At 71.4% G+C, this 57,671-nt stretch carries 45 protein-coding genes (2 of these 45 cut by a window edge); 34 read left to right on the top strand and 11 right to left on the bottom strand.

Annotation, left to right across the window (positions count from 1 at the left end; translation table 11 throughout):
* Nucleotides 1-322, bottom strand: the 5' portion of a protein-coding gene (locus ACFYYH_RS29195) for a glutamate ABC transporter substrate-binding protein (RefSeq protein ID WP_388557114.1). The gene continues 518 nt to the left of window position 1, outside the view; 322 of the gene's 840 nt are visible here — the first part of the coding sequence; its start codon is at nt 320-322; its stop codon lies off the left edge, out of view.
* A 158-nt stretch (nt 323-480) separates the two neighbouring features.
* Complete coding sequence (locus ACFYYH_RS29190; protein WP_388557111.1) at nt 481-1,266, bottom strand: amino acid ABC transporter ATP-binding protein; 786 nt, start codon at nt 1,264-1,266, stop codon at nt 481-483.
* Nucleotides 1,267-1,517: 251 nt separating this feature from the next.
* Between ACFYYH_RS29190 and ACFYYH_RS29185 the strand changes: the two genes are divergently transcribed.
* Together ACFYYH_RS29185 and ACFYYH_RS29180 are read left to right on the top strand one after the other, a co-directional pair.
* Complete coding sequence (locus tag ACFYYH_RS29185) at nt 1,518-2,231, top strand: response regulator transcription factor (protein ID WP_388557110.1); 714 nt, start codon at nt 1,518-1,520, stop codon at nt 2,229-2,231.
* A 6-nt stretch (nt 2,232-2,237) separates the two neighbouring features.
* Nucleotides 2,238-3,629: an ATP-binding protein gene (locus ACFYYH_RS29180; protein WP_388557107.1), complete on the top strand. Its 1,392-nt coding sequence runs from the start codon at nt 2,238-2,240 to the stop codon at nt 3,627-3,629.
* Nucleotides 3,630-3,803: 174 nt separating this feature from the next.
* Here ACFYYH_RS29180 and ACFYYH_RS29175 read toward each other — a convergent pair whose 3' ends face one another.
* Nucleotides 3,804-4,805: a TAXI family TRAP transporter solute-binding subunit gene (locus ACFYYH_RS29175; protein ID WP_388557104.1), complete on the bottom strand. Its 1,002-nt coding sequence runs from the start codon at nt 4,803-4,805 to the stop codon at nt 3,804-3,806.
* 130 nt (nt 4,806-4,935) lie between these two features.
* Here ACFYYH_RS29175 and miaB point away from each other — a divergent pair, with 130 nt between their 5' ends.
* Complete coding sequence (gene miaB, locus ACFYYH_RS29170; RefSeq protein ID WP_388557101.1) at nt 4,936-6,453, top strand: tRNA (N6-isopentenyl adenosine(37)-C2)-methylthiotransferase MiaB; 1,518 nt, start codon at nt 4,936-4,938, stop codon at nt 6,451-6,453.
* 179 nt (nt 6,454-6,632) lie between these two features.
* The gene (locus ACFYYH_RS29165) at nt 6,633-7,436 is read left to right on the top strand and encodes a class III extradiol dioxygenase subunit B-like domain-containing protein (RefSeq protein ID WP_388557099.1); all 804 of its coding nucleotides are present in this window, start codon (nt 6,633-6,635) and stop codon (nt 7,434-7,436) included.
* 172 nt (nt 7,437-7,608) lie between these two features.
* Here the strand turns inward: ACFYYH_RS29165 and ACFYYH_RS29160 are convergent, their stop codons facing one another.
* Both ACFYYH_RS29160 and ACFYYH_RS29155 read right to left on the bottom strand, forming a co-directional pair.
* Nucleotides 7,609-7,854: an antitoxin gene (locus ACFYYH_RS29160; protein ID WP_388557096.1), complete on the bottom strand. Its 246-nt coding sequence runs from the start codon at nt 7,852-7,854 to the stop codon at nt 7,609-7,611.
* Nucleotides 7,855-7,884: 30 nt separating this feature from the next.
* Nucleotides 7,885-8,163, bottom strand: a complete 279-nt coding sequence (locus tag ACFYYH_RS29155; protein ID WP_388557093.1) for a hypothetical protein — start codon at nt 8,161-8,163, stop codon at nt 7,885-7,887.
* A 182-nt stretch (nt 8,164-8,345) separates the two neighbouring features.
* On the opposite strand from ACFYYH_RS29155, the gene miaA reads away from it, so the two are divergent.
* The 6 genes from miaA to hflX all read left to right on the top strand — a co-directional run bounded on the left by miaA (nt 8,346) and on the right by hflX (nt 16,541).
* Nucleotides 8,346-9,284, top strand: coding sequence for a tRNA (adenosine(37)-N6)-dimethylallyltransferase MiaA (miaA, locus tag ACFYYH_RS29150; protein ID WP_388557091.1), 939 nt, complete (start codon nt 8,346-8,348; stop codon nt 9,282-9,284).
* 125 nt (nt 9,285-9,409) lie between these two features.
* Entirely contained in the window at nt 9,410-9,847 is a 438-nt protein-coding gene (locus tag ACFYYH_RS29145; RefSeq protein WP_388557184.1) for a hypothetical protein, read from the top strand.
* Nucleotides 9,848-9,911: 64 nt separating this feature from the next.
* Entirely contained in the window at nt 9,912-10,880 is a 969-nt protein-coding gene (dapF, locus tag ACFYYH_RS29140) for a diaminopimelate epimerase (protein WP_388557088.1), read from the top strand.
* A 140-nt stretch (nt 10,881-11,020) separates the two neighbouring features.
* Nucleotides 11,021-13,144, top strand: a complete 2,124-nt coding sequence (locus ACFYYH_RS29135) for a RelA/SpoT family protein (protein ID WP_388557085.1) — start codon at nt 11,021-11,023, stop codon at nt 13,142-13,144.
* Nucleotides 13,145-13,285: 141 nt separating this feature from the next.
* Nucleotides 13,286-14,926 carry a M1 family aminopeptidase gene (locus ACFYYH_RS29130; RefSeq protein WP_388557082.1) on the top strand — a complete coding sequence of 547 codons (1,641 nt, stop codon included), beginning with the start codon at nt 13,286-13,288 and terminating at the stop codon, nt 14,924-14,926.
* Between the two features lie 124 nt (nt 14,927-15,050).
* The gene (hflX, locus tag ACFYYH_RS29125; RefSeq protein ID WP_388557079.1) at nt 15,051-16,541 is read left to right on the top strand and encodes a GTPase HflX; all 1,491 of its coding nucleotides are present in this window, start codon (nt 15,051-15,053) and stop codon (nt 16,539-16,541) included.
* Nucleotides 16,542-16,802: 261 nt separating this feature from the next.
* Here hflX and ACFYYH_RS29120 read toward each other — a convergent pair whose 3' ends face one another.
* The gene (locus ACFYYH_RS29120) at nt 16,803-18,026 is read right to left on the bottom strand and encodes a trypsin-like serine peptidase (RefSeq protein ID WP_388557076.1); all 1,224 of its coding nucleotides are present in this window, start codon (nt 18,024-18,026) and stop codon (nt 16,803-16,805) included.
* 302 nt (nt 18,027-18,328) lie between these two features.
* Here ACFYYH_RS29120 and ACFYYH_RS29115 point away from each other — a divergent pair, with 302 nt between their 5' ends.
* From ACFYYH_RS29115 to ACFYYH_RS29095, 5 genes are all read left to right on the top strand, one after another.
* A complete protein-coding gene (locus ACFYYH_RS29115; protein ID WP_388557073.1) occupies nt 18,329-19,693 on the top strand; it encodes a diaminobutyrate--2-oxoglutarate transaminase family protein in 1,365 nt (454 codons plus the stop codon).
* Nucleotides 19,694-19,718: 25 nt separating this feature from the next.
* On the top strand, nt 19,719-21,647 hold the full coding sequence (locus ACFYYH_RS29110; RefSeq protein ID WP_388557070.1) for an IucA/IucC family protein: 1,929 nt from the start codon (nt 19,719-19,721) through the stop codon (nt 21,645-21,647).
* 41 nt (nt 21,648-21,688) lie between these two features.
* The gene (locus tag ACFYYH_RS29105; protein WP_388557068.1) at nt 21,689-22,483 is read left to right on the top strand and encodes a GNAT family N-acetyltransferase; all 795 of its coding nucleotides are present in this window, start codon (nt 21,689-21,691) and stop codon (nt 22,481-22,483) included.
* Between the two features lie 168 nt (nt 22,484-22,651).
* The gene (locus ACFYYH_RS29100; protein WP_388557181.1) at nt 22,652-24,460 is read left to right on the top strand and encodes an IucA/IucC family protein; all 1,809 of its coding nucleotides are present in this window, start codon (nt 22,652-22,654) and stop codon (nt 24,458-24,460) included.
* Between the two features lie 38 nt (nt 24,461-24,498).
* On the top strand, nt 24,499-26,469 hold the full coding sequence (locus tag ACFYYH_RS29095; RefSeq protein WP_388557066.1) for an ATP-dependent DNA helicase: 1,971 nt from the start codon (nt 24,499-24,501) through the stop codon (nt 26,467-26,469).
* 150 nt (nt 26,470-26,619) lie between these two features.
* On the opposite strand, the gene lexA is transcribed toward ACFYYH_RS29095, so the two are convergent.
* Nucleotides 26,620-27,405 carry a transcriptional repressor LexA gene (gene lexA, locus ACFYYH_RS29090; RefSeq protein WP_388557063.1) on the bottom strand — a complete coding sequence of 262 codons (786 nt, stop codon included), beginning with the start codon at nt 27,403-27,405 and terminating at the stop codon, nt 26,620-26,622.
* A 508-nt stretch (nt 27,406-27,913) separates the two neighbouring features.
* Here lexA and nrdR point away from each other — a divergent pair.
* On the top strand, nt 27,914-28,423 hold the full coding sequence (gene nrdR, locus ACFYYH_RS29085) for a transcriptional regulator NrdR (RefSeq protein ID WP_388557060.1): 510 nt from the start codon (nt 27,914-27,916) through the stop codon (nt 28,421-28,423).
* 144 nt (nt 28,424-28,567) lie between these two features.
* Nucleotides 28,568-31,471, top strand: a complete 2,904-nt coding sequence (locus tag ACFYYH_RS29080) for a vitamin B12-dependent ribonucleotide reductase (RefSeq protein ID WP_388557057.1) — start codon at nt 28,568-28,570, stop codon at nt 31,469-31,471.
* 252 nt (nt 31,472-31,723) lie between these two features.
* Here ACFYYH_RS29080 and ACFYYH_RS29075 read toward each other — a convergent pair whose 3' ends face one another.
* On the bottom strand, nt 31,724-32,248 hold the full coding sequence (locus ACFYYH_RS29075) for a TerD family protein (protein ID WP_388557054.1): 525 nt from the start codon (nt 32,246-32,248) through the stop codon (nt 31,724-31,726).
* Nucleotides 32,249-32,455: 207 nt separating this feature from the next.
* On the opposite strand from ACFYYH_RS29075, the gene ACFYYH_RS29070 reads away from it, so the two are divergent.
* From ACFYYH_RS29070 to ACFYYH_RS29045, 6 genes are all read left to right on the top strand, one after another.
* A complete protein-coding gene (locus tag ACFYYH_RS29070; protein WP_388557052.1) occupies nt 32,456-33,061 on the top strand; it encodes a YdbC family protein in 606 nt (201 codons plus the stop codon).
* Nucleotides 33,062-33,234: 173 nt separating this feature from the next.
* Complete coding sequence (locus ACFYYH_RS29065) at nt 33,235-33,894, top strand: histidine phosphatase family protein (RefSeq protein WP_388557049.1); 660 nt, start codon at nt 33,235-33,237, stop codon at nt 33,892-33,894.
* A 12-nt stretch (nt 33,895-33,906) separates the two neighbouring features.
* Nucleotides 33,907-34,809: an ADP-ribosylglycohydrolase family protein gene (locus tag ACFYYH_RS29060; protein WP_388557046.1), complete on the top strand. Its 903-nt coding sequence runs from the start codon at nt 33,907-33,909 to the stop codon at nt 34,807-34,809.
* A 193-nt stretch (nt 34,810-35,002) separates the two neighbouring features.
* On the top strand, nt 35,003-36,832 hold the full coding sequence (locus tag ACFYYH_RS29055) for a DUF4153 domain-containing protein (RefSeq protein ID WP_388557043.1): 1,830 nt from the start codon (nt 35,003-35,005) through the stop codon (nt 36,830-36,832).
* 492 nt (nt 36,833-37,324) lie between these two features.
* Entirely contained in the window at nt 37,325-38,035 is a 711-nt protein-coding gene (locus tag ACFYYH_RS29050) for a ribonuclease HII (protein WP_388557041.1), read from the top strand.
* A 151-nt stretch (nt 38,036-38,186) separates the two neighbouring features.
* Nucleotides 38,187-38,825 (top strand): hypothetical protein, encoded by a 639-nt coding sequence (locus ACFYYH_RS29045; RefSeq protein ID WP_388557038.1) that lies wholly within the window; start codon nt 38,187-38,189, stop codon nt 38,823-38,825.
* A gap of 185 nt (nt 38,826-39,010) precedes the next feature.
* Here ACFYYH_RS29045 and ACFYYH_RS29040 read toward each other — a convergent pair whose 3' ends face one another.
* A complete protein-coding gene (locus tag ACFYYH_RS29040) occupies nt 39,011-39,640 on the bottom strand; it encodes a hypothetical protein (RefSeq protein ID WP_388557035.1) in 630 nt (209 codons plus the stop codon).
* Nucleotides 39,641-39,855: 215 nt separating this feature from the next.
* Complete coding sequence (locus ACFYYH_RS29035) at nt 39,856-42,027, bottom strand: RecQ family ATP-dependent DNA helicase (RefSeq protein WP_388557032.1); 2,172 nt, start codon at nt 42,025-42,027, stop codon at nt 39,856-39,858.
* Between the two features lie 110 nt (nt 42,028-42,137).
* On the opposite strand from ACFYYH_RS29035, the gene ACFYYH_RS29030 reads away from it, so the two are divergent.
* The 7 genes from ACFYYH_RS29030 to ACFYYH_RS29000 all read left to right on the top strand — a co-directional run bounded on the left by ACFYYH_RS29030 (nt 42,138) and on the right by ACFYYH_RS29000 (nt 52,621).
* Nucleotides 42,138-43,418, top strand: coding sequence for a DUF4192 domain-containing protein (locus tag ACFYYH_RS29030; protein WP_388557029.1), 1,281 nt, complete (start codon nt 42,138-42,140; stop codon nt 43,416-43,418).
* A gap of 115 nt (nt 43,419-43,533) precedes the next feature.
* On the top strand, nt 43,534-45,570 hold the full coding sequence (locus tag ACFYYH_RS29025) for a glycogen debranching N-terminal domain-containing protein (protein WP_388557026.1): 2,037 nt from the start codon (nt 43,534-43,536) through the stop codon (nt 45,568-45,570).
* A gap of 109 nt (nt 45,571-45,679) precedes the next feature.
* Nucleotides 45,680-46,444 (top strand): NUDIX domain-containing protein, encoded by a 765-nt coding sequence (locus ACFYYH_RS29020; RefSeq protein WP_388557023.1) that lies wholly within the window; start codon nt 45,680-45,682, stop codon nt 46,442-46,444.
* A gap of 207 nt (nt 46,445-46,651) precedes the next feature.
* Nucleotides 46,652-48,691: an ATP-binding cassette domain-containing protein gene (locus ACFYYH_RS29015; protein WP_388557020.1), complete on the top strand. Its 2,040-nt coding sequence runs from the start codon at nt 46,652-46,654 to the stop codon at nt 48,689-48,691.
* 160 nt (nt 48,692-48,851) lie between these two features.
* Nucleotides 48,852-49,739 carry a FadR/GntR family transcriptional regulator gene (locus tag ACFYYH_RS29010; RefSeq protein WP_388557017.1) on the top strand — a complete coding sequence of 296 codons (888 nt, stop codon included), beginning with the start codon at nt 48,852-48,854 and terminating at the stop codon, nt 49,737-49,739.
* 340 nt (nt 49,740-50,079) lie between these two features.
* On the top strand, nt 50,080-51,627 hold the full coding sequence (locus ACFYYH_RS29005; protein WP_388557014.1) for an RNA polymerase sigma factor: 1,548 nt from the start codon (nt 50,080-50,082) through the stop codon (nt 51,625-51,627).
* 145 nt (nt 51,628-51,772) lie between these two features.
* On the top strand, nt 51,773-52,621 hold the full coding sequence (locus ACFYYH_RS29000; protein ID WP_388557011.1) for a S1 family peptidase: 849 nt from the start codon (nt 51,773-51,775) through the stop codon (nt 52,619-52,621).
* A gap of 87 nt (nt 52,622-52,708) precedes the next feature.
* Here ACFYYH_RS29000 and ACFYYH_RS28995 read toward each other — a convergent pair whose 3' ends face one another.
* Entirely contained in the window at nt 52,709-52,939 is a 231-nt protein-coding gene (locus ACFYYH_RS28995; RefSeq protein ID WP_046495432.1) for a hypothetical protein, read from the bottom strand.
* A gap of 457 nt (nt 52,940-53,396) precedes the next feature.
* Between ACFYYH_RS28995 and ACFYYH_RS28990 the strand changes: the two genes are divergently transcribed.
* The 4 genes from ACFYYH_RS28990 to ACFYYH_RS28975 form a co-directional block, all read left to right on the top strand.
* Nucleotides 53,397-55,523 carry a type IIA DNA topoisomerase subunit B gene (locus ACFYYH_RS28990; protein ID WP_388557008.1) on the top strand — a complete coding sequence of 709 codons (2,127 nt, stop codon included), beginning with the start codon at nt 53,397-53,399 and terminating at the stop codon, nt 55,521-55,523.
* A gap of 210 nt (nt 55,524-55,733) precedes the next feature.
* On the top strand, nt 55,734-56,243 hold the full coding sequence (locus tag ACFYYH_RS28985; protein ID WP_388557005.1) for a DUF1453 domain-containing protein: 510 nt from the start codon (nt 55,734-55,736) through the stop codon (nt 56,241-56,243).
* Nucleotides 56,240-57,451, top strand: coding sequence for a sensor histidine kinase (locus ACFYYH_RS28980; protein ID WP_388557003.1), 1,212 nt, complete (start codon nt 56,240-56,242; stop codon nt 57,449-57,451). Before ACFYYH_RS28985 ends, ACFYYH_RS28980 begins: the two co-directional genes overlap by 4 nt.
* Nucleotides 57,448-57,671: the 5' portion of a response regulator gene (locus ACFYYH_RS28975; RefSeq protein ID WP_388557001.1), read on the top strand. It continues 445 nt past the right edge of the window; the window shows 224 of its 669 coding nt (coding positions 1-224); the start codon lies at nt 57,448-57,450; the stop codon falls past the right edge of the window. Before ACFYYH_RS28980 ends, ACFYYH_RS28975 begins: the two co-directional genes overlap by 4 nt.

Raw genomic sequence — 57,671 nt, 5'->3', positions numbered from 1 at the left:
AGCTCGCGACGACGAACTTCACATCACCGTTGGAGATCAGGTTCTCGCGCTCGGCGCTGGGCGACTCTTTCCAGACAATGTCCTTGGCCTCGAAGCCCAGCTCCTTGGCGACATAGGTGGCGACGTCGACGTCGAAGCCCGCGTACGTCCCGTCGGGCTTCTTCAGACCGAGGCCGGGCTGGTCGAACTTGATGCCGATGGTGATCTTGCCGCCGCCGTCGCCGCTGCCGGCGTCGTCGCTGCTTTCACCGCCGCACGCGGTCGCGGTCAGGGAGAGGACGAGAGCCGCAGCGGCGGCCGCGCTTGCCTTGTGAAGCTTCATGCGTGAACTTCCCTCGTGAGACGTGGACGAACAGGTTCTGCCGGACTCGGTGGAACCCTGGGATGCGTTGAGCCGTGGGACTCGGCGGAACGATGGAACTCGGTGGAGTCACAGGGCCCGACAGAGCCGTATGCCGTATGCCGTATGAAGAGCCGGGATCAGTGATGCAGGATCTTCGACAGGAAGTCCTTGGCACGGTCGCTGCGCGGGTTGCTGAAGAACGCGTCGGGCGTGGCCTCCTCGACGATCCGGCCGTCCGCCATGAAGACGACCCGGTTCGCCGCGGAGCGCGCGAAGCCCATCTCGTGGGTGACGACGACCATCGTCATGCCGTCACGCGCGAGCTGCTGCATGACTTCGAGCACTTCGTTGATCATCTCGGGGTCGAGCGCGGAGGTGGGCTCGTCGAAGAGCATGACCTTCGGGTCCATCGCCAGCGCCCGCGCGATGGCGACCCGCTGCTGCTGGCCGCCCGAGAGCTGGGCCGGGTACTTGTCGGCCTGCGAGCCGACGCCCACCCGGTCGAGCAGGGAACGCGCCTTCTGCTCGGCGGTCTTCTTGTCGGCCTTGCGGACCTTGATCTGGCCCAGCGTGACGTTCTCCAGCACCGTCTTGTGTGCGAAGAGGTTGAAGGACTGGAAGACCATGCCGACATCGGCGCGCAGACGGGCGAGCTCCCGGCCCTCCTGCGGCAGCGGCTTGCCGTCGATCGAGATCTCACCCGAATCGATGGTCTCCAGGCGGTTGATGGTGCGGCACAGTGTGGACTTGCCGGACCCGGAGGGCCCGATGACGACCACGACCTCGCCACGGGCGATGGTCAGATCGATGTCCTGGAGCACATGCAGCGCGCCGAAGTGCTTGTTCACGTTGCTCAGTACGACCAGGTCGCCCGTCGCCGGCACGGCGTCCTCGGTGCCCTTGGTCACTGACACTCCGCTCATCGGCTTCTTGCTCCGTCCTCCTCGGTGTAGGAGGACCCTAGTCACGCCCTGCGACCAGCGTCATCACATCTGAGCTGAAATTGAGCATAACGATCCGGCCGCAACCGGACACTCCGTGTGAACAGGGCGCTGAGAGGAGTACCGGGTGGGTAACGGAAACCTCGGTGTAACGGGAAGACTCTTGACTGGCACGACGCCATCGGAGTGGATGCCCAGATACGTTCTGCCGTCACCGTCGATGAAGGGGGCCCGTGAGACTGCTGCTCGTAGAGGACGACGATCATGTCGCCGCGGCACTGGCGGCCGTACTGGCCAAGCACGGCTTCCGGGTCGTGCACGCCCGGAGCGGCGAGGAGGCGCTCCAGGCCCTGCTGCCCGCCGCCAACGCGGGCAAGGAGCCGTTCGCGGTCGTGCTGCTCGACCTCGGGCTGCCCGACCAGGACGGCTATCAGGTCTGCGGGAAGATCCGGAGGATCACCTCGACACCGGTGATCATGGTGACCGCGCGGGCCGATGTACGGTCCCGGATCCACGGCCTGAACCTCGGCGCGGACGACTATGTGGTCAAACCGTACGACACCGGTGAACTGCTGGCGCGTATCCACGCGGTCAGCCGGCGCCGCGCGAGCGAGGAGGAGCCGGGACCGGCCGCCGAGGCCGCCCAGCGGCTCGGACGTCTCACCCTGGAACTGCCCACCCGCCGGGTCAGTGTCGACGGTACGCCGGTCCAGCTCACCCGCAAGGAGTTCGATCTGCTGGCCCTGCTGGCCCAGCGCCCCGGCGTCGTCTTCGGGCGCGAGCAGATCATCAGCGAGGTGTGGCGGACCAGTTGGGAAGGCACCGGCCGGACGCTCGAGGTCCATGTGGCGTCCCTGCGCGGCAAGCTGGGGATGCCCGCCCTGATCGAGACCGTCAGGGGCGTCGGCTACCGCCTGGTCGTCCCGGCGCCGCGTCAAGAACCGTAACGCCCCGTGAGTTCCCGACTTCTCCCCCTGCTCATCGTCCTCATGGCGGGCGTGCTCCTGGCCCTCGGCTTTCCGCTCGCCGTGAGCGTGGCGGCCGCGGAGCAGCAACGGGTCGTCGTGGACCGGATCGACGACACGGCGCGGGTCGCCGCGCTCGCGCAGCTCGTCGCCGAGGGCAGACCGGGGACCGGCGAGCGCCGCGATCTGCTGGAGGAGGAACTCACCCGCTACCACGAGGTGTACGGGATCAGGGTGGGTGTCTTCTACCGCGAGGACGAGGCCATGGCGCGCGCCCCGGGGGACTGGACGGTACCCGCGGCCGGGGAGGGGCGGCAGTCCTTCCGGGAGGCCCTGCTGGGCCGCCGCAGCGACGATCCCGAGCAGATCTGGCCCTGGCAGAGCCGCCGGCTCATCGTCGACTCTCCGGTCGTGCGGGACGGGGACGTCGTCGCCGTCGTGGTGACCGACTCCCCCTCCGGGCAGATGCGTTCCCGGATCCTCACGGGCTGGCTGGTGATCGCCGCGGGCGAGGCGGCGGCGATGCTGCTCGCCGTGGGGGCCGCGATCCGGCTGACGGGCTGGGTGCTCAGACCGGTACGGGTGCTGGACGCGGTGACCCACGACATCGCCACGGGCCGGATGAACTCCCGGGTGGCGGCGGCCGGAGGGCCTCCGGAACTGCGGCGCCTCGCCAGCTCGTTCAACGAGATGGCGGACAACGTGGAGGATGTGCTGGAGCAGCAGCGCGCCTTTGTCGCCGACGCCTCCCACCAGTTGCGCAATCCGCTCGCGGCGCTGCTGCTCCGGATCGAACTGCTCGCCCTCGAACTGCCCACGGGGAACGAGGAGATCGCCTCCGTACGGACGGAGGGCAGGCGCCTCGCCCAGGTCCTCGACGATCTGCTGGATCTGGCGCTGGCCGAGCACACCCCCGCCGATCTGCGGCTCACCGACATCGGGGAACTGGCGGCGGAGCGGGTCGCCGCCTGGCGGGCGCTCGCAGAGGAGAAGGGGGTCCGGCTGACCGAGCACCGGGCGGCGGTCACCGCCTGGACCGACCCGATCGCGCTCTCCAGCGCGCTGGACGCCGTCATCGACAATGCCCTGAAGTTCACTCCGGCGGGTGAAGAGGTCACGGTCACGGTCGCCCGTAACGGTGAAACCTCCATGATCGTCATCAATGACGGCGGACCCGGGCTCACGGACGACGAGATGGGCAGGATCGGCGACCGGTTCTGGCGCAGCAACCGGCATCAGAACGTCAAGGGATCGGGTCTGGGCCTGTCCATCTCACACGCGCTGCTGGCGGCGGGCGGCGGCTCGATCGGCTACGCGCACGGAGAACCGCGCGGACTGCGGGTGACGCTGACCGTCCGGAGATCGTCCCCCGGGTCCTGACGGACGACGGGCCGGGAAGTGCGAGGGCATGCTCCAGGACGTGCCAGGACGTGCCAGGGCATGCTCCACGAAGTGCGAGGGTGTGTGCGGAAGTGCTACGGCAAGCTCCGTCAGGAAGTGCTACGGCATGCTTGTCAGGGGGGCGTGCCCGGAAGTGGGGGCCGTGCCCACCGCTCAGGGCTTGACCGACTGGTAGTAGCGCTTCGCCCCGTCGTGGAGCCGCAGCGGGGCCGTATAGATCGCCGTCCGCAGATCCACGAGCTGCGCCGGGTGGACCTCCTTGCCGATACGGTCCCTGCTGTCGATCACGGTCCGGGTGAAGCCCTCCGTGAGGGCGGCGTCCATCCGGTCGGTCGTGACCAGCAGATTCGCCACCGCGACCGTCGAGATGGCCGTGCCGTTCTGGGCCGCCCCGTAGGCGTCGGCGGGTATCACCGTGGAGCGGTAGTAGCGGGAAGCCGCCTCACCCGAGGCATGGAGCCTGCTGATGAGATCGGGGTCCAGCGGCACCAGCCGGATGTCGTACCGCTGCCACAGGAGCGTCACGGCCCCGGTGGGCAGCCCGCCCGACCAGAAGAAGGCGTCAAGCTCTCCGCGTTGGAGCAGGTCCGGCATGGTGTCGATACCGGCCGGGACCGGGGTGATGTCGTGCTTCGGGTCGAGCTTCGCGGCCGTCATGACCCGGTCCGCTATCAGCCGGACGCCCGATCCCTCCTGCCCCACCCCCACCTTCTTGCCGCGCAGACCGGCGACGGAGCCGATCTTCGAGTCCTTGGCCACGACGAGCTGCACATAGTCGTCGTACAGCCGGGCGCACCCGCGCAGCCGGCCCGCGCCCGGCTTCCCGTCCTCCTGGTACTTGGCGACGGCGTCGGCGGTGGCCACGGTGAAGTCGGCCTCCCCGCTCGCCACCCGCGCGAGATTCTGCTGCGAACCCTCGCTGGTCATGAGCTCTATCGAGACCTCGGGCAGATCGCGCCCGAGGTCTTCCTTGAGCAGCGACCCGTACCGCTGGTAGACCCCGCTGGTCACCCCGGTGCTGAAGGTGACGGCCCCGCTCGGCGACGACGCCCCGATCGGCAGCAGCCACCACACCACCAGCCCGAGCAGCACCACCACCGCGGCGGCGCCCCGGAGGAGCCGGCCACGACGGGTACGGGACAGAACCGCGAACATGCCGCGATCCTGCCAGCTCTCTCCCCGCCGGGGCCAGGCCTCCCGCTCTCCGCCACGGCCCGGCCCGCCCGTCCACGGGCCCCGGGACTCCGGGCCCGGAGGCCGTCCGCGCACCGCCTACCCTTGTCGCATGAGCAGCAGCGACCGGAGCCGGACCGTGGGCGACAACCGAACGTACGAGGTGCGCACCTACGGGTGTCAGATGAATGTCCACGACTCCGAGCGATTGTCGGGGCTGCTGGAGGGAGCCGGATACGTCCGCGCTCCCGAGGGGGCCGACGGGGACGCCGATGTGGTGGTCTTCAACACCTGCGCCGTACGCGAGAACGCCGACAACAAGCTGTACGGCAATCTCGGCCGGCTCGCCCCCATGAAGACCAAGCGGCCCGGTATGCAGATCGCCGTCGGAGGCTGTCTGGCGCAGAAGGACCGCGACACCATCGTGCGGCGCGCGCCCTGGGTCGATGTCGTCTTCGGCACGCACAACATCGGCAAACTGCCCGTCCTCCTGGAGCGCGCGCGTGTCCAGGAGGAGGCACAGGTCGAGATCGCCGAGTCGCTGGAGGCGTTCCCCTCCACGCTGCCGACCCGCCGCGAATCCGCCTACGCCGCCTGGGTCTCCATCTCCGTGGGCTGCAACAACACCTGTACCTTCTGCATCGTCCCCGCGCTGCGCGGCAAGGAGAAGGACCGCCGCCCCGGCGACATCCTGGGCGAGATCGAGGCGCTGGTCGCCGAGGGCGTCTCCGAGATCACGCTGCTGGGCCAGAACGTGAACGCGTACGGTTCCGACATCGGCGACCGCGAGGCCTTCTCCAAGCTGCTGCGGGCCTGCGGGGCCGTCGAGGGGCTGGAGCGCGTCCGCTTCACCTCACCCCATCCGCGCGACTTCACGGACGATGTCATCGCGGCGATGGCCGAGACGCCCAATGTGATGCCACAGCTCCATATGCCGCTCCAGTCCGGCTCGGACACCATCCTCAGGGCGATGCGCCGCTCGTACCGGCAGGACCGTTACCTCGGCATCATCGACAAGGTGCGCGCGGCCATCCCGCACGCGGCCATCTCCACCGACATCATCGTGGGCTTCCCCGGTGAGACGGAGGAGGACTTCGAGCAGACCATGCGGGTGGTGCGCGAGGCGCGCTTCGCTCAGGCGTTCACCTTCCAGTACTCGAAGCGTCCCGGGACACCGGCCGCCGAGATGGACGGCCAGATCCCCAAGGCGGTCGTCCAGGAGCGCTATATGCGCCTGTCCGCCCTCCAGGAGGAGATCTCCTGGGAGGAGAACAAGAAGCAGGTCGGCAGGGTGCTGGAGGTCATGGTCGCCGAGGGGGAGGGGCGCAAGGACGGCGCCACCCACCGGCTCTCGGGGCGCGCTCCCGACAACCGGCTCGTGCACTTCACCAAGCCGGACCAGGAGGTGCGCCCGGGTGATGTGGTGACCGTCGCGATCACCTACGCCGCGCCGCACCATCTGCTCGCCGAGGGACCGACGCGGGAGGTACGCCGTACCCGTGCCGGTGACGCCTGGGACAGGCGGAACGCCGCCGAGACCGTGAAGCCGGCCGGGGTGCTGCTGGGGCTGCCCACGGTCGGCGTGCCCGCGCCGCTGCCGGCCGTGACGGGCGGCTGCGCCGTCAACTGACGACCGACCGGCCGACCGACCGGCCGACCGACCGGCCGGCCGACCGGCCGAGCGGGTGGGTGGGTGGGACGGCGGAGCGGGCAGGGGGCGGAGTGGGCCGGGCGGGACCGGGGGCCGGGGCCACGGCCCCCGGTCCGCGCTCACGCCCGGTCGTGGCACGGCCGGGTTAGGGTTCGATCATGCTGGTCGCCGCTGCCGTCTGTCCCTGCCCGCCGCTGCTCGTGCCCGCCGTGGCCGCGGCGGCGGCACCCGAACTGGACGCCGTACGCGCGGCCTGCACGGACGCCCTCGGGGTACTGGCCGCGGCCCGGCCGGATGAGCTGGTCGTCGTCGGGCCCGCCGGGCGGGAGGGCCGGGGCCGGCATCCGCAGGGCGCCGTCGGCTCCTTCCGCGGGTTCGGCGTGGAGGTCGATGTCGTACTCGGCGGAGCGGGCGCGGGCGCGGGCGCCGCGACCACGGACGTACGGACCGGAACAGGCGCCGGAACGGCGTCCGGTGCCGTAACGGAGTCCGGGGCCGACACGGACGAGCACGCCCGGCGCGGGCTGCCGCCCTCTCTCTCGGTGGCGGCCTGGCTCCTGGACCGGGTCCGCTGGTCCGCCGCCCCGCTCTCGGGACTCGGCGTGGGGGAACCTCTCGCCGCCGACCGGTGCGTGCGAGCCGGGGAGGAGATCGCGGCGGGGTCGGAGCGCGTGGCACTGCTGGTGATGGGGGACGCCAGCGCGTGCCGCTCGGTGAAGGCGCCGGGGTATCTGGACGAGCGGGCGGCCACATTCGACGCGGAGGTGGCACGGGCGCTGGCGGAGGCCGATGTGGCGGCACTGAAGTCGCTGGACGCGGAGCTGGCGTCCGAGCTCAAGGCGGCGGGGCGCGCGCCGTGGCAGCTCCTCGCGGGCGCGGCCGACGGCGCGGGCCTGCGCGGTGAGCTGCTCTACGACGCCGCGCCGTACGGCGTCGGCTATCTCGTCGCGACCTGGTCCTGAAGACCCTGAATCGCCGGGTTGCCGGGTTGCCGGGTCGCGGTCAGCCGGGCCCCGTCTTCCGGCGGCCCCCGGCGGGCCTAGGACGGGGGCCGTCGCGAGCGACCGCCCTCCTACGCGACGGCCGCGCCGCGTCCGAAGGCGCCGCGCGGCCGTCGACAGCCGTTGCCGGGTGTCAGGAGGCGGGCGGTGGCGGGGGAGCGGTGCCGTCGCCCTTGTGGGCGAGCCGGTCCAAGGCGTTCTTGGCCTTGCCCGTCCCCGAATCGATCTTGTCGCTGTACTTGCCCTTGGTCCTCTGGTCGACCGTCCGGGCAGCCTTGTCCAGCCCGTGCTCGATCTTGCCCCCGTGCTGCTGCGCGAGGTCCGATACCTTGTCCCTGGCCGGAGCGATCTTGGCCTTCAACGAATCCATGAAGCCCATGGCCCACCTTCCCTCGGAGGAGACACCAGCCTATGTCCGCGTGTTCTTCCCGGCCTCATTGTCCGCCGCTGCCTCCGCCGACTGCTGCTTCGGAATCTCCACGCCCTCGGCGGCCGGTGCCCCGGTCCCGTCGCCCTCGGCGGGCTCGGTGTCCGCCGCTCCGGTCTCCTCCGTCACGGCCTCCGCCCCGTCGGGTCCGCCGGCGTTCTCCGCCGAGGGATCGGCCGTACGGGTGGCGGCCTCCGCCTCGGCGGTCGACACCTCGGACGCGGTGACCGACGTCCGTCGAAAACGTGAAAAAACACCCATATCTTCTCCATAGAATACTCGTGGGGGTGATATTCCGCGCCGCCCGGAGCGTTCTGCCGCGATGCCCCGGGGCATCGGCCGGAGAACCGGCGGCCGGAACCTCCCCACAGGCAACGAACCCGGACGTGTGCCGTCACGTAACTCGTTCGGGCAGGGGCCTGCGAGTTTGCGAGACTGGGTCGGTGAGAAGCGCAGCTACCGCACCGCGGGTCATCGCCGTCGTCGGTCCCACCGCGGCCGGCAAGTCCGATCTGGGCGTCCATCTCGCCCGGCAACTCGACGGTGAGGTGGTCAACGCCGACTCCATGCAGCTCTACCGGGGAATGGACATCGGAACTGCCAAGCTGACGGACGAGGAACGTGCCGGTATCCCGCACCACCTGCTGGACATCTGGGACGTCACCGAGGCCGCCAGCGTCGCCGAGTACCAGAAGCTCGCCAGGGCGGAGATCGACCGGCTGCTGGCGGCGGGCCGCACCCCCGTCCTGGTGGGCGGCTCGGGGCTGTACGTACGGGGCGCCATCGACGCCCTCGACTTCCCCGGCACCGATCCCGAGGTGCGCGCCAGGCTGGAGAAGGAGCTGAGCCTGCGCGGCTCGGGCGCCCTGCACGCCCGGCTGTCCGCCGCGGACCCCCAGGCCGGCCGGGCGATCCTGCCCAGCAACGGCCGCCGTATCGTCCGGGCGCTGGAGGTGATCGAGATCACCGGCAAGCCCTTCACCGCCAATCTGCCCGGCCATGACGCGGTCTACGACACCCTTCAGATCGGTGTCGATGTGGCGCGGCCCGAGCTGGACACCCGGATCACCCAGCGGGTGGACCGGATGTGGGACGCCGGACTCGTCGACGAGGTGCGCGGTCTGGAGACCCGGGGGCTGCGTCATGGACGTACCGCGTCCCGCGCGCTGGGCTACCAGCAGGTGCTCGCCGCGCTCGCGGGGGAGTGCACCGACGACGAGGCGCGCGCCGAGACCGTACGGGCCACCAAACGCTTCGCGCGCCGCCAGGACTCCTGGTTCCGCCGCGACTCACGGGTGCACTGGCTGGGCGGCGGAACGGAGCAGCGCGAGGAACTCCCGGACCGCGCGCTGGCGTTGGTCGAACGAGCGGTCACAGCCTGATCACGTGATGGCATCGGGACGCTCCGCACGCCCTTGCGGTCCCTCCGGGCGTGCCATCATCGAGCATCGATCGACCATCGGGCATCGATCGGCCAGTGGAGTCCGAATGGGGAGGGCGCGTGGCGATGGAGGCCGGCCCTCGCGACAGAGAACCAGCGGTACCGGACACGCGGGACGACGCCCCACGGCTGAGTCCCGACGGGCCGGAAGAGGAGACCGTGACCCCGGAGGTCGAGGTCGAGCTGCGTCCGCAGCGCCGGCTGCGGATCTGGCAGCTCGCGCCCATCGTCGGGCTCGCCGCGATCGGCTCCCTGATGTTCGCCTTCCCCCTCGCCTTCGGCACCGGGGACGGCGGAGCGGTCGTCGCCATGCTGGGACTCCTGATCAGTTGCTGTGCGGCGGGCTGGGGCATGATGGCCGCCCGCCGGGTCGGCCACACCTGGCCGGGACTGCCGCCCCGCTCCTCCGGCGAGCGCCCCGACTGGCGGGTCATCGCCCTGTATGTGACCGCGGCCGCCGCGGTGGTCGCCCTCGCCGTCTGGCGGGTCGCCCGACTGCGCTGAGCGCGGCGCGTCCGGGACTCCGGTCGGCCGCCGGTGGCGGCGGGTGTCGGTGTCTGCTCGTACGATGGATCCCGTGAGCACCTCGAAGACCGCGCCCCTCTTCTTCCTCAAGGGCCATGGGACCGAGAACGACTTCGTGATCGTCCCCGACCCGGACAACACCATCGATCTGCCCCCGCGCGCCGTGGCCGCCCTCTGCGACCGCAGGGCCGGCATCGGCGGTGACGGGCTGCTGCGGGTCGTGCGGTCCGCCGCGCACCCCGAGGCACAGGACATGGCGGCCGAGGCCGAGTGGTTCATGGACTACCGCAACGCGGACGGATCCGTCGCCGAGATGTGCGGCAACGGCGTGCGGGTCTTCGCCCGCTATCTCCAGCGTGCCGGTCACGCGGCGGCCGGTGATCTGGCCGTGGCCACCCGCGGCGGGGTGAAGAAGGTGCATCTCGCCAAGAGCGCGAACGGCCCGGCCGCCCCCGGGGGCGTGAGCGCCGCCACGGCCTCCGGGCCGGCCGGGCGGTCCGGGGAAGGCGACGGCGACATCACGGTCCACATGGGGCGTGCCGTGCTCCCCGAGGACAGCGCCGTGGTCACCGTCGGCGGCCGTGCCTGGCCCGCCCGTAACGTCAGCATGGGCAATCCGCACGCGGTCGCGTTCGTCGAGGATCTGGCCCACGCGGGGAATCTGCTGGCCGAACCGCGCGTCAGCCCCTCGTCCGTCTACCCCGACGGGGTGAACGTCGAGTTCGTCGTGGCCCGGGGCCCGCGCCAGGTCGCGATGCGTGTCCATGAGCGCGGCTCGGGCGAGACCCGCTCCTGCGGTACGGGCGCCTGCGCCGTGGCCGTCGCCGCCGCCCGCAGGGACGGCGTCGACCCCTCGGTGACCGGCACCCCCGTGACGTACAGCGTGGAACTCCCCGGCGGGCGGCTGCTCATCACGGAGCGTCCGGACGGCGAGATCGAGATGACCGGGCCCGCCGTGATCGTCGCGGAGGGCCACATCGACCCGGCGTGGCTCGAAACGGCGTCGGCGTAAAGCTTCGCTCGAATGGGTGATCCGTTTCACGCCGGGCGAGAGCGGGACTGCTCCACGTGGTGGGCTCGGTAGCATCAAGCACCGGCCCGGAGGGCGTTCCCGTTCTTCGTACCGCCGGTCGAAGCTGCCCGGAGGTGCCCATGAGCGCAGAGGCCACCAACCCTGGTGCCCACAGTCGGAGACGCGGCCTTCCCAGGATCGACCTCCGCAGACTCGGCAGGGCCGCGTTACTGGGGCCCGCCTCCAGGGACCGGCTGCCGGACGCGATGGGCCATGTCGCGGACGCGCACCGCGCCCATCACCCGGACGCCGACCTCTCCGTGCTGCACAAGGCGTATGTTCTCGCGGAGAGTTCGCACCGCGGGCAGTACCGCAAGAGCGGCGAGCCGTACATCACGCACCCCCTGGCCGTGACCCTCATCCTGGCCGAACTGGGCGCCGAGACCACGACCTTGACCGCCTCCCTCCTCCACGACACCGTCGAGGACACGGAGGTGACGCTCGACCAGGTGCGCGCGGAGTTCGGCGAGGAGGTCTGTTATCTGGTCGACGGCGTGACCAAGCTGGAGAAGGTCGACTACGGCGCCGCCGCCGAACCCGAGACCTTCCGGAAGATGCTTGTCGCCACCGGCAACGATGTCAGGGTGATGTCGATCAAGCTCGCCGACCGGCTGCACAATATGCGCACCCTCGGTGTGATGCGTCCGGAGAAGCAGGCCCGTATCGCCAAGGTCACCAGTGATGTGCTCATCCCGCTCGCCGAACGACTGGGCGTCCAGGCGCTCAAGACGGAGCTGGAGGATCTGGTCTTCGCGATCCTCCATCCCGAGGAGTACGCGCACACCCGGGCCCTGATCGCGGACAACGCCACCGCCGGGGACGCCCTCGCGGCCATCTCCGAGGACGTCCGGCGCGTGCTGCGCGAGGCGGGCATCCCCGCCGAAGTGCTCGTACGGCCACGGCACTTCGTCTCCGTGCACCGGTCCAGGCTCAAACGCGGCGAGCTGCGCGGCACGGACTTCGGCAGGCTGCTGGTGCTGGTCGGTGAGGACGCCGACTGCTACGCGGTCCTGGGCGAGTTGCACACCTGCTTCACCCCGGTGATCTCCGAGTTCAAGGACTTCGTCGCCGCGCCCAAGTTCAATCTGTACCAGTCGCTCCACACCGCCGTCGCCGGGCCCGACGGAGCGGTCGCCGAAGTCCTCATCCGTACGCACCAGATGCACAAGGTCGCCGAGGCCGGGGTCGTCGCCCTGGGCAATCCCTACGCGTCGGTCGACAGCGCCGACCCCGCGGAGAGTCCGGGTCCGGGCGCGGATCCTGGCTCGGGCGCGGCGCCGCAGGACGGCGAGCGCACCGATCCGACCAGGCCCGGCTGGCTCTCCCGGCTTCTGGAGTGGCAGCAGGCCGCACCCGACCCGGACACCTTCTGGACCACGCTCCGCGCGGATCTGGCGCAGGACCGGGAGATCACCGTCTTCCGCGCCGAGGGCGGACTGCTGGGACTGCCGGCCGGGGCGACCTGCGTGGACGCCGCGTACGCGCAGTACGGCGAGGCCGCGCACGGCTGTCTCGGAGCACGCGTCAACGGCCGTCTGGCGCCCCTGAGCACGGTGCTGAGCGACGGCGACACGGTCCAGCTCCTGCTGGCCCAGGACGCGGCCTCGGGCCCCTCGCCGGAATGGCTCGACCACGCCCGTACGGCCGCGGCCAGGATCGCGATCACCGGATGGCTGGCGGCGCACCCCGGAGCGGTGGGCACGCCCGACGCCGCGCCGCGCGCGTCCCACGCCCTCACCGCGGACCGGCGCGGCGTCGCCAACGCCGTGGTGGATCTGCCGGGGGCGACCGTACGGCTGGCCGGCTGCTGCACCCCCGTACCGCCGGACGCCGTCACCGGATTCCCGGTGCGCGGCGGAGTCGTCAGGGTCCACCGGCAGGAGTGCCGGGCGGTGGACCGGATGCGCGCCCTGGACCGCGAGCCCGTCCCGGTGAGCTGGGGCGACGCGTCGGAGTGCCAGGTCACGCTGTACGTGGAGTCCTTCGGGCGGCCCCGGCTGCTGGCCGATCTCACGGAGGCCATCGCCACGGCGGGCGCCGCGATCGTCTCGGCGACCGTGGAGCCGCCCAGCGAGCAGCGCGTACGGCACACCTACACGCTGGAGCTGCCCGACGCGGCGGGCCTGTCCGGTCTGATGCGGGCGATGCGCGACGTACCCGGCGTGTACGACGTCAGCCGCGCCCAGCATCCGGCCACGGCATGACGACGCGGGGGCCGGGCGATCACGCGTCAACCGCGTGATCGCCCGGCATCCGGCGGGCTTCCCGGCTCTGACCTGCCCCTTTCGGGTGGGTGCGGCGCGCGCCGTCGGTGCGGGCCATACGGGCGCTGATAGCCGTGGTCCATGCCGTTCACCTCTCGCCGACTGCGCGCCGCCCTGCTGGCCGCCGCCTCGGCCACCCTCGTCGCCGCGACACTGCCCCCGCCCGAGCCCCTCGGTATCGGCGATCCGCTCTTTCCGCACCTCGGCAACCCCGGGTACGACGTGCTCACGTACGACCTCGACTTCACCTACCGGGGCGACAACACCAAGCCCCTGGACGCCATCACCAGGATCAGCGCGCTCACGACCCAGCGGCTGAAGCGGATCAACCTCGACTTCACCCAGGGCACCGTCCGCTCGGTCGAGGTCGACGGCGCGCCCGCCGAGTTCACGACGGCCGGTGAGGACCTGGTGATCACACCGGACGAGACGGTCGACGCGGAAGCGCGGATGCTGATCACCGTTCGTCACACCAGCGACACGAACGGCAAGGAGGGCGGCTGGGTCCGTACGACCGACGGGCTGGCCATGGCCAACCAGGCCAATGCCGCGCACCGGGTCTTCCCCGGCAACGACCACCCCGCCGACAAGGCCCACTTCACCTTCCGCATCACCGTTCCCGAGCGGCTGACGGCGGTGGCCAACGGGCTGTCCGAGGGGACGTCCCGCCAGGGCGCGACCACGACCTGGACCTATCGCACCCGTCACCCCATGGCCACGGAACTGGCCCAGGTCTCGATCGGCGACTCGGCCGTCGTCCACCGCGAAGGGCCGCACGGACTGCCCGTACGGGACGTGGTGCCCGCCGCCGACCGCGAGCGGCTCGAACCCTGGCTGAAGAAGACACCGGGCCAACTCCGGTGGATGGAGCGGCAGGTGGGCCCGTACCCCTTCGAGACGTACGGCGTGCTGATCGCCGGCGCCGACACGGGCTTCGAACTGGAGACACAGACGCTCACGCTCTTCGAACGCTCCCTGTTCACCCGCCCCGAGTACCCCGAGTGGTACGTCGACTCCGTGATGGTCCACGAACTGGCCCACCAGTGGTTCGGGAACAGCGTCTCGCCGCGCACCTGGTCGGATCTGTGGCTCAACGAGGGACACGCCACCTGGTACGAGGCACGGTACGCACAGGAGCACGCCGAGCAGTCGCTGGAGACGCGGATGCGCAACGCCTACGGCCGCTCCGACACCTGGCGCGCGGCCGGCGGTCCCCCCGCCGCCCCCGAGCCCCCGACGCCGGGGCAGCAGATCAGCCTCTTCCGGCCGGTGGTCTACGACGGCAGCGCCCTGGTCCTCTACGCCCTGCGGCAGGAGATCGGCGAGAGCGCCTTCGGGCGGCTGGAGCGCGACTGGGTACGGATCCACCGGGACGGGACGGCGACCACCGCGGACTTCACCTCGCTGGCGTCGCGGACCGCGGGGCGTGACCTGTCGGCCTTCTTCACCGCGTGGCTGTACGGGCGGAAGACCCCGCCGATGCCGGGCCGTCCGGACTGGCGCAGCGATCCGCCCCGCGCCGGGCGGACGTCGCCCGGAGTCACCGCGCACGCCTCACCCGCCGCCACGGGGCACGCCTCGCCCCCCGCCACCGGGCCGGCCACGCCGGGCGACAGCGCGGGGACCGCGCGCGGTGACCGGGACGCCGCCCGGGACGCACGGCACCGCCCGGGAGCCGTCACCGCGTCGCTCGCCCCGCCACGGTCCGCGACGGGGCGTTGAAACGCGGGTGACGGCCGGGCGGAACCGTGTCACCATCGACAGGGCGGTGAGACGGCCGGGAATCATTCCGGGCCGTCACGCGTTGTGACTGCCGTAAGAGACTCCCCATCGACGTAAGGATCCAATGACCTCCTCTTCATCTTCTTCCCAGGACGCGCAGAACGCCGCGGACGCCCGCACGGACAGCCTTCGAGCCGATGCCCTGATGGAAGAGGACGTCGCCTGGAGCCACGAGATCGACGGAGAGCGGGACGGCGACCAGTTCGACCGCTCCGATCGTGCGGCGCTGCGTCGTGTGGCGGGCCTCTCCACCGAGCTGGAAGACGTCACCGAGGTCGAGTACCGACAGCTCCGCCTGGAGCGGGTCGTCCTGGTCGGTGTCTGGACCTCGGGCACCGTGCAGGACGCCGAGAACTCCCTCGCGGAGCTCGCGGCGCTCGCCGAGACGGCGGGCGCGCTGGTGCTCGACGGAGTGATCCAGCGCCGTGACAAGCCCGATCCGGCCACCTACATCGGCTCCGGCAAGGCCCAGGAGCTGCGGGACCTGGTGCTGGAGAGCGGCGCGGACACCGTCGTCTGCGACGGTGAGCTGAGCCCCGGCCAGCTCATCCATCTCGAGGACGTCGTCAAGGTCAAGGTCGTCGACCGTACGGCCCTGATCCTGGACATCTTCGCCCAGCACGCCAAGTCCCGTGAGGGCAAGGCGCAGGTCGCGCTGGCCCAGATGCAGTACATGCTGCCGAGGCTGCGCGGCTGGGGCCAGTCGCTGTCCCGGCAGATGGGTGGCGGCGGCGGTGGCGGTATGGCCACCCGCGGCCCCGGTGAGACCAAGATCGAGACGGACCGGCGACGGATCCGCGAGAAGATGGCGAAGATGCGCCGGGAGATCGCGGAGATGAAGACCGGCCGTGAGATCAAGCGCCAGGAACGGCGGCGCAACAAGGTGCCGTCGGTCGCGATCGCCGGTTACACCAACGCGGGCAAGTCCTCCCTGCTCAACCGGCTGACCGGCGCGGGTGTGCTGGTGGAGAACGCCCTGTTCGCCACCCTCGACCCGACCGTGCGCCGGGCCGAGACACCGAGCGGCCGGATCTACACGCTGGCCGACACGGTCGGATTCGTCCGGCACCTCCCGCACCATCTCGTCGAGGCGTTCCGCTCCACGATGGAGGAGGTCGGTGACTCCGATCTGATCCTGCATGTGGTCGACGGCTCGCACCCCGTACCGGAGGAGCAGCTGGCCGCCGTGCGCGAGGTGATCCGCGATGTCGGCGCGGTGAACGTCCGCGAGATCGTGGTGATCAACAAGGCCGACGCGGCCGATCCGCTGGTTCTCCAGCGGCTGTTGCGCTCGGAGCGGCACGCGATCGCCGTCTCGGCACGCACGGGCAAGGGAATCGGTGAGCTGCTCGCGCTGATCGACGCCGAGCTGCCCCGGCCCGAAGTCGAGGTCGAGGTCCTTCTCCCGTACACCCGGGGCGGGCTGGTCTCGCGGGTGCACGCCGAGGGCGAGGTGATCTCCGAGGAGCACTCCCCGGAGGGCACGGTGCTCAAGGCACGTGTGCACGAGGAGCTGGCCGCCGCGCTCGCACCCTATGTGCCGGTGGCCCGCTGACCGCGGTGACGCCGGGCACGCCGTAGAGATGACGAAGGCCCGTTCCCCTCTCGCGGAGAGGGGAACGGGCTTTGCACATGCCCAACGGGCCTTGTTCGCGCGCATCGGCCGGCTCGTGCTCACCGGCCGGCGAACGCGACGCTCAGGGCCGGGTGCGGCGCCCGGGGTCCTTGGCCGTGGCACCGAGGGCTGAGGTGCCCAAGGCGGTGGTGTCCAAGGCGGTGGGGCACAGAGATGTGATGTCGAGGACCCCGGGACCCGTCACCGGCCCGCGAACTTCTCGCTGACCCCGTCGTAGACGCCCTTGGCAGCCTCACCGAGACGCGGTCCGGCCAGCCAGCCGGCCGTCACCGGGCCGATGGAGGTGTTGGAGACCAGGGCCGGCTTCCCGTCCTGGCCGGTCGCGACCCAGCCACCGCCGGACGAGCCGCCCGTCATGGTGCATCCGACGCGGTACATCGTCGGGTCCTGCGCGTTCAGCGACAGCCGGCCCGGCTTGTCCTCGCACCGGAAGAGCTTCTGGCCGTCGAACGGCGCCGCCGCCGGGTAGCCGGTCGCCGTCATACCGGCGATCCGCGGGGTGGCCGGAGCGTTGAAGTCCACCGGGAGCGCGGAACCGACCGTCTCCTCCAGCGACTTGCCGTCGCTGCCCTTCTCCGGCGTCACATGGATCACCGCGAAGTCGTACGGGGCGCCCTGACCGCCGGTCGAGGCGCCCTGGGCTATCCACTGCTCGGAGGTCTGCGCCCAGTCGGCCCACCACACCCCGTGCGGTGCCACCTTCTCCTCGGCGGCGCCCTCCAGTTCGGCCATCGACAGACCCTCGTTGTTGTACGACGGGACGAAGGCGAGGTTGCGGTACCAGCCGCCGCTCTTGCCCGCGTGCACGCAGTGGCCCGCCGTCCAGACCATGTTGGACTTGCCGGGGTGGGCCGGGTCCTGGACCACGGTCGCCGAGCAGACCATCGAACCGCCGGGCCCGTCGAAGAACAGCTTCCCCGCCTCGGGCGCGGCGTCCCCGTACGGCGTGCTCACCGCCTGCGCGGTGACCGGCTGCGGCGTCGGGTCGGTGACTCCCTCGTCGCCGGAGATGTCCTGCTCCTGGACGGGCCGCTCGGGCGGCTTCTCCGCGTCCCGCATCCGGTCAGGGTCCCAGAGGTCCTGGATGATCGGGTTGACGAAGTCCCGGGCCTCACGGAGCCATGTGTCCCTGTCCCAGTTCTTCCACTCGCCGCCCCGCCACTTGTCCAGATCGATCCCGTGCTCCTTGAGCCGGTCCTTGAGATCGTCGGGAATGGTGATCTTGCCGTCGGACGAGGCGCCGGACTCGGCGGGCTGGACGGCGGCGTTCTCCTCGCCCGTCCCGCAGGCGGTGGCCGTCAGCGCGAGCGCCGCCGCGATCGAGGCCGCGGCCAGGGCGGGGGAGAATCTGCGCCGTGTGCTCCTTCCACGGCGTGCGGCGAACGTCGGGCGAATGGGTCGCATGGCGTGATCCCCCTGGGACTTCGGAACAGTTCGGAACAGTTCGTACGGATGGCGTATGACGAACCCCGGCCGAGGTGGTGAGGCCGGGACAGGACCCACCACTATGCCGGTGCCGATGGGGACGGCGCACGGCAGGGCTCCGGTTCCCCGTCCGTAAGGATCTTCGGGCAGCCCGTGATCCCCGGCCGCCCGCGTCGTTGGTACGGACGGGGGACCAGCCAAGCGTTCACCGTCGAACATTCGACGGGCGAGCGCCGTACTGACATGCGACCGAACCGTGACAGCGGGAGGACCGAACAGCCGTGGCCGTGACCGAACCCGCTCCGACAGCGTCCACCGTCGCGCACGAGGGCATTCTCCGGCGCCAGTCCCTGCGCGAGTCGGCGGCCCGCACCTACGCCAGGTCGCTGCCCATCGTGCCGGTGCGCGCACGGGGGCTGACGATCGAGGGGGCGGACGGCCGGCGGTATCTGGACTGTCTCTCCGGAGCGGGTTCCCTGGCGCTCGGCCACAACCACCCGGTGGTCCTGGAGGCGATCAGAAAGGTCCTGGACTCCGGCGCCCCGCTTCATGTCCTCGATCTCGCCACCCCCGTGAAGGACGCCTTCACCACCGAGCTGTTCGCCACCCTGCCCCCGAAGTTCGCGGAGAACGCCCGGGTGCAGTTCTGCGGTCCCGCGGGCACCGACGCCGTCGAGGCCGCCCTCAAGCTCGTCCGCACCGCCACCGGCCGGGACGGTCTGCTCGCCTTCACCGGGGCGTACCACGGGATGACGGCCGGGGCCCTCGCCGCCTCCGGCGGTGCCCAGGACGTACGGGTGACCCGGCTGCCCTACCCGTACGACTACCGCTGCCCGTTCGGCGTCGGTGGCGAGCGCGGCGCCGAACTCGCCGCCCGCTGGACCGAGAACCTCCTCGACGACCCCAACGGCGGGGTGCCGCCCTCCGCCGGGATGATCCTCGAACCCGTGCAGGGCGAGGGCGGAGTGATCCCCGCCCCCGACACCTGGCTGCGCGCCATGCGGAAGCTGACCGCGGACCGGTCGATCCCGCTCATCGCCGACGAGGTGCAGACGGGGGTGGGGCGCACCGGCACCTTCTGGGCGGTGGAGCACAGCGGGATCGTCCCCGATGTGATGGTGCTCTCCAAGGCGATCGGCGGCTCACTTCCGCTGGCCGTGATCGTGTACCACTCGGACCTCGACTGCTGGCCGCCCGGAGCCCACGCGGGCACCTTCCGCGGCAATCAGCTCGCGATGGCGGCGGGCGCGGCCACGCTCGCGTACGTACGGGAGAACCAGCTCGCCGACCGCGCCGCCCTCCTCGGCGCACGCATGCTGGGACAGCTCCAGGGGCTCGCGGCCGCCCACCGCTGTGTCGGAGACGTACGGGGTCGTGGTCTGATGATCGGTGTGGAACTTGTCGCCCCGGCCGTCGACGACCCCGCGCCGCCGGACCCCGCGCTCGCCGCCGCCGTCCGGCGCGAGTGCCTCAGCCGCGGTCTCATCGTCGAACTCGGCGGTCGCCGGTCCTCCGTCGTCCGTCTTCTCCCTCCCCTCACCCTCACCGATGAACAGGCCGGCGCGGTCATCGACCGCTTCGCCGATGCCCTGGCCGCCGCGGAGCGTGCCGCACTCCGCCGGAGCGATGCCGGTCCGTCCCACTGACCCCGGACACCCTCAAGGAAGCCGCGTGAACCCCACTCCCTCGCCCGACGTGCCCGAGGCCGACGGCCGTTCCACCGCCCACCCCCGGAGCCATGACCGGGGGAACGAGCGGGGGCACGACCCGGCAGGGGCCGCCCGCACCGTCGAACCACCGACCGTGCCCCGGCAGTCGGAGGGCGGCCTCGACGGACAACTCCTGCCCGCGCCAGGGCCGTTCGCCGCACCCACGGCGGTGGCCGACCAGCTCGACCACCCCGACCCGCAGAAGGCGGCCGACGCGGCGGCCACCGAGAATCTGCTGCGCTGCTGGGTCCGGGAGACCGATCTGCCCCGCCCCGACGGCACGGTGCTGAGGATTCCCCTCGACGCCAGCGGCACCGCCCTTCTCGTCCCCGTCCGCTACTGGTCGGCCACGGGCTGGCACCGCTTCGGCATGCCCTTCCTGGAGAACGCGCCCCAGGACGCCCCCGCCGCCGAAGCCGTCACCGTCGCCGCGCTCCTCGGCCGGGAGTCGGGCCGCTACCAGGGAGCCGATCTCGTCGGCCGTGTCGCCAACTCCCTCGGCCACACCGCCGACTTCCTCGCCGACCGGCGCCGGCGCCCCGGCGCGGGAGCCGGCGCCGACCTCTTCCTCACCGCCGAGCAGTCGCTGATCCTGGGCCATCCCCTGCACCCCACGCCCAAGAGCCGTGAGGGGCTCTCCGAGTCCGAGGCCCGTCTCTACTCGCCCGAGTTGCGCGGCTCCTTCCCCCTGCACTGGATGGCCGTCGACCGGTCCGTGCTCGCCACCGACTCGGCCTGGACCGAGCAGGGCCGTATCGTCCCCGCCGAACTGCTGATGACCCGTCTCCTGGGGGACGTGCCCCTGCCCGGTCACACCGTCCCGCTGCCTCTCCACCCCTGGCAGGCACGCGAGTTGATGCACCGCCCCGCCGTCACCGCGCTGCTCGACGCGGGCCTGCTGCACGATCTGGGGCCCCAGGGAGCCCCCTGGCATCCCACCTCCTCCATCCGTACGGTGCACCGGTCCGGCGCCCCCGCCATGCTCAAGCTCTCGCTCGGTGTCCGGATCACCAACTCCCGCCGGGAGAACCTCCGCAAGGAGCTCCACCGCGGTGTCGAGGTGCACCGGCTGCTCCGCAGCGGTCTCGGCAAGGAGTGGCAGGCGGCGCACCCGGGCTTCGACATCGTCCGTGACCCCGCGTGGCTGGCCGTCGACACCCCGGACGGCGAGGCGGTGGGCGGCCTCGACGTCATGGTGCGCCACAACCCGTTCGCCCCCGGCGACGACGCCGTCTGTATCGCCGGACTGACCGCTCCGCGCCCCTACCCCGGCCGTACCGGCACGCATTCGCGGCTCGCGGAGACCGTCCTCACGCTCGCCGCCCGCACCGGCCGTTCCCCCGCGGCCGTGTCCGCCGAGTGGTTCCTGCGCTATCTCGACCAGGTCGTACGCCCGATCCTCTGGCTCGACGGCACGGCCGGCATCGCCCTGGAGGCGCATCAGCAGAACACGCTGGTGCTCCTCGACCCCGACGGCTGGCCCGTGGGCGGCCGCTACCGCGACAACCAGGGGTACTACTTCCGGGAGTCCCACCGCCCCGCTCTGGAGCGACGCTTCCCCGGTATCGGCTCGCTGAGCGACACCTTCGTCTCCGACGAGGTCACCGACGAGCGCTTCGTCTACTACCTGGGCATCAACAACGTCCTGGGTCTGATCGGCGCGTTCGGCGCCCAGGGTCTCGCCGACGAACGCGTCCTCATCGCGGCCTTCCGCCAGTTCCTCGCCGGGGCCGCGGGCCTCGGCTCCTCGCTGCCCGGCCGGCTGCTGGAGCCCCCCACACTGCGCTGCAAGGCCAATCTGCTCACCCGGCTGCACGGGCTCGACGAACTGGTCGGCCCTGTCGACACCCAGTCCGTCTATGTCACGATCTCCAACCCCCTTCGCCAGTGAGAGAACACGATCCGTCCGAACCGCCGAGAGGAGAGCGCCCCGTGCCTCCCACCGATGCGAGCGCCGACACCGGAGCGGGCCCCGCCCCGCTGACCGGCGGAGGCACCGAGGACACCCTTGATCTGCGGCTGCCCGACGACCTCGTCGCGCTGCTCGGAGAGTGCCGGGCGACGGCCGCACCCCCGTCGCCCGGCCTCACCCCGCCCGGCCTCACCCCGCCCGGCCTCACCTCGCCCGGCCTCATCCCGCCCGGCGATCGGCTCGACAGCCTGCTCGACAGCCCTGCCGACTGGGGTCCCGCCTCCACCCCGGCCGGTGTCTTCCAGCTCGTCCCCGTCTGTATCGAGCGCGACCTGTCGCTGGTCAGCCGCTGGATGAACGATCCCGCAGTCGCCGCCTTCTGGGAGCTGGCGGGCCCGGAATCCGTCACCGAGGCCCATCTGCGCGCCCAGCTCGACGGTGACGGCCGCAGCGTCCCCTGTCTCGGCGCCCTGGCCGGCGTTCCGATGAGCTACTGGGAGATCTACCGCGCGGACCTCGACCCGCTCGCGCGCCATTACCCCGCCCGCCCGCACGACACCGGGATCCATCTTCTGCTGGGAGGCGTCGCCGACCGGGGCCGCGGCGTCGGCACCGCCCTCCTCAGGGCCGTCTCCGATCTCGTCCTCGACCACCGCCCCCGCTGCGCACGCGTCGTCGCCGAACCCGACCTGCGCAACACCCCCTCCGTCGCCGCCTTCCTCAGCGCGGGCTTCCGCTTCTCCGCGGAGGTCGACCTGCCCGACAAACGAGCCGCTCTCATGGTCCGCGACCGCACCCTTCGCGACCTGCTCTGAACGATCCGCCGCCGTACCCGCACCACTCGATCCCGATCGGTTCCGTCCCGAGGAGTCCTTGTGCCGAAGTCCCCTGCCACCCATGACTCCCCCGCCACCCATGCCGCCGCCCCGGCCCCCGACGCCACCTCGGCCTCCGACGCCACCCCGACCCACGACGCCACCGCCGTGCACGACTCCACCGCGATCACCCCGCTGTTCACCCCGCCCGAGCTGAACGCCCGGGTCTGGGACCGGGCGGCCGGCCGCCTCCTCGCCAAACTGCTCGGGGAATTCGCGTACGAACAGATCATCGAGCCGACGCCCGTCCCCGGCGCCGCCGACGGTCTGTACGCCCTCACCCTCGACAACGGCGAGACGCTCACCTTCCGTGCCACGCGCGGTGCCTACGGCGACTGGCGTGTCGAACCCGGCTCCACCGAGTACCGGAACCAGCCCTTCACGGACCCGCTGTGCTTCCTGCCGCTCTCCCGAAGACTGCTCGGACTCGACGGCGAGACCCTCGGCCATCTCGTCCGCGAACTCACCACGACCCTCGCCGCCGACGCCAGACTCGACCACACCGCCCTGACGGCCGCCCGCCTCGCCGACCTCGACTACGCCGACCTCGAAGGACACCAGACCGGTCACCCCTGGATCGTCCTCAACAAGGGCCGCGTGGGCTTCTCCGCCACCGACGCCGCGCGCTGGGCCCCCGAGGCCCGCACCCCGGCCAGACTCCCCTGGATCGCGGTCAGCACCACCCTCGCCACCTACCGGGGCGTCTCCACGCTGCGCACCCCCGAGCTGCTCTACACCCGCGAACTCGACCCCGCCGTCCGTGAACGCTTCGACTCCGTCCTCCGGGAGCGTGGCCTCGACCCCGCGGGCTATCTCTACCTCCCCGTGCACCCCTGGCAGTGGGCGGAGGTCCTGCTCCCGCTCTACGCACCCGCCATAGCCGGGGGAGCGATCGTTCCGCTCCCCACCGACGGTGATCTACGGCTGCCGCAGCAGTCCATCCGCACGTTCCTGAACGTCGCGCGCCCCGACCGGCACACGGTCAAACTGCCCCTGTCCATCCTCAACACCCTGGTCTGGCGCGGACTCCCCACCGAGCGCACGCTCGCGGCCCCCGCCGTCACCGCGTGGGTGCACGCGGTACGCGAGGCCGACCCCTTCCTCCGTGACGAGTGCGGTGTCGTCCTGCTCGGCGAAGTCGCCTCCGTGACGGTCGAGCACCCGCTCTACGACCACCTTCCCGAGGTTCCGTACCAGTACAAGGAACTGCTGGGCGCGATCTGGCGCGAGCCCCTCCAGACCCGGCTCGCCCCCGGTGAGCGCGCCCGTACGCTCGCTTCCCTCATCCATACGGATCCCCAGGGGCGGGCGTTCACCGCCGAACTCGTCGAACGCTCGGGCCTGCCGCCCGCCCGCTGGCTCCAGCGGCTCTTCTCGGCGATGCTGCCGCCCCTGCTGCACTTCCTCTACCGCTACGGCACGGTCTTCTCCCCGCACGGCGAGAACGCCATCGTCGTCTTCGACGACCAGGACGTCCCGGTCCGGCTGGCGATCAAGGACTTCGTCGACGATGTGAACATCAGCGCCCAGCGCCTGCCCGAGCACGAGACGATGCCCGCCGATGTGAAGGACATCCTTCTCACCGAGGAGCCGTCCTTCCTCGTCCAGTTCATCCATTCAGGGCTCTTCGTCGGGGTCTTCCGCTATCTGGCACCGCTGTGCGAGGAGCAGCTCGGGCTGCCGGAGGACGAGTTCTGGTCCCTCGTACGGGCGGAGATCCTGCGGTACCAGGCCCGGTTCCCGGAGCTGGAGCAGCGCTTCGAGACATTCGACCTGCTCACGGCCCGTATCGAGCGGCTCTGCCTGAACCGCAACCGGCTCCATCTCGACGGGTACCGCGACCGCTCCCAGCGTCCGCACGCAGCCGTGCACGGCACTGTTCCCAATCCGCTGGCGGCCGGACCGCGGAGCGAGTGACGGTGGTTGTCGGTGCCGCCCCGTAGGGTGGTCGGGCTATGACGAAGCCATCACTCCCCGAGCTCCTCCATGCCGCCGTCAGCTCCGTCGGCGGTGTGGAAAGGCCTGGCCAGGTCACCATGGCCGAGGCCGTCGCCGAAGCCATCGACGCCCCGTCCCATCTGCTCGTCCAGGCCGGCACCGGCACCGGCAAGTCGCTGGGCTATCTCGTGCCCGCGCTGGCGCACGGCGAGCGGGTCGTGGTGGCCACGGCGACCCTCGCGTTGCAGCGCCAGCTCGTGGAGCGCGACCTTCCGCGCACGGTCGACGCACTGCATCCGCTGCTGCGCAGACGCCCGGAGTTCGCCATGCTCAAGGGCCGTTCCAACTACCTCTGTCTGCACCGGCTGCACGAGGGCGTGCCGCAGGACGAGGAGGACGGTCTCTTCGACCAGTTCGAGGCGGCGGCGCCCACCAGCAGGCTGGGCCAGGACCTGCTGCGGATGCGGGACTGGGCGGACGACACCGAGACGGGCGACCGTGACGATCTGACGCCCGGTGTCTCCGACCGTGCCTGGTCCCAGGTCTCCGTCTCCTCCCGGGAGTGCCTGGGCGCCTCGAAATGCGCCTACGGGGCGGAGTGCTTCGCCGAGCTGGCGCGGGAGCGCGCCAAGCTCGCCGAGGTCGTCGTCACCAATCACGCGCTCCTCGCCATCGACGCCATCGAGGGCGCGCCGGTGCTGCCCCAGCACGAGGTGCTGATCGTCGACGAGGCCCATGAGCTGGTCTCCCGCGTCACCGGAGTCGCCACCGGCGAGCTGACCCCGGGGCAGGTGAACCGCGCGGTGCGCCGCTCGGCGAAGCTGGTGAACGAGAAGGCGGCGGACGCCCTCCAGACGGCGGCCGAGACCTTCGAGCGGCTGATGGAGCTGGCCCTTCCCGGACGGCTCGAAGAGATCCCCGAGGATCTGGGCTATGCCCTGATGGCGCTGCGTGACGCGGCCCGTACGGTCATCTCGGCGCTGGGCTCGACCCGTGACAAGTCGGTCCAGGACGAGGACGTCGTACGGAAGCAGGCGCTGGCGTCCGTCGAGGCCATCCACGGTGTGGCGGAGCGGATCGCCAACGGTTCCGAGTACGACGTCGTGTGGTACGAGCGGCACGACCGGTTCGGCGCCTCCCTCCGGGTGGCACCGCTCTCCGTGTCGGGGCTGCTCAGGGAGAAGCTCTTCGCCGACCGCTCCGTCATCCTCACCTCCGCCACGCTCAAGCTCAGCGGTGACTTCAACGGGGTGGGTGCCTCGCTCGGTCTGGCGCCGGAGGGCACGGAGGGGGACGACATCCCGCAGTGGAAGGGCATCGATGTCGGCTCGCCCTTCGACTACCGCAAGCAGGGCATCCTCTATGTCGCGCGCCATCTCGCCACGCCGGGGCGGGAGGGGTCGCGCGGCGACATGATGGATGAGCTGGCGGAGCTGGTGGAGGCGGCGGGCGGGCGTACGCTCGGGCTCTTCTCCTCGATGAGGGCCGCCCAGGCCGCGGCGGAGGAGCTGCGCGGCAGGCTGGACGTGCCGATCCTGCTCCAGGGGGAGGAGACGCTCGGCGAGCTGATCAAGGCGTTCGCCGCCGATCCGAAGACCTGTCTGTTCGGCACGCTCTCGCTCTGGCAGGGCGTCGATGTGCCGGGGCCCAGCTCCCAGCTCGTGGTGATGGACCGCATTCCGTTCCCCCGTCCCGACGACCCGCTGATGAGCGCGCGCCAGAAGGCGGTGGAGGAAGCCGGCGGCAATGGGTTCATGGCGGTGGCCGCGACCCATGCCGCCCTGCTCATGGCCCAGGGAGCCGGACGGCTCGTACGGGCCGGCGGGGACCGGGGTGTCGTGGCCGTGCTCGATCCGCGGCTCGCCAATGCCCGGTACGGCAGCTTTCTGCGCGCCTCACTGCCTGATTTCTGGTACACGACGGACCGGAATCAGGTACGGCGCTCTCTCGCGGCCATCGACGCCGTGGCCCAGGCGGCCGGAGCGTAAGGGCCGTCCCGTCCTACGGCCCGGCAGGGGGCGGGGAGGACCGGACAGCGCGTAGCCGCCGGCACGCACCGGGGCTTGCTTTCAGGGCGTAAAGCAGGCCCCGGGACCGGCGCAGGAGGTCCCGGGGCCCGGTCGGAGCCGGTGGAGCCGTCACACCCGGCGCAGGACCGCGACCACCTTGCCGAGGATCGTCGCCTCGTCACCGGGGATCGGTTGGTAGGCCGCATTGTGCGGGAGGAGCCAGACATGGCCGTCCTCGCGGCGGAAGCGCTTGACCGTCGCCTCGCCGTCCAGCATCGCGGCGACGATGTCACCGTTCTCCGCGACCGGCTGGCGACGGACGGTCACCCAGTCGCCGTCACAGATCGCTGCCTCGATCATGGAATCACCCACGACCTTGAGGACGAACAGCTCTCCGTCGCCGACCAGTTGGCGCGGCAGCGGGAAGACATCCTCCACCGACTCCTCGGCGAGGATCGGTCCGCCCGCGGCGATCCGGCCGACCAGCGGCACATACGACGCGGCGGGCTTGCCGGTCGTATCCGTCTGCTGGGTGCTCGGCTGGTCGGATCCGCGCACCTCGTACGCCCTGGGCCGGTGCGGGTCGCGGCGCAGGAAGCCCTTGCGCTCCAGTGCCATGAGCTGATGGGCGACCGACGAGGTGCTGGAGAGGCCCACGGCCTGGCCGATCTCCCGCATCGAGGGCGGATAGCCCCGCCGCTGGACGGAGTCGCGGATCACCTCGATGACCCTCCGCTGTCGGTCCGTGAGGCCGGAGCTGTCCGCCCTGATTCCTGGAGGTCGGCCGGGCAATGACCGGGTGGGCTTGGACCCCTCCGGGTTCATGATCGCGTCATTCATGGCATGCACCGGCTCGAGTCGGCTCTGGGAGCGGTCCTGGGCAGTGATGGTGGCACTGTCTGCGGTGGTGGTCACGTCGGCCCCTCTCGAAATGTTCTCCCTAGCTGGACAACGGTAGTAGCTTTCGAAAGGTTGCGCCAAACACACGTTCGAGTGAAAAATCGTGGAGTGCTCGCCGTAAGTCTGTGACTGGGTGTATAGGTACGACTTCCGGCCGTACGTGGCCCCGCTCGTCACGGTACCGTTCGCGGCCGCGCCGCCGCGGTCCGGGGCGCCACGGCCCCGGACGCGGCCCCGGTCCTCCGTCCCGGCGGGCCGCGATCCCGGCCGCCGCGCCCTTTCCCGTACGCTCGTCGCCGGTTCGCGCGGCCCCCCGGGACCCGCCCCACGCCCGACACGCGTCAGGGGTCTAGGATGCGGGTGAACCCCAGATCTAGTGGTTGGATTGTCGCAGCCACCCAGAAGTTGTGGTCCCCGGTCTCTGTCGGCCGAGGCCATCGCCTATGCTGGGACACGCTTCGAGGGGCTCTTTCCGGGCCCTGACGGGGCTATTCAGTCACGCCGTGAAGGAGGGTTGGGAGCCATGCACTGTCCCTTCTGCAGGCACCCCGACAGCCGTGTCGTCGACAGTCGCACCACCGACGACGGGACGTCGATCCGGCGCCGTCGGCAGTGCCCCGACTGCTCCCGCCGTTTCACGACGGTGGAGACCGCCTCACTGATGGTGATCAAGCGCAGCGGCGTGACCGAGCCCTTCAGCCGTACCAAGGTCATCTCCGGCGTGCGCAAGGCGTGCCAGGGGAGGCCGGTCACCGAGGACGCCCTCGCCAAGCTCGGCCAGCGGGTCGAGGAAGCGGTGCGCGCCACCGGGAGCGCCGAGCTGACCACCCACGACGTGGGGCTGGCCATACTCGGCCCACTGCAGGAGCTCGACCTCGTCGCGTACCTGCGCTTCGCATCCGTGTACCGGGCGTTCAACTCGCTCGAAGACTTCGAGGCCGCCATCGCGGAACTGCGCGAGGGGCCTCCAGCAGAACAGTGCGGCGACGGCGGGACCCATGAGGTCCCCGTGCCCGCCACCGCCGCGGACTGACCGGCCGGCCCGAGCCGGCCGCTCCACGGCAACCAGGACCTGTCACGGGCGCCCCGCGCGCGCCCGAGGCATGTGGACACACACCCCGTGCCACGGGAAGAGCATGGCACTTCAGGGCGTTTTTGTACGTATATGGGAGGCGGCATGACAGAGACGACGAGCGGCCCGGCACGAGGTTCCCGCACCAGGGGGACCAAGGCCGGCAAGGGGCTGCGTATCGAGCGGATCCACACGACACCCGGCGTGCATCCGTACGACGAGGTGGTCTGGGAGCGCCGTGACGTCGTCATGACCAATTGGCGCGACGGCTCGGTCAATTTCGAGCAGCGTGGCGTCGAGTTCCCCGACTTCTGGTCGCTGAACGCGGTCAACATCGTCACCAGCAAGTATTTCCGCGGGGCCGTCGGTACCCCGCAGCGCGAGACCGGTCTCAGGCAGCTCATCGACCGGATCGTGAAGACCTACCGCAAGGCCGGCGAGGACTACCACTACTTCACCTCGCCCGCCGACGCCGAGATCTTCGAGCACGAGCTGGCGTACGCCCTCCTGCACCAGGTCTTCAGCTTCAACTCGCCGGTGTGGTTCAACGTCGGCACCCCCCAGCCGCAGCAGGTCTCGGCCTGCTTCATCCTCTCCGTCGACGACTCCATGGACTCGATCCTGGACTGGTACAAGGAAGAGGGGATGATCTTCAAGGGCGGTTCCGGCGCCGGTCTGAACCTCTCCAGAATCCGCTCCTCGAAGGAGCTGCTCTCCTCCGGGGGCAATGCCTCGGGCCCGGTCTCCTTCATGCGCGGTGCCGACGCGTCCGCCGGAACGATCAAGTCCGGCGGCGCCACGCGACGCGCGGCCAAGATGGTCATCCTCGATGTCGACCACCCCGACATCGAGGACTTCATCGAGACCAAGGTCAAGGAGGAGGAGAAGATCCGCGCCCTGCGCGACGCGGGCTTCGACATGGACCTGGGCGGCGACGACATCACGTCCGTCCAGTACCAGAACGCCAACAACTCGGTCCGGGTGAACGACGAGTTCATGAAGGCCGTCGAGGCCGGCGGCAAGTTCGGGCTGCGCGCCCGTATGACCGGAGAGGTCATCGAAGAGGTCGAGGCCAAGACCCTCTTCCGCAAGATGGCCGAGGCGGCCTGGGCCTGTGCCGACCCGGGCATTCAGTACGACGACACGATCAACCACTGGCACACCTGCCCCGAGTCCGGCCGGATCAACGGCTCGAACCCGTGCAGTGAGTACATGCACCTGGACAACACCTCGTGCAACCTGGCCTCCCTCAACCTGATGAAGTTCCTCAAGGACGACGGAGAGGGCAACCAGTCCTTCGAGTCCGAGCGCTTCGCCAAGGTCGTCGAGCTGGTCATCACCGCGATGGACATCTCCATCTGCTTCGCGGACTTCCCGACGCAGAAGATCGGCGAGAACACCCGCGCCTTCCGCCAGCTCGGTATCGGTTACGCCAACCTCGGCGCCCTCCTCATGGCCACGGGCCACGCGTACGACTCCGACGGCGGCCGGGGGCTGGCCAGTGCCATCACCTCGCTGATGACGGGCACGTCGTACCGGCGCTCCGCCGAGCTGGCCGCGGTCGTCGGTCCCTACGACGGCTACGCCCGCAACGCCGAGCCGCACAAGCGCGTCATGAAGCAGCACGCCGACGCCAACGCCACGGCCGTCCGGGTGGACGACCTGGACACCCCGGTCTGGGCCGCCGCCACGGAGGCCTGGCAGGACGTCCTCCGCCTCGGCGAGAAGAACGGCTTCCGCAACGCCCAGGCCTCGGTCATCGCGCCCACCGGCACCATCGGTCTCGCGATGTCCTGCGACACCACCGGACTGGAGCCCGACCTCGCCCTGGTCAAGTTCAAGAAGCTGGTCGGCGGCGGCTCGATGCAGATCGTCAACGGCACGGTGCCGCAGGCGCTGCGCCGCCTCGGCTACCAGCCGGAGCAGATCGAGGCGGTCGTCGCCCATATCGCCGAGCACGGCAATGTGATCGACGCGCCCGCTCTGAAGACCGAGCACTACGAGGTGTTCGACTGCGCGATGGGCGAGCGCTCCATCTCCGCCATGGGCCATGTCCGCATGATGGCGGCCATCCAGCCGTGGATCAGCGGCGCGCTCTCCAAGACGGTGAACCTGCCCGAGAGCGCCACCGTCGAGGACGTCGAAGAGGTCTACTTCGAGGCGTGGAAGATGGGCGTCAAGGCGCTCGCGATCTACCGCGACAACTGCAAGGTCGGGCAGCCGCTCTCCGCGAAGAAGAAGGAGAAGGTCGAGGAGAAGGTCGCGGAGAAGGCCGAGGACACCATCCGCCAGGCGGTGGAGAAGGTCATCGAGTACCGCCCGGTCCGCAAGCGTCTTCCCAAGGGCCGTCCCGGTCTCACCACCTCCTTCACGGTGGGCGGAGCCGAGGGCTACATGACCGCCAACTCCTACCCCGACGACGGTCTCGGCGAGGTCTTCCTCAAGATGTCCAAGCAGGGCTCCACCCTCGCGGGCATGATGGACGCCTTCTCGATCGCCGTCTCCGTCGGTCTTCAGTACGGTGTGCCGCTGGAGACCTATGTCTCCAAGTTCACCAATATGCGGTTCGAGCCGGCCGGTATGACGGACGACCCGGACGTACGGATGGCGCAGTCGATCGTCGACTACATCTTCCGCCGGCTCGCGCTGGACTTCCTGCCCTTCGAGACCCGCTCGGCCCTCGGGATCCACTCGGCCGAGGAGCGCCAGCGTCATCTGGACACCGGTTCGTACGAGCCGTCCCTGGACGACGAGGCCCTGGAGGCCGAGAGCCTCGTGCGGTCCACCCCGCGCCCGCCGGAGCCGCTGAAGGCCGTCTCCGCGGCCGAGGTCGCGGGCCCGGCCGCGATCCCGGCGCCCAAGGAGGCGCACACCTCGGCGGAACTGGTCGAGATGCAGCTCGGCATCAGCGCCGACGCGCCGCTCTGCTTCTCCTGCGGTACGAAGATGCAGCGGGCGGGCTCCTGCTACATCTGCGAGGGATGCGGTTCCACCAGCGGCTGTAGCTGACAACCGGCCGGCCGCCGAGGTCCGAGTGGGCCGCGCGGCCGGCTGAACGGCGGTGGGCGAAGCAGTGGGCGAAGGGGACCGGCCGTCGGCCGGTCCCCTTCGTCACGTCGGTCATGCCGGGGGCCAGTCATGCCGGAAGCCAGGACGGGCCGGCCAGGACGGGCCCGTCGGCACGAAGCCGGCCGACACAGAAGCCGGCCGGCACCGGGGCGGACCGGTGCCGTGGTGAGGACGGCCGGGCGCGGGGGTCCGTCAGGTGGTGCCCATCAGCGAGCCGAAGGACTGCGGATCCGTGTCGAAGCCGCGGACGGCCGAATGGAACTGCCACGCGCCCGAGGAGTCACGCGTGAACTGCGCGACCGTCGCCGCGGTGGCGTCCGGGACACCCGCGAAGTCGTGCTTCGCCAGCTCGGTGTATCCCTCCAGCACACGCAACAGGGGGTTTTCTATGTCGGCGAACGTCCTGCGGCCGTGGCGCTGCTGAATGGCCACACCCACGACCACGCGCAGATACGAGGGCGCCAGCCGGTCCAGCTCCAGGGTCATCTCCTCGTCGTCCCCGAACCCCTGGCCGGTCCTGCTCTCGCGGTCCAGGGTGATCGTGCCGTCCGGCGAGCGGCTTCCGAAGTGCACCAGATAAGCGGGCGGGCTTCCCGGGTCGTTCGATGTGAAAGTCGCCGCGACGAGATCCAGATCGTGCGGGGACGCGCCCAGGGGACTGGGGTCCCATTTGAGCGTGACCTCGACCTTCGCCACTCCTCTGTTGAGGCTGCTCACCAGTCTTCCCCCTCATCAGAACCGGACCCGGTCTCCGGGCCTCGCACGCAAGGCTAGACCGGGGGACCGACAACAGGCGGCGCGAACAGTCCGGTTGAGGCCACCTTGGCCGATACTCGACGGGCCGCCCCCGCGTACCGTCGGCCGGGTTCCGCGCACTGCGCCGGAGAGTGACCCGCGCCACCCTCCGCGCCGTACGATGGCGCGGTGCTGGTCAAGTGGACGCGCTGCACCGTGATCGACCGACGAGGTTTTGAACGCGGACAGCGGAAATGGGCGGGGTTGCTCGGTGAGCCGGGATTCCGGGGGCAGAGCGGGGGATGGAGCCGGACGAAGCCGGGCGTCGCCCATGTCTTCGCGTTCTGGGAGAGCCGCGCCTTCTACGACTCCTTCATGGCCCGCTCGCACGACCGGCTGGCCGCCTCGCAGTCCGGGACATACCGGGATGTCCAGGTCAAACTATTTGATTACCGCTTCGATGTGAAGACCGGCTTCGAGCCACGGTTCACCGACGCGGATGTGGTCCGTGTCGCGCACTGCAAGGTCCACGAGGACCGCGTCGAGCACTTCGCGCTGATGCAGGAGAAGGTGTGGAACCCGGCGATGGCGGGGTCGCCCGGGATGGTGCGCGGACTGTTCGGCGAGGCTCCCGGCCACGAGTTCATCGTGCTCTCGATGTGGCAGTCCGCGGCCGAGCACGGGAAGTACAGGGTCGAACGGGTGGAGCGGCTCACGCTGCGCGCCCAGACGGCCGCGGACGTGGCCGCCCTCGCGGGAGACGTCGTCGATCTCGAATCGACCTGGACGGTCTGACACGCCGTACGCGCCCTGGCCGCCCGGGGCCCCGGGCAAGAGCGCGGCAGGGGCAGGGGCGGCAGGGCGGCGCAGGGGTGGGGGCGGCAGGGCGGCCGTGCGCGCCCGGCGCGCGTGGCGACGGTGCGCGCCCCGGTCGGCGCCGCCCCCTGGGCCCGCTCTAGGGTCGTGGCATGGCACGACCGCGGCGCATTGTCCTTGTCCGGCACGGAGAGTCGGAAGGCAACGCAGATGACTCGGTGTACGAACGCGAGCCCGACCATGCCCTGAGACTCACCGAGAAGGGCAGGCGGCAGGCCGAGGAGACCGGCGCACGGCTGCGCGAGCTGTTCGGCCATGAGCAGGTCAGCGTCTATGTCTCCCCGTACCGCCGTACGCACGAGACGTTCCAGGCCTTCGGCCTCGATCAGGAACGGGTGCGGATACGGGAGGAGCCGCGGCTGCGCGAGCAGGACTGGGGGAACTGGCAGGACCGGGACGACGTACGCCTCCAGAAGACCTACCGCGACGCGTACGGGCACTTCTTCTACCGCTTCGCCCAGGGCGAGTCGGGCGCCGATGTGTACGACCGGGTCGGCGCGTTCCTGGAGTCCCTGTACCGGAGCTTCGAGGCACCCGACTCACCGGAGAACGTCCTGCTGGTGACCCATGGACTGACCATGCGGCTGTTCTGCATGCGCTGGTTCCACTGGTCGGTCGCGGAGTTCGAATCACTGTCGAATCCGTGCAACGCGGAGACGCGGACGCTCCTGCTGGGCGCGGACGGCCGATACACGCTGGACCGGCCGTTCGAGCGCTGGCGCACCCCTGAACCGTACGGGCGTACCGGATAGAGTGACCATGCGATGACCGTTCCACCCCTGCCCGACCGGCGCTTCGAACGCGCCCTGGCCAGCCTGCGCGGACTCTCCGTGGGGGACGCCCTGGGTTCCCAGTTCTTCGTACCCTCGAACCACTCCCTGCTGAAGCGACGGGAACTGCCGCCCGGCCGCTGGCAGTGGACCGACGACACCGAGATGGGCGCGTCGGTCCTGGCTGTGCTGGGCGCTCTCGGCCGTATCGACCAGGACACGCTCGCGCGCTCCTTCGCCGAGCGCCATGACGTCGACCGTGGTTACGGGCCGGCCGTGAACCGGCTGCTCCGGCTGGTCCGGGAGGGCGGCGACTGGCGCGAACTGGCCGCCGGTCTCTTCAACGGCCAGGGCTCGTGGGGCAACGGAGCGGCCATGCGGATCGCGCCCCTCGGTGCCTGGTACGCCGACGATCCGGAACAGGCCGCGCACCAGGCCGAGATCTCCGCGTACACCACGCATCAGCACCGCGAGGCCGTGGTGGGCGCGATGGCGGTGGCCGCGGCGGCCGCCCTGGCCGCCGATCCGGCGGGGCCGCCCACGCCCGAGGCGCTGCTCGACGGTGTGGTGGCCCTCGTACCGCGCAGCGCGGTGGGCGCGGGGCTGCGGCGGGCGCGGGACATGCTCGACTACGGGGACGCGGGCACCGTCGCCGCCGTCCTCGGTTGCGGACGGCGCACCAGCGCGCATGACACCGTGCCGTTCGCCCTCTGGTCGGCGGCGCGCGCCCTCGGCGACTTCGAGCGGGGCTTCTGGACGACGGCCCAGGTGGGCGGGGACGTCGACACGAACTGCGCCATCGTCGGGGGTGTGATCGCGGCGGGGACCACCGGATCGCCGCCCGCCTCGTGGACCGAACGGACGGAAGAGCTGCCGCGGTGGCTGCCGTCGCCGTAACCGGATGACCACTGTCGGCATGTGTTTGTCACGGTCCTGCCACAGGGGGACCTGCGCACCGCGGGACCTCCTGATGCCCATGGTTACTCTTTCCGCCACGCCGCCCTGATGATCTTCGATGGGCGCGTGCCGACGAGACACCGGGTCGTACGCGTCACTTCGCCGCGGAGGGGCCCGGTCGGGAGGGGGTCCCGTGACAGACACACCGTCCATACCCGCGCCGGCCGAGGAGCCGGACCCGGATCCGGACCATGAGCCGAAGGCGAACACCGAACGGGGGGCGGACACCGAAGGGAAGGCGGGAGGCGGACAGGAGCCGCAGGGCACGGACGCGCGGGGCACGGATGCGCAGGGTACAGATGCGCGGGGCACGGATGCGCGGGGCACGGACGTGCAGGGCGTCGCCGCCGAGGGCGCCGCCCCCGAGCGCGGCACCGCTCCGAAAGCCGCTCGCGCGAAGTCCGCGGCCCCGCGCCCGCCGGCGCCCGACTGGCAGCAGTGGCAGCCCCAGCGCCCCGAGCCGCCCGTATGGCTCACCGAGATCAGCCCCGCCACCCCGGCCCCGATCAGCGCCGCCACCCTCTGGTCGGTCCTGGCGACCGCCTTGCTCAGCGCCCTGTTGCTGGGCGAAGGAGTGGGGCTCAATCTGCTGATCGTGGCGGTCCCCGCCGCGCTCGCCGCCTACTTCGCCGCCAGGACGGCCGACCGCCGGCCGCGCCCCTGGACGCTGGTCTGGGCCCTCGGCGGTCTGGCCCTGCTCGCCGTCCCCGCGCTGACCGAGGCCGGTCTGCCGACGTTCCTCTCGATCGTGTCCGCGCTGGCGCTCGGTTCCCTGGCGCTGCACGGTTCTCGCACCTGGCAGGGTGTGGTGTTCGGTCCGCTCGGCCTGTTCGGTTCGATCGGCGACGGCATGGCATGGGGTCTGCGCGGTCTGCGCGAGCGCACCGGAGGATCACGGAAGCAGTGGATGCCCGTGCTTCGCGGGGTCGTCGTCGCCGTGGTGCTGCTCGTCGTGTTCGGGGCGCTCTTCGCGGGCGCCGACGCGGCCTTCGCCGATCTGCTCGGCGGTCTGAGCCCCGATGTCTCGGTCGCCGACGGACCGTGGCGTTTCCTGCTGTTCGTCGTGGGACTTCTCGGCGCGCTCGCCGCCGCGCGCACCGCGGCGGCACCCCTGCGCTGGGACCGGATCACCGTACGGCCCGGCCGGGCCCGCGGCCGGCTGGAGTGGGCGCTTCCGCTGATCGTTCTCAATCTGCTCTTCGCGGCCTTCATCGCCGTCCAGCTCGCCGTGCTCTTCGGTGGCTACGGCAAGGTCTTCGAGGAGACCGGACTCACTCGTTCCGAGTACGCGCGCCAGGGTTTCTGGCAACTGCTCTGGGTCACCCTCCTGGTGCTGCTCGTCATCGGGCTGGCCCGTCGATGGGCTCCGCGCGACGGTGCCCGCGACAGCGCTCTCGTCCGGGCCGTGCTCGGCGTCCTCGGTGTGCTGACGCTGGTCGTGGCCGCCTCCGCGCTGCGCCGGATGGATCTGTACGTCGAGGCCTACGGGCTGACACGACTGCGTGTCTCGGTGGCGGCGATGGAGCTGTGGCTCGCTCTGGTGATCGTCCTGATCCTGGTGGCGGGGGCGACGGGCGGACGGTGGCTGCCGCGCGCCGTCGCCGCCAGTGCGGGGGCGGCCGTGCTCGCCTTCGGGCTGCTCTCGCCGGACGCGCTCGTCGCGGAGGGCAATGTGGACCGGTACGAGCGTCTGCACAAGATCGACGCCCAGTACTTCCAGGAGCTGTCCACCGACGCCGTACCGGCACTCGACCGGCTGCCGGAGCCGTTGCGCTCCTGCGCGCTCACCGGTATCGAACGGAATCTGGCCGAGGCGGACGACGATCCCTGGTACGCGACGAGCTGGAGCGAGAGGACGGCCCGCGGGATCCTGGCGGAGCGGCCGGTCGAGCGCTCACCCGCCTGCGCGGGGCTGGGCGACTGGGTCGAGTACCGCGGCGGCAGCGACCTCGACGGCCTGTGACGGTTCCGTAGGGTCCGCTCGTAGGGCCCGCGCGTACGGGACGTCCCGCCGTGGGATGTCCCGTACGCGCGGGCCGTGCCCCGGGTCGCCCTTCGCTCGGCCCTTCACGAATGTGACGCGGTGAGCGCGGGGCTCTGTCAAGAAGCGCTCGCCAGAGGGTTGTCGAGCTGTCGGACCGGCTCTCGGCGGACGTGGTGTGCCGGGGAGCGGACGTGGTGAGCCGGGAAATCGCCCGCGGTGATGTGTGCCTGGACGCCCTCGGCGGTCTTCTCCTCGCTGTGCTTCCGATGCCGACGATGGTCCCCTTCCCCGGTGTGCGGGAGCGAACGGACGGATGCCGGGACCGCCGGCATGACCGGTCGGGCCACGCTCCCCCCGCTCAGGCCGGGTGCCGGCCGAGGCCTCCTGGGAGGCAGGCCGGACACCGCAGTTGAGGACGGCCGGTACCCGGTCTGTCGCACGGCGTTCCGGCGGCGTAACCTTGCAGGTGCCATGCCGTACGAACCACCCACGCACACCGTTGAGCGCTCGCTGCGCGCCACCACCGACGCCAGAATCATCGCCGGCGTCGACGAAGTCGGACGCGGAGCGTGGGCCGGGCCGGTCACGGTGTGCGCTGCCATCACCGGACTGCGCAGACCCCCGGCCGGTCTCACCGACTCCAAGCTGATCAGCCCCAAGCGCCGTACGGAGCTGGCCGGTGAGCTGGAGAAGTGGGTCACCTCGCACGCACTCGGGCATGCCTCTCCGGAGGAGATCGACGCCCTGGGGATGACCGCGGCGCTCAGGCTCGCCGCCGTACGCGCCCTTGAGGCGCTGCCGGTACGGCCCGACGCGGTGATCCTCGACGGCAAGCACGACTATCTCGGAGGGCCTTGGCAGGTGCGTACGGTCATCAAGGGCGACCAGTCCTGTGTCTCGGTGGCGGCCGCCTCGGTCATCGCCAAGGTGCGCAGGGACGCGCTGATGGCCGAACTGGGCGCCGGGTCCGAGGAGTACGTTCCCTTCGCTTTCGGCGCCAACGCCGGGTATCCCTCACCGGTGCACAAAGCGGCGCTGGAGGAGCGGGGGCCGACATCGCACCACCGGCTCTCGTGGGCCTATCTCGACGCGCTGCCCCAGTGGCGGCACCTCAAGAAGATCCGGATCCCCGTGGAGGCCGCGGCCATGGAAAGCGGGGGCCAACTCGGCTTCGACTTCTGACCCGTCCGACCCGGTACGTCCGACGTCCGATCCGTCCGACTTCTGGAACATCCGGTGACCTCTTCGTCCGTGTGCCCCGTGCCGCGGACCGGGCCGCGAATGCGCCCACCCGCCGCCGCCTCCGGTGTCGGCGTTTGATAGATATCCAGCCATGCCTCTCATCCCCCAGGAGCCTCAGATTCCCGAGAGAGCCCAGGGTCCCAGCGCCACCCCGGCCACCGGCCGCACCGCGCCGACCCCCCGTCCTGTACCCGGTCCGCGTCCCGTCCCCGGGCCGCGCTCCGCGGCCACACCGCGTCCCGGTCGTCCGGGACCCGGTCCCGCGAGGCCCGCGCCGCCGGCGCAGCGCTCGCAGAGCTCCTCCGGGCAGCCCCCGGCGTCCGGGCCCACCACTCCTTCCGCTCCTCAGATCCAGTTGATCCCGGCTCCGGCGGGCGGAGCGCTCGACGCCGCCGAGGAGGCGGTCGACATGCTGCTCGACTCGGGCCGGGCGCCGGGTGACATCCTCGTCCTCAGCACCGGGGAACAGCACCCGTGGGCCACCCATGAGCTGTCCTTCGGTGAGACCTCCTACTGGGCCCAGCAGGACGCCCGCGAAGACGTGTTCTTCGCCGGCGCCGCCGCTGTCGCCCGTGCGCAGTCCCGGCCCGTCGTGGTCGTGGCCGTCAACGGCGGCGGTGACGACGCCGTCGCCCGGGTGCTGCCGCTGGCCCGGGAGCGGGCCACCGCGCTGCTGGTGGTGTGCGGTGACTCCGAGCGGGTCAACGCCGTGCTCGGCGCGGGGGTCTGAGCCGCACGACAGCCGTACGGCGTGTGGTGCGCGGGCGTCGGTGTCCGCGCCTGTGCGTCCGTGCGTCCCGGTCGTGACCCGGCTGCCCGTTCAGGGGGCGGCCGGGCCGCTGTGGAGTACCCGCGCGCGAAAGCCCCGCGCCGCACGGCCCGTCGACGCGCACCGTCACGCGGCGGCGCGTCCGGTCAACGGGCCGCCGTACGCCGCAGCGCCTCGGCGGCGCCGCCGCCTCCGCCCGCCGGTGAAGGCGCGGGCTCCATGGCCGTCTCCGCCAGATCCGCGGGCGGGGAGACGGAGTTGGGCCGTCGGCCGCCCCGGCCCTCGCCCAGCACCTGCCAGCCGCCGCGCGTCAGGGTGATGTACGCGCCGCACCGCAGCCCGTGCAGGGTGCAGGCGTCCCGCAGCCCCCACATCCAGGCTCCGTCCTCCTGCGTCCACCGTTCGTCGCCCTCACGGCAGTAGAGCAGCACGGCGGTACGTATGGGCGTGCGACGGCGCAGATCGTGCGGGATGACACGGCGCAGATGGGCCAGCAGAGCGTTGCGGAACTCCCAGCCGTCCACCGGCGCCGCCCGGGGGACGAACGAGGCGCTCGCGGCGAGCCGTTCCTCATGATCGAGGACGGCCACGACCGCGGTCTCCGGGGTGGGCCGGTGTCTGCTGTGCAGACCGCTGACGATCTCGCGCGGATTGCGCAGCAGCGGAATTTCCGCCGCCGCCCATTCCTCGAGCTGGAGCATCCTGGCGAGGTGGTTGGCGGAGTCCGCCGACCCGGTGAGCGAAGTGGCTGCGGACGGAGCGAATCCGAAGGTCACGATCCTCCCTTCGCATACGCGCCCACAGTGCGGGCAGGGTTGGATGGGGGCGTACCACGGCACAGCCCTTGCGGACCGCGAGCGGACCGTGCGGGGGTACCGTCAATTCTCCTTGGCTCGGGGGCGTGCGGCAACGAGCAATTGGCGCCGTTGACCGTAATGCGCTGTTATGGCGGTCATATCCCTGGCCGTAGTCGTACAACTGATCGCCTTTGTCATGCCTGAATGGCGAGGACCAGCGGAAACACCCCCTTCGCCCCGGCTTTTCGCAGCAGTCGGGCGGCCACCGCGAGAGTCCAGCCGCTGTCCGAGAGGTCGTCGACGAGGAGCACGGGGCCGCCCGCCGCCACCAGCGCGCCGGCCAGCTCGGGGGGTACGGTCAGCGCCTCGTGCAGCGCGCGCACCCGCTGGGCGCTGTTGGTACGGGAGATACGGGTGTCGGCGGCATCCGGTCCGTACTCGACCGTGCCGAGCAACGGCATCCGGCCGACCTGTGAGATCCGCGCGCCGAGCGAGCCGACGAGCCGCGGCCGGCCCCGCGAGGCCATGGTGACGACACCGACGGGCCTGGGCGGCGCGTCGGCCGCGCCGGAGGCCCAGCCACCCGGTCCCCTCGCCCAGTCGGCGAGCACGCTCACCACCGCGTTCACCACCTCGTCGGGCACCGGACCGTCCGGGGCGTGCGCGGCCAGCATCGGCCGCAGCCTGTTCCCCCAGCCGATGTCGGACAGCCGCCCCAACGCCCGCCCCGAGAAGGACTGTTCGCCCTGCGGGATACGCCCCTTGAGGTCGACACCGACCGCCGCGAGCCCGGTCGGCCACATCTTGCGCGGCTCCACCTCCACACCGGGCCTGCCCAGCTCACCGCGTGCGGCGTCGAGGGCGGCAGCGGTCACCTTGTCCTCGAAACGGGCCCCCGCGCAGTTGTCGCACCGCCCGCACGGGACGGCTTCCTCGTCGTCCAACTGCCTCCGCAGGAACTCCATCCGGCAGCCGGTCGTCGCCGCGTAGTCGCGCATCGCCTGCTGTTCCGTCTCACGCTGGCGCGCCACCCACGCGTACCGCTCGGTGTCGTACACCCACGGCCGGCCCGTGGCCGTCCAGCCGCCCTTCACCCGGTGCACCGCCCCGTCCACGTCGAGGACCTTGAGCATCGTCTCCAGCCGGGTGCGCCGCAGCTCCACCAGGGGTTCGAGCGCGGGCAGGGACAGCGGCCGCTCGGCCCGGCCCAGGACATCGAGCGTGCGGCGGACCAGCTCCTCGGGCGGGAAGGCGACCGAGGCGAAGTACTGCCAGATCGCCTCGTCCTCCCGGCCGGGCAGCAGCAGTACCTCGGCATGCTCCACCCCACGGCCCGCGCGGCCCACCTGCTGGTAATAGGCGATGGGGGAGGAGGGCGAGCCGAGATGCACCACGAAGCCCAGGTCGGGCTTGTCGAACCCCATGCCCAGCGCGGAGGTGGCGACCAGCGCCTTCACCCGGTTCGCCAGCAGATCGTCCTCGGCCTGCTGCCGGTCGGCGTTCTCCGTGCGTCCGGTGTACGAGGCGACCGTGTGCCCGCACTGCCGCAGATACGCCGTGACCTCCTCGGCCGCCGCGACCGTGAGCGTGTAGATGATCCCGGAGCCGGGCAGATCGCCGAGGTGGTCGGCCAGCCACGCCAGCCGGTGCGCCGCGTCCGGCAGCCGGAGCACATGGAGACTGAGACTCTCCCGGTCCAGCGGCCCCCGCAGCACGAGCGCGTCCGTCCCCGCCCCCGTGCCCAATTGCTCGGCGACATCGGCGGTCACCCGTGAGTTGGCCGTGGCCGTGGTGGCGAGGACCGGCACACCGGACGGCAGCTCCGCGAGCATCGTGCGCAGCCGCCGGTAGTCGGGACGGAAGTCATGGCCCCAGTCCGAGATGCAGTGCGCCTCGTCCACCACCAGCAGCCCGGTGGCCGCGGCGAGCCGGGGCAGGACCTGGTCCCGGAAGTCCGGATTGTTCAGCCGCTCGGGGCTGACCAGCAGGACGTCGACGTCGCCCGCGGCCACCTCTTCCTGGATCGTGTCCCATTCCTCCGCGTTCGACGAATTGATCGTCCGGGCCTTGATCCCGGCGCGGGCGGCGGCCTCCACCTGGTTGCGCATCAGCGCGAGCAGCGGCGAGACGATCACGGTCGGACCCGCGCCGCGCTCCCGCAGCAGCGAGGTCGCCACGAAATACACCGCGGACTTGCCCCACCCCGTCCGCTGGACGACCAGCGCCCTGCGCCGGTCGGCGACGAGAGCCTCGATGGCCCGCCACTGGTCCTCGCGCAGCCGGGCGGCGCCGGTGGGGTCACCGACGAGGCGGGCGAGTACAGCATCGGCGGAGGCCCGGAGGGCCGCGCGGTCTTCGTTGGTCATGTCCCCATGCAACCCGATGGCCCGGACAAAGCGCGAATGCGGCCGCCAGCCTGTGGACAAGGTTATCCACAGGGGTCGCGGGATCCGGCTCGTCACGGGACCGTCGAGTCATGAACAAGCACCACGAACCGACCGGATCCGCCGACCGGCAGCAGATCACTCTGCGCAGTCCCGCGGAACTCGCCGACGCCCTCCCGTACTTGCTCGGGTTCCACCCCAACGACTCCGTCGTCATGGTCGCGCTGCACGGCGATCACGGCCGCTTCGGCGGGCGGCTCAGGCTCGGCATCCCGCGCTCGCCCCAGGAATGGCCGCCGGTGGCCGAGCAGCTCGCCGAGTGCCTGATCGAGGGAAGCGCGCGGCGCGACTCCCGCCCCGACGGCATCGTCGCCTTCCTCTGCCAGGAGCCGGCGGACGGCGGGACGGGCCGGCAGGTGATGGAGCGGCTCCGCCCCCTCGCACAGGGGCTGCGCACCGCCTGCGGGAATCTCGACGTACCCGTGTACGAGGTGCTCTGCATCTCCGACGGCCGCTTCTGGTCCTACTGCTGCCCCGATGTCCGCTGCTGCCCGCCGGAGGGGACCGGGCTGGCCCTCCCCGGCACGTCGGTGATGGCCGCGGCCGCCACCTACGCCGGTGTCCATGTGCGCGGATCACTGCGCGAGATGGAGGCGCGGCTGGCACCCTGGCGGACCTCCGCCGCCGTCGCGCAGGAACGGGCGCTGGACGAGGCGGGCGCGGCCCTCGTGCCCAGGATCCTGGTCGGCGGCAGCCGGGAACAGGTCGGAGCGGAGACGCTGCGGACGGCCCGCACGCTCATGAAGCGCCTCGGGGAGGCGCCGCACGCCGGAGAGACCGAGAGGGACGCGGAGGACGACCGGCTCATCAGCCACGACGAGGCGGCGGCCGTCATCCTCGGGCTCCAGGACCGGGAGACACGGGACCGGGCCGCGGAGTGGATGGAGGGTCCCCGGGCCGAGCCCGCCCTGCGGCTCTGGCGCGCGCTCGCCCGCCGCTGCGTCGGCCCGTACGCGGAGCACGCGACCGCCCCGCTGACCCTGGCCGGATGGGTCGCCTGGTCCACCGGTGACGAACCCGCTGCCCGGGTCGCGCTCGGACTCGCGCTGCGCCTCGATCCCCGCTATGTCTTCGCCCAACTGCTCCACCAGGCCTGCAACCAGGGACTCGACCCCGAGACGCTGCGGCGCTGTCTGCGCCAGGAGCGTGCCGCACGCGCTCTGCCGGGGGCGCGCGGCAAGGGCGGGCGGCCGCCGTCGCGTCCGGCAGCGCCGCGCACGGCGCTGCCGCCCGCCGCCCGCCCCGGTGGGACGGCGGCCCGTGGCCGGCCGGGCGGGCGCGGTGGCCGGCGCGGGAGCAGGAGCGGGCGATGACAGCCGTGACCCGCTCGGCCGGGCGGACGTTCACCTCAGTGGCGGAGTCGTACGAGCCGCGCCGCCGCACGGACGGCGGCCCTCCGGAGCGCACAGAAGGCAGAGCAGACCACCCATGGCCCTCACCGCCCCTTCCCCGAGCAGCGAGCCGCGGCGTGCCACCCCCTCGGGGGCCGGGCGCGGAGAGGCCGCGCCCTCGGCAGGGCCGCCCGCCGCGCACCAGGTCCTGCTGTGTGTCGCGCTGCCGTGTCTCGCGGTCTCGGCCGAGCACGGACAGCTCACCGGCCGGGGTATCGAGGGCTTCTACCAGTCGGGAAGGCGGCTGCTCTCCCGGTGCCGGCTGCGGATCGCCGGGCGGGAGCCCCTCCCGGTGCAGGGCAGGCTGGTCGCCGCCGACCGGGCACGGTTCCTGGCGGTGGTCCGTACGCCCGAGGACGCCGGGCCCGACCCGGAGATCAGTGTCGAGCGCCTGCGCGACGCCGACGGCACCGAACGGATCACCCTGCACAGCTCGGCCCGCCGGATCCGCAGATTCCCCGTGGAGATCTTCTTCGGCACCGACCTCGCGGAGCTGGCCGCCATCGGGGCCGGCCGGGCCGGCCCCGAGCTGCCGGCGGGTGTGTACACCGCGGGGCTGCGCTGGGCCGCGGCCGACGGCGGATCCGCCGTGGTCACCGCGTCCCCGGCGCCCCAGGACGCGCTGGCACCGGCGGGACTGCTCCGCTGGGAGGTAGAACTGGGCCCCGGGGGCACCCACACGATCGATCTGCGGATCCGCTCCGGCCGCCCGGTACGTCCGGCGGGCCGGACGGGGAACAACCCACTGCCCGAGGCGGTGGCCGAAGGCGACGACCCCCGGGTGGGAGCCTGGTTCGCCGCGAGCCTCGGTGATCTCCGGGGGCTCCTGGTCCGCGGTCCCGGCGGTCCCGCGGACCTTCACCCCGCCGCGGGCGTGCCCTGGCGCTGGGGACCGCCCGCGGCCGAAGCGCTCTGGGCCGTACGGATGGCGCTCCCGCTCGGCACCCGGCTGGCCGCGGCCACACTGCGCACACTCGCCCGGAGCCAGTTCAGAGGGAAGGGGCGGGACTTCGGGCGGCTCCCCGGACCGCTGCGGGACGCCGGTCCTCATCTCCCGGCGAGCTGCACCGGCGTCGAGGCGACGCTCGCCTTCCCCGTGGTCCTCGCCGAGGCACGCCGCTGGGGACTTCCCGACAGCGAGCTGGCCGAACTGCTGCCGGCCGCGGAACGCTGTCTGGGCTGGCTGCGGGCCGCCGTCGACGAGGGGGCGCTGCTGGGGGAGCCGGGCCCCACCGGACCGCAGCGGGTCGAGACCCAGGCCCACGCGCATCGCGCGGCCCTGCTCGGGGCCGATCTGCTGGACGCCTGCGGACGGCCGGGCGCCGACGGCTGGCGTGAGTGGGCGGGCGCGCTGCGACGGCGGTTCACGGAGACGTTCTGGATCGAGGACCGCGCGGGGGGCCGCCCGGCCGCGGCCCGTCTTCCCGACGGCCGGCTGCTGCCGTATCCGAGCGGCAGCGCCGCCCATCTCCTGGACACCGGTCTGCTCGGCGAGGGCAGAGCGGCCCCCGGACTGCTGGACCGGGCGCGGACCGAGCAGTTGGCCCGGGTGCTCGGCAGCCCCGCACTCGACTCCGGCTGGGGGCTGCGCGGCCTCGCCGCCAAGGAGCCCGGACACAATCCGTTCGGTCATCGGGCGGGGGCGGTGCGGGTCCATGAGACGGCGGTCGCGATCGGTGGTCTGGCCCTGGCGGGACACGAGAAGGAGGCGGGGTCCCTGCTGCGCGGGCTGCTGGACGCGGCGGAGGCCTTCGGCCACCGGCTGCCGGAGATGTACGCGGGGGAGCAGCGCACCGCCGGGGGCGCTCCCGTACCGCATCCCGTCGCGTGCCGCCCCGCCGCCGTGGCCGCGGCGGCGGGGGTCCATCTGCTGACCGCGCTCGTCGGTGTACGCCCGGACGCCCCCGGGGGCACGGTCGCGCTCCATCCGGTCCGCTCGGCCCCGCTCGGGGCGGTCCGTCTCAGCGGGCTGCGGGTCGCGGGGGAGCCCTTCTCCGCACGGGTCAGCAGACTCGGCCTCGGAATGGTGGAGGAAGCGGCGGCCGGTCTCCAGCTCGGCGGGGGAGACGGATGACCGTGCCCGCCGGGCCCGGATACGAGGGCGGCGGGGGAGACCGAAAGAAGTAATCAGAGCTCATGACCGAAGGAGTGTTTATCGTCAGGCAGACGACTATGATCACGGCATGTCGCCCTACGACCCGTCGGCCTTCCCCGCTTTTGCTGTCACCGTCGACCTGGTCGTGCTCACCGTGCGCCGGCACGCGCTCTGCGCGTTGGTCGTGCGGCGCGGAGAGCCACCGTTCCAGGGGCGGTGGGCGCTGCCCGGCGGCTTTGTCCGGGCCGACGAGGATCTCGCGGACGCGGCGGCACGGGAACTGTCGGAGGAGACCGGGCTCTGCGCGCACGACCCCATGGCGCCGGCGCCCGGGAACGGGGCCCATCTGGAACAGCTCGCGACCTACGGAGACCCCAAACGGGACCCCAGGATGCGGGTGGTCAGCGTCGCCCATCTGGCGCTCTCGCCGGACCTGCCGGCACCCCGCGCGGGGGGTGACGCCAACAACGCGCGCTGGGCCCCCGTCGACGCGCTGCTCAGCCAGGAGGGCGGATTCGTCCGTGAGGACGGACAGTCCGCCCAGCTCGCCTTCGATCATGGCCGGATCCTCGCGGACGGTGTGGAGCGGGCCCGGTCCAAGATCGAGTACTCCTCGCTCGCCACCGCGTTCTGCCCGTCCGAGTTCACCGTCGGCGAGCTGCGCAGGGTGTACGAGGCGGTGTGGGGCGTGGCGCTCGACCCGCGTAACTTCCACCGCAAGGTGACGGGGACGCCAGGGTTTCTGGTTCCCTCCGGGGGGACCACCACCCGGCAGGGCGGCAGGCCCGCGCAGCTCTTCCGGGCCGGCGGGGCGACGGTGCTCAATCCGCCGATGCTGCGCCCCGAGGTCTGACGGGCGCGGTGGACCGGAGGGCGGGCGGGCACAGCCACTGACGGCTCGTCAGTCCCCGGGCCTCCGGTGGTTTCCGCGGTCCGCGACGCCGGCGCGAGGACATGGAGACACCCGGACGGACAGCCCTGCGCTACAAGTCGGACATATCGCGTTATCTTGCTGCGGTACTCACCCTGCCGCCGAGCGGTCTCACCCGCGGGAGAAGCGATGCTCCAGGCCGTCGGACTGACCAGCACCCCCCGTCGGGACCGCACCTCCGCCGTGGAGGGCCTCACCTTCGAGGCCCGGCCCGGCTCCGTCACCGCGCTCCTCGGTGCCTCCGGGGCGGGCAAGACGACCGCTCTCCGGCTGATGCTCGAACTCCAACCCGGCCGGGGGATCACCTACTTCCGTGGCCGTCCGCTCCATCGCATCGCCCATCCGGCGCGCGAGATCGGGGTGCTCCTCGGCGATGTGCCCGGCCACCCGGGACGCACGGTCAGGGGCCAGCTCAGAATGCTCAGCGCCGCCGCGGGCGTTCCCGCCGCGCGCGCCGACGAACTCCTCGATGTCGTGGGTCTCGAAGGGCTGCGTGACGAACGCCTCGGCACGCTCTCCCTCGGCATGGAGCGCAGACTCGGGCTCGCCGCCGCGCTGTTGGGGGACCCGCACACCCTCCTGCTCGACGCGCCGTCCACGGGGCTCTCCCCGCGCGAGAACAACTGGCTGTTCGGACTGCTCAGCGCGCACGCCGCGCAGGGCGGCACCGTTCTCTACACGACCGACGACCCGAAGGAGGCCGCACGCGCCGCCGACCATGTCGTCACCATCGACGACGGCCGGCTGGTCGCCGATCAGGACGGGGCCGCCTTCGCCCGCACCAGACTGCGCCCACGCGTCGTGGTCAGGACACCGCACGCCGCGCGTCTCGCCGATGTGCTGAGCCGTGAGGCCCGCGCGAGCAGGCGCTCCGTCGAAGTGGTCGCCGAGGCGGGCAGCCGGCTCACCGTCTTCGGCAGCAGCTGCCCCGAGATCGGGGAAGCGGCCTTTCGGCACGGCATCCTCGTCCATCAGCTCGCGGACGAGTTCGGTGACGCCGGCCCGGGGCCGCTTCCCCGGCCCGCCCCGGTCCCCGCCGCCGTCTCCGTACCGGTCCCCGGCCGTGGCTCCGGCCCCGGTTCCTTCTTCCGCGCCGTCTCGGTCCCCGGCCCGGCTCGGGCCTTCAGGCCGCGGCGGGCACGGGCCGAGGGGGAAACGGCACCGGCGGAGGCACACATCGAAACGCACGCGGAGGCGCACGCCGCGGCGCAGGCCGCACCGCAGGCCGAGAGCCAGAACGCGCCGCTCGCCGAGACCTGCGCCGCTCCCTGGACCGCGCCCCACTCCGGGACGCACGCCGCGTTCCAGGACGGGTCCCGGGCCGAACAGTGGGCCGAGGCCGGGGCCGCGCCCGACGGCCCCGGCCCGGTGCCGCCACCGCTGTCGGCGCGACCGGTCCGCAGCCCGCTCAGACCGATGCGCTACGAACTGCGCCGCATGCTCGGTATCCCCAGCACCCCGCTGACCGTGGCCGCCGTCCTGGTCGCGGCCGTCACGCTCGCCGTGACCCTCGCCCACACCGGCGGGGCCCCGCTGCCGGGTCTGCTCGCGGCCTGGCCGGGCATCCTGCCGCTGCCGACCGCCGCGATCGGAGCCGGACTGCTCGGCGCGCTCTCGTTCGGCCATGAGTTCCGCTACCCCGCGCTCACCGGCGCGCGCGGCATCGTCCCCCGCCGCCTCGGACTGCTGCTCGCCAAATCCGTGGTGACGGCGGCCTCGGCCGTCCTGCTCACCCTTCTCGTGGTGGTGGCCGACATCGGGGTGCTGCGCCTGGTGTACGGGCCCGCCGCCGCGCCCGTACCGGGCAACTGGCCCGTGCTCGTCGCCGGCTGGGCGGGTCTGGCCGTCGGCTCCGCCTGGGCCGGTCTGCTCGCCGCGGGAGTGTTCCGGGCCGCGGTCGCCGGAGTGGCCGCCGTCATCGCCGTACCGACCCTGGTCGTCCCCCTGCTCCAGGCGGTGTTCTCCGGTCCGTCCGCGCGTTCGATGGCCGGATTCGCGAGCAGGCTCCATGAGCTGGCATGGCTCCAGTGGCCCGGTCAGGCCGACCGCTGGTTGATGGCGGTGATCAGACTTGTCGCACAACCGGTCGCCGCAGCGCTGACGTTGTCACTTTCAGTCCTTCTCTGTGCATATCTGCTCACCGGCCTTCGTCGGAGGGCGCGTTGGTGACCAGGGAACGACCGGAGCGTGCGGCCCTGCTCACAACTCGCCTGAGAAAGCCCGCTTCTTTCCGATAAGGCGTCAATCGAGGGGCGAGCGCCGATCACCCTTTCGTGTGCTTTTCACCAAAGACCTCAAGGCTCATGGAAGCAACGCCGACAAAGGATGCGTGAGTACCCTTGCGCACACCATGATGACCGCCGCCCGTTCCGTCGAGTCCGGCCTCGCCGACCAGGGTGAACTCGACCGCTACCCCTTCGCGGAGGCGCCGGGCGCCGACCGCGCGGCCGCTCCCGTCTGGGAGGGTGCCGACACCGATCTGGGCCGGGTGGGACGACGTACGGCGAGCAGCCGGGGCCGCGGACTGCACGGCCAACTCGTCCAGCAGCTCGGCCAGATGATCGTCTCCGGAGACCTGGGCGCGGACCGGCCGCTCGTACCCGAGGAGATCGGCCAGCGTTTCGAGGTCTCCCGCACCGTGGTCCGGGAGTCGCTGCGCGTCCTCGAGGCCAAGGGCCTTGTGAGTGCCCGGCCCAATGTGGGGACCCGTGTCCGTCCGGTGAGCGACTGGAATCTGCTCGATCCCGACATCATCGAATGGCGGGCTTTCGGACCGCAGCGCGACGACCAGCGCCGTGAGCTGAGCGAGCTGCGCTGGACGATCGAGCCCCTCGCGGCGCGCCTGGCGGCCGGCCACGGCCGGGCCGACGTCCAGCAGCGGCTCGCCGACATGGTGGAGATCATGGGCCATGCCCTCGCCCAGGGTGATTCGATCACCTTCGCGCGTGCGGACGCCGAATATCACTCCCTGCTGATCCAGCTCGCCGGCAACCGCATGCTGGAGCACCTTTCCGGCATCGTTTCGGCCGCCCTCCAGGTCTCCGGCGGCCCGGTCACGGGGTGTGACCGCCCCACGGAGGCCTCGCTCGCCCACCACGCGCGGATCGTGGACGCCCTCGCCGCCGGCGACGCGCACGCCGCGGAATCGGCCATGCGTCAACTGCTCACCGTGCAGCCCGAGGTGGAGCGCGTCGTGCCCGCGCCGCGCGAGCACTGAGCGCCGCCGGAGCCAGGACGTAAGGGGATGTACGCATCGTGTGTCGCCGGACCCCGGGGGTCCGGCGATGCGATTGTGGGGCCTTAGATCCCGCTTCTGCTCGCTTTGTCGCAAATGGGGTGTGACTCGGGCCACGTGGATTGGGCGTAACACTCCTCGGGGCAGGGCGATGACCTAAGAGGTGAAGCCGACGAGGGAATACGACCGCCGTGCGTGGCGCTGTATTCACCCTCCGAGGTCCTCACCCGCGCCGTCGGCACAACCCCAGCCGGCGGTCGTCGGCTCCGGCCCGATCCTGGGCGGGGCCGGAAGCCGTTTCCATCGTTCCGAGAGGTTGTTCGTGTCGGCCAGCACATCCCGTACGCTCCCGCCGGAGATCGCCGAGTCCGAGTCTGTGATGGCGCTCATCGAGCGGGGAAAGGCTGATGGGCAGATCGCCGGCGATGACGTGCGTCGGGCCTTCGAGGCCGACCAGATTCCGCCAACCCAGTGGAAGAATGTTCTGCGCAGCCTCAACCAGATCCTCGAGGAAGAGGGTGTGACGCTGATGGTCAGTGCCGCGGAGTCGCCCAAGCGCACCCGCAAGAGCGTCGCAGCGAAGAGCCCGGTTAAGCGCACCGCCACCAAGACTGTCGCGACCAGGACGGCCACGGCGAAGACCGTGGCCGCCACCGCCGCCCCCGCGGTGGAGAGTGTGGACGCGGCGGCCGACGAGGCCGCCGTACCCGCGAAGAAGGCCGCTGCCAAGAAGACGGTGGCCAAGAAGGCGACGGTCAAGAAGACCGTCGCCAAGAAGACGACCGCGAAGAAGACCGCGGGCAAGAAGGACGCCGACGAGGTCGTGGACGGCGAGGAGCCGACCGACGAGATCCAGGGCGGCAAGGTCGAGGAGGAGGAGACCGAGGGCGAGAACAAGGGCTTCGTCCTCTCCGACGACGACGAGGACGACGCGCCGGCCCAGCAGGTCGCCGTCGCCGGTGCCACCGCCGACCCCGTCAAGGACTATCTGAAGCAGATCGGCAAGGTCCCGCTCCTCAACGCCGAGCAGGAGGTCGAACTCGCCAAGCGCATCGAGGCCGGTCTCTTCGCCGAGGACAAGCTGGCCAACTCCGACAAGCTCGCGCCCAAGCTCAAGCGTGAGCTGGAGATCATCGCGGAGGACGGCCGACGCGCCAAGAACCACCTGCTGGAGGCCAACCTCCGGCTCGTGGTCTCCCTGGCCAAGCGCTACACCGGCCGCGGCATGCTCTTCCTGGACCTGATCCAGGAGGGCAACCTCGGTCTGATCCGCGCGGTCGAGAAGTTCGACTACACCAAGGGCTACAAGTTCTCCACGTACGCCACCTGGTGGATCCGGCAGGCGATCACCCGCGCCATGGCCGACCAGGCCCGCACCATCCGTATCCCGGTGCACATGGTCGAGGTCATCAACAAGCTCGCGCGCGTCCAGCGCCAGATGCTCCAGGACCTGGGCCGTGAGCCCACCCCGGAGGAGCTGGCCAAGGAGCTCGACATGACCCCTGAGAAGGTCATCGAGGTCCAGAAGTACGGCCGTGAGCCGATCTCCCTCCACACCCCGCTGGGCGAGGACGGCGACAGCGAGTTCGGAGACCTCATCGAGGACTCCGAGGCCGTCGTCCCGGCCGACGCGGTGAGCTTCACGCTGCTCCAGGAGCAGCTCCACTCGGTGCTCGACACGCTCTCCGAGCGTGAGGCGGGCGTGGTCTCCATGCGCTTCGGCCTCACGGACGGCCAGCCCAAGACACTGGACGAGATCGGCAAGGTCTACGGCGTGACGCGAGAGCGCATCCGTCAGATCGAGTCGAAGACCATGTCGAAGCTCCGTCACCCGTCGCGTTCGCAGGTCCTGCGCGACTATCTCGATTAGGTCTCTTTCGGGGGCGCACTGAAGCGTGTTCGAAGGCCCGGATGCCACCAGGGATCCGGGCCTTCGCCATGTGCGCGGGGTGCGGGACGGGCACGGGAGGATGACTCTGGGTAGATAAGCCTTTACCGGAGAGTCAGGAGCCCGTATGCGTCATTCCCTTGCCCGAGTGCTGACGGGAGGAGTGGTCGTGATCGCGGCGGGGGTCCTGCCGCCGCTCGTCTCGCCGCCGCCCGCCGTCGCCGAGAGCGTGGTCATCGGTGGTGAGCCGGTGCGGGCCGCCGACAGTCCCTGGGTCGTGGCCCTGTCCAGCCGTGACCGCTTCGGCGGTACGCGGGCGGGCCAGTTCTGCGGGGGTGTGGTGGTGGCTCCGACGAAAGTGCTGACGGCCGCCCACTGCATGAGCCCGGATGTGCTCGGAGGGCCTCCGGGAGAAGTGCGTGACCTCAGGATCATCGCGGGGCGTGAGCGTCTGCGGGCCAAAGGAGGGCATGTCGTGTCCGTGCGGTCCGTACGGGTCGACCCGGCGTACGAGCCCGCCACCAACGCGGCGGATCTGGCCGTGCTGACGCTGGAGCGGGCGCTGCCCGGGGGGTACGCGATCCGGCCGGCGCAACCGGGGGACCCCGCCGCCGAGCCGGGCACCGCGGCCGCCGTCTACGGCTGGGGCGACACATCGGGTGGCGGCGACTACGCGAACACGCTGCGCTCCGCGCCCGTGAGGGTGCTGCCGGACGCCCACTGCGCGCGGGCCTACCCGGGCGGCTCAGGTGGCCGCTACGAGCCCTCCACGATGCTCTGTGCGGGCGATCCCCAGGGCGGGCACGACGCCTGCCAGGGAGACAGCGGAGGGCCGCTGGTGGCCCAGGGACGCCTTATCGGGCTGGTCTCGTGGGGCAGCGGCTGCGGACGCCAGGACAGTCCCGGGGTCTACACCCGGATCACCACGGGGAACCGGTCGGTCGCCACCGCGGCGGGAGCGCCCGTTCCCCGATGACGAGAACAGGCGGCCACCCCGCCGCGCGGGGATGGCCGCCCATCGGCCGGTCGAGGCCGGCCCTTGGCTCGTCGTGGATGCGAGGTGTCAGCGCTCCTCTTCACCACCGCCGGCCGGGACGGCCGTCAGTCGGTCGGTCTCATCCTGTATTTCCGCGGCGATCTTCTTGAGTTCCGGCTCGAACTTACGTCCGTGGTGGGCGCAGAAGAGCAGTTCACCACCGCTGATCAGGACGACGCGCAGATAGGCCTGCGCGCCGCAGCGGTCGCAGCGGTCAGCCGCGGTCAGCGGGCTCGCGGGGGTCAGAACAGTAGTCACGTCGCCTCTTCTCTAGCTCGACGAGCTGTCGTACCAGGGTCAACATCCAACCAGGCCGAAAACGTTCCCGCTCTCGGCTTTTCCTTGAAACTTCTTTCCCCGGTGGCTGGCTGCTGGCGGTTGGCGGCGAATGGGCCGTATCGCTTCGCTGGGCTTCGCTCTACGGGTTTCGCGTTGCTTGACAGTGCTTGTCTGTGGGGAGCGCCCTCGCCGGCTGGCTTGCCGGTTGTTGATGAGGACGTGCCCGGAGCCTAAATGGTTCATGCCTGGAAGGGAACGTGATGTGTGCTTCACCCCGACGAGGGATCGAACACCTATGCGACCTTGGACTAGCATGAGAAATCGCGAGGGTGGCGTGACAACGGCTCTACCAGGCCTCTGTACCCTCTGACCGGTGACAGACGCCGGGCCTTTACCCCACGGGGCCACATCTCAAATTCAGCGAGGAGCGAACCGCGTGACCGCCGAGACGTCCGTGCCGTCCACTGCGCTGCTGACCGCAGACCGTGACGGCTCCAACTACACCGCGCGGCACCTGCTCGTCCTTGAGGGGCTCGAAGCGGTCCGCAAGCGCCCCGGAATGTATATCGGCTCGACCGACAGCCGTGGCCTGATGCACTGCCTCTGGGAGATCATCGACAACTCCGTCGACGAGGCCCTGGGCGGGTACTGCGACCACATCGAGGTGATCCTCCACGAGGACGGCTCGGTCGAGGTCAGGGACAACGGCCGGGGCATCCCGGTCGACGTCGAGCCCAAGACCGGCCTGTCCGGCATCGAGGTCGTCATGACCAAGCTGCACGCCGGCGGGAAGTTCGGCGGCGGCTCGTACGCCGCCTCGGGCGGTCTGCACGGCGTCGGCGCCTCCGTGGTCAACGCGCTCTCCGCCCGGCTCGACGTCGAGGTGGACCGCAACAGCGCCACGCACGCGATCAGCTTCCGGCGCGGGGTTCCCGGCATCTTCACCGAGCCGGGACCCGACAGCCCCTTCGATCCGGCCAACGGGCTGATCAAGGGCAAGCGGGTGCCCAAGACCCGGACCGGTACGCGGGTGCGCTACTGGGCCGACCGGCAGATCTTCCTCAAGGACGCCAAGCTCTCCCTGGAGACGCTCCACCAGCGCGCCCGCCAGACCGCCTTCCTGGTCCCCGGACTGACCATCGTCGTCAGGGACGAGCGGGCCGCCGGCGAGAGCGAGGGCAACGGCACGGTCGAGGAGACCTTCCGCTTCGACGGCGGCATCAGCGAGTTCTGCGAGTACCTGGCACAGGACAAGGCCGTCTGCGACGTGCTGCGGCTGACCGGCCAGGGCACCTTCAAGGAGACCGTGCCGGTCCTGGACGACCGCGGGCACATGACACCCACCGAGGTCACCCGGGAACTGGGCGTCGACATCGCGCTGCGCTGGGGCACCGGGTACGAGACCACGGTCAAGTCGTTCGTCAACATCATCGCGACGCCCAAGGGCGGCACCCATGTGAGCGGCTTCGAGCGCTCGCTGACCAGGACGGTCAACGAGGTGCTGCGCTCGGCGAAGATGCTGCGCGTCGCCGAGGACGACATCGTCAAGGACGACGCCCTGGAGGGCATCACCGCGGTGGTCACGGTGCGGCTCGCCGAGCCGCAGTTCGAGGGCCAGACCAAGGAGGTCCTCGGCACCTCCGCGGCGAACCGGATCGTCTCCAATGTCGTGGCCAGGGAGCTCAAGGAGTTCCTGACCTCCACCAAGCGCGACGCCAAGGCGCAGGCGCGCGCCGTGCTGGAGAAGGCCGTCGCCGCCGCCCGCACCCGGATCGCGGCCCGCCAGCACAAGGAGGCGCAGCGCAGGAAGACCGCGCTGGAGTCCTCCTCGCTGCCGGCCAAGCTCGCCGACTGCCGCAGCGACGACGTGGACCGCAGCGAGCTGTTCATCGTGGAGGGCGACTCCGCGCTCGGTACGGCCAAGCTCGCCAGGAACAGCGAGTTCCAGGCACTGCTGCCGATCCGGGGCAAGATCCTCAATGTGCAGAAGTCGTCCGTCTCGGACATGCTCAAGAACGCCGAGTGCGGGGCGATCATCCAGGTCATAGGGGCGGGCTCGGGCCGCACCTTCGACATCGACGCGGCCCGCTACGGCAAGATCGTGCTCCTGGTCGACGCCGATGTCGACGGCGCCCATATCCGCTGTCTGCTGCTCACGCTCTTCCAGCGCTACATGCGGCCGATGGTGGAGGCGGGCCGGGTCTTCGCCGCCGTGCCGCCGCTGCACCGGATCGAGCTGGTGCAGCCCAAGCGGGGCCAGGACAAGTACGTGTACACGTACTCGGACAACGAGCTGCGGCAGACGCTGCTGGAGTACCAGCGCAAGAACATCCGGTTCAAGGACTCCATCCAGCGCTACAAGGGCCTGGGCGAGATGGACGCCGACCAGCTCGCGGAGACCACGATGGACCCGCGTCACCGCACCCTGCGGCGGATCAACATCGGGGACCTGGAGTCGTCCGAGCAGATCTTCGACCTGCTGATGGGCAACGAGGTGGCGCCCCGCAAGGAGTTCATCACCAGCTCGGCGGCGACGCTGGACCGTTCGCGCATCGACGCCTGAGACCGGTGGCGGGACCCCGGGCGTACATCCGGTACCGGACATACGCCCGCGCCTGAGCGGCGTCCCCTGAGCGGCATCCTTCGGAGCGCGGTCTCCACCCACGGGTGGAGGCCGCGTTTCCACCTGTGGTCCACCCCGGCGCCGATGCCCTGACCTGGGCTTCTCCGTAACGTCGAAGTCGCTGAACTTCTTCGTCCCCGGAGGCACCGCATGTCCTCGCCCGTCAATGTCCTGGTGATCGTCGCCGTGGTCGCCCTGGTCGCCGTACGCCAGTTCACGCCACAGCGGATCGCCACCGGCGGCCGTGGCCTGCTGGTCCTCCCGGCGGTGCTGGTGGTCCTCGCCCTGCGTGAGCCGGGTCTCGTCGACCCGCACGACCGGTCGCTGTCGCTGCTCCTGCTCGGAGCCGAGCTGGTGTCCGGGCTGCTGATCGGGGCCGGCTGGGCCGGGACCAGCAGGCTATGGACCGCCGAGGACGGCTCCGTGTGGACCAGGGGCACCGGGGCCACGATCGCGGTCTGGACCGGCGGTGTCGCCCTGCGGGCCGGGCTGACGGGCATCGGCGCGCTGAGGGGCGTCCACCAGGGCACGGGAGCGCTGCTCCTCGCCCTCGCCGCCTCCGTGCTGGCCCGCAGGGGCATGCTGGGGTGGCGGGCCCGTGCCGTACACCCGTCGTACGGTGGCGGGACAGCCCCCGCGCCGTGGAAGGACCGTGTGTGACCGCCGACGTCTGGACGAGCTGGCCCTCCCGGGAGGCTCTCACCCGGCAGGGCCGTACCGAGGCCCGGCGCCGGCTGGCCCGGTCCATCCGGATACTCGCTCTCGGATCCCTGCTGTGGTCGACCTTCAGCCGGCGCCCGGTGGAGGGCTGGGCGGCGGCCGCGGCCGTGGGCGCCACGTGCGCCCTCGTCCTCTGCGGCTGGGCCTTCTACCGCACCACCCTCCGGCACGAGCTGTGGCCCTCGGTCGTGCTCCTGGTGGCGCTGACGGGCGGAGCCCTCGCCGCGCACCGGACGGGGTTCGACATCGCCGCGGTCGTGCTCTGGTGCGGCTGCGCCGTCACGGCCATGGAACGGCTGCCGCTCGCCGCCGCCCTGCCCACCACCTGTCTCGCCCTCGGCGGATTCGTCGTGGCCGACCAGGACTCCTGGCTGACCACGTCGCTCACCACCGCGGGGCTGCTCCTGGGCGGCTATGTGCTGCGGCTCGACGCGGAGGCGCGCGGCAGCGCCCAGCGGCTGCTGGCGCAGGAGCGGGCCGCCCGCGCCGCCGAGGCCGAGTCGGCCGCCCTCGCCGAGCGCGCCAGGATCGCCCGTGACATCCATGACGTCCTGGCCCACAGCCTCTCCGCGCAGCTCGTGCATCTGGAGGCGGCCCGGCTGCGGATCGAGCGGGAGCCTGGGGGAGCGTTCCGCGACCAGATCCTGGAGCGGGTCGTCGCCGCGCGTTCCATGGCGCGCGAGGGGCTCGCCGAGACCCGCCAGGCGCTCTCCGCCCTGCGGGGCGAGATGGCGCCCCTCGGCGACCATCTCCGCGAGCTGGCCGCGATGGACGGCGCGGAGGTCACGGTCGAGGGTGCGCCGCGGCCCCTGCCCGCCGAGGCCTCCCAGACGGTGCGCAGGGTGGCCCAGGAGGCGCTGACCAACGTACGGAAACACGCGCCGGGGGCGCGCGTGCGGATCGTGCTCACCTACGGTACGGACGAGGTGACGCTGGACATACGGGACTCCGGCGGGAAGGGGGCGGGCCCGGCCGGGCTGGGGGCCGCCGGCTCCGGGTACGGTCTGCTGGGGATGAGGGAGCGCGCCGAACTGCTCGGCGGCACGCTGGAGGCGGGCCCCGGCGGCTCCCCGGGGAGCGAGGGCTCCACAGGGTCCCGCACCCGTGAGGGGAAGGGATTCACCGTGCGTCTGCGAGTGCCCGCGTGACGGCCCGGGTGATCGTGGCCGACGACCAGGCCGTGGTGCGCGAGGGCATCGTGATGCTGCTCGGGCTGCTGCCCGGCATCGAGGTCGTCGGCGCGGCGAGGGACGGCGAGGAGGCCGTGGCCCTCGTCGCCGAACTCGATCCCGATGTCGTCCTGATGGATCTGCGGATGCCGCGCTGCGACGGTGTGGAGGCCACCCGCCGTATCCGTGCCGGGCATCC

This window comes from Streptomyces sp. NPDC002018, from assembly GCF_042890865.1.
Classification (GTDB): Bacteria; Actinomycetota; Actinomycetes; order Streptomycetales; family Streptomycetaceae; genus Streptomyces.
Note: the sequence above shows the minus strand (reverse complement) of the source record. Positions and strands in the feature narration are given on the sequence as shown.

Bases quoted from the DNA above. Each gene is read 5' to 3' on its own strand.
- ACFYYH_RS29095 (WP_388557066.1), top strand. From the start codon at position 24,499: ATGACGAAGCCATCACTCCCCGAGCTCCTCCATGCCGCCGTCAGCTCC.
- dapF (WP_388557088.1), top strand. From the start codon at position 9,912: ATGGATCCCGTGAGCACCTCGAAGACCGCGCCCCTCTTCTTCCTCAAG.
- ACFYYH_RS29015 (WP_388557020.1), top strand. From the start codon at position 46,652: ATGCTCCAGGCCGTCGGACTGACCAGCACCCCCCGTCGGGACCGCACC.
- ACFYYH_RS29065 (WP_388557049.1), top strand. From the start codon at position 33,235: ATGGCACGACCGCGGCGCATTGTCCTTGTCCGGCACGGAGAGTCGGAA.
- ACFYYH_RS29130 (WP_388557082.1), top strand. From the start codon at position 13,286: ATGCCGTTCACCTCTCGCCGACTGCGCGCCGCCCTGCTGGCCGCCGCC.
- ACFYYH_RS29135 (WP_388557085.1), top strand. From the start codon at position 11,021: ATGAGCGCAGAGGCCACCAACCCTGGTGCCCACAGTCGGAGACGCGGC.
- ACFYYH_RS29025 (WP_388557026.1), top strand. From the start codon at position 43,534: ATGGCCCTCACCGCCCCTTCCCCGAGCAGCGAGCCGCGGCGTGCCACC.
- ACFYYH_RS29165 (WP_388557099.1), top strand. From the start codon at position 6,633: ATGCTGGTCGCCGCTGCCGTCTGTCCCTGCCCGCCGCTGCTCGTGCCC.
- ACFYYH_RS29030 (WP_388557029.1), top strand. From the start codon at position 42,138: ATGAACAAGCACCACGAACCGACCGGATCCGCCGACCGGCAGCAGATC.
- ACFYYH_RS29060 (WP_388557046.1), top strand. From the start codon at position 33,907: ATGACCGTTCCACCCCTGCCCGACCGGCGCTTCGAACGCGCCCTGGCC.
- ACFYYH_RS29175 (WP_388557104.1), bottom strand. From the start codon at position 4,805: ATGTTCGCGGTTCTGTCCCGTACCCGTCGTGGCCGGCTCCTCCGGGGC.
- ACFYYH_RS29035 (WP_388557032.1), bottom strand. From the start codon at position 42,027: ATGACCAACGAAGACCGCGCGGCCCTCCGGGCCTCCGCCGATGCTGTA.
- ACFYYH_RS29155 (WP_388557093.1), bottom strand. From the start codon at position 8,163: ATGGGTGTTTTTTCACGTTTTCGACGGACGTCGGTCACCGCGTCCGAG.
- ACFYYH_RS29020 (WP_388557023.1), top strand. From the start codon at position 45,680: ATGTCGCCCTACGACCCGTCGGCCTTCCCCGCTTTTGCTGTCACCGTC.
- hflX (WP_388557079.1), top strand. From the start codon at position 15,051: ATGACCTCCTCTTCATCTTCTTCCCAGGACGCGCAGAACGCCGCGGAC.
- ACFYYH_RS29000 (WP_388557011.1), top strand. From the start codon at position 51,773: ATGCGTCATTCCCTTGCCCGAGTGCTGACGGGAGGAGTGGTCGTGATC.
- ACFYYH_RS29160 (WP_388557096.1), bottom strand. From the start codon at position 7,854: ATGGGCTTCATGGATTCGTTGAAGGCCAAGATCGCTCCGGCCAGGGAC.
- ACFYYH_RS29080 (WP_388557057.1), top strand. From the start codon at position 28,568: ATGACAGAGACGACGAGCGGCCCGGCACGAGGTTCCCGCACCAGGGGG.
- ACFYYH_RS29120 (WP_388557076.1), bottom strand. From the start codon at position 18,026: ATGCGACCCATTCGCCCGACGTTCGCCGCACGCCGTGGAAGGAGCACA.
- ACFYYH_RS29145 (WP_388557184.1), top strand. From the start codon at position 9,410: ATGGAGGCCGGCCCTCGCGACAGAGAACCAGCGGTACCGGACACGCGG.
- miaB (WP_388557101.1), top strand. From the start codon at position 4,936: ATGAGCAGCAGCGACCGGAGCCGGACCGTGGGCGACAACCGAACGTAC.
- ACFYYH_RS29045 (WP_388557038.1), top strand. From the start codon at position 38,187: ATGCCTCTCATCCCCCAGGAGCCTCAGATTCCCGAGAGAGCCCAGGGT.
- ACFYYH_RS29190 (WP_388557111.1), bottom strand. From the start codon at position 1,266: ATGAGCGGAGTGTCAGTGACCAAGGGCACCGAGGACGCCGTGCCGGCG.
- nrdR (WP_388557060.1), top strand. From the start codon at position 27,914: ATGCACTGTCCCTTCTGCAGGCACCCCGACAGCCGTGTCGTCGACAGT.
- ACFYYH_RS28985 (WP_388557005.1), top strand. From the start codon at position 55,734: ATGTCCTCGCCCGTCAATGTCCTGGTGATCGTCGCCGTGGTCGCCCTG.
- ACFYYH_RS29050 (WP_388557041.1), top strand. From the start codon at position 37,325: ATGCCGTACGAACCACCCACGCACACCGTTGAGCGCTCGCTGCGCGCC.